This window comes from Sphingomonas sp. 1185 (assembly GCF_040544655.1).
In the GTDB taxonomy this organism is placed as follows: domain Bacteria; phylum Pseudomonadota; class Alphaproteobacteria; order Sphingomonadales; family Sphingomonadaceae; genus Sphingomonas.
Genome location: NZ_JBEPKL010000009.1, coordinates 56,214 through 113,884, shown reverse-complemented (window position 1 = coordinate 113,884; position 57,671 = coordinate 56,214). Strand labels below are relative to the sequence as shown.

The following is a 57,671-nucleotide window of genomic DNA, read 5'->3' as shown; positions in this document are numbered from 1 at the left end:
CGACCGCCAGGGTCATCGACGCCTGGTTCACCTGCGCGTTGATGTGCTTGAACATGCGCAGGTTCCACGACTTGGCCATCGCGCCTTCGAAGGGGATGCCGCGCGCCTGGAGGAAGCTGTGGAAGCCCATCACGCCCAGGCCCACCGACCGCTCGCGACCGGCCGAATAGGCGGCACGCTCCATGCCCGGCTCGTGGCGGTCGATATAGTCCTGAAGGACATTGTCGAGGAAGCGCATCACGTCCTCGATGAACTGCTTGTCGTCCTTCCACTCGTCCCAGGTTTCCAGGTTCAGCGACGACAGGCAGCAGACGGCGGTGCGGTCCTTGCCCTTATGGTCGATACCGGTCGGCAGGGTGATTTCGGAACACAGGTTCGAGGTCGACACCTTCAGCCCCAGCTCGCGGTGATGCTTGGGCATGTTCTTGTTCACATGGTCGGCGAAGACGATGTACGGCTCGCCGGTCGCCAGACGGGTCTCGACCAGCTTCTGGAACAGCGCGCGCGCGTCGACCGTGGCGCGGACCTCGCCGGTCTTCGGGCTCTTGAGATGCCATTCGGCGCCGTCGCGCACCGCCTCCATGAAGGCGTCGGGGATCAGCACGCCGTGATGGAGGTTCAGCGCCTTGCGGTTGAAGTCGCCCGAGGGTTTCCGGATTTCCAGGAACTCCTCGATCTCGGGGTGCGAGATGTCGAGATAGCAGGCGGCCGAACCGCGACGCAGGCTACCTTGGCTGATCGCCAGCGTCAGCGAGTCCATCACGCGGACGAAGGGGATGATGCCGCTGGTCTTGCCGTTCAGGCCGACCGGCTCGCCAATGCCGCGCACCTGGCCCCAATAGGTGCCGATGCCGCCGCCACGCGAGGCGAGCCAGACATTCTCGTTCCAGGTGGTGACGATGCCGTCCAGGCTGTCGGGCACCGAGTTGAGGTAGCAGCTGATCGGCAGGCCGCGACCCGTGCCGCCGTTCGACAGGACGGGCGTGGCGGGCATGAACCACAGCTTGGAGATATAGTCGTACAGCCGCTGCGCATGCTCGGCATTGTCGGCATAGGCCGAGGCGACGCGCACGAACAGGTCCTGATAGCTTTCGCCGGGCAGGAGGTAGCGGTCGTTCAGCGTTTCCTTGCCGAAATCGGTCAGCCGCGCGTCGCGGGCATGGTCGACCTCGACCGGATAGGGCTGCGGCCGGACCGACTTGGTGTCGGCGGGCGTCGGGGCCGGGGCGGCAATGTCCGCCGCCATCTTCTCAAGCATGTCAGTCGTCATGTCGCTATCCCGGTCATCCCTGAAGTCCATCATTGATGCCGCTCCTTTGTTCCTGATCCGTTCGGGTCGGTGTCCCGCCCCTGGCACAGCCGTGCCACAGGCGTCGCGAACGGTGGGAAATGGCATCGCAAAGGCCGTTTTCCGGCGCTTCCGCGATCCCGACCGGGCCTGTCGGTCCGATCCCTTCCTACCAGCGATTGGGGTTGTCCCCGACCTCTTCCACTATCCATAGTGGAAAATCCCGGCGATCACCGCAAGGGGGGTAAAGCGCGGAAAGGGGGTTGGTTGCGACGAATGGCGGTCGCCAAAGCGGTGTCGAAACCCGCGACGCATGGATGTCTGCGGGGTTCGCGAAGCGCAAGCCCCTAAGAAATATTTTTGAGCGCCGATGGCCGCCGCCCCGGTCAGCCGAGCGACAGCCAGAACAGTGCCGCCAGCCCGGCCAGGGCGACCAGCATCTGGGGTGGGCGCAGTCGCGCGAAGTGGCGCGGCGCACCGCCCCACCGGGCCAGCCAGGGGTCGGTCAGCGCGATCGAGGCATAGCCGATGAGCAACAGCGCAAAGCCCGTCGCCGGCCCCGCGACCAGCGCCAGCAATCCCAGCGAGAAGCGCAGGATCATGGTCAGCATCTGCGACACATGGGGGCCGCCGGGCGTGAAGAAGCTCAGGCCGCGCGCCACGCCCGCCAGGAAGATCAGGATCGCCGCCCCCCAGATCTGCCCGATCAGCAGCGCCAGCGGCACCTTCGCCCAGGCGGCCAGCGCCGCGATCGGCAGGACCAGCACCGGCCCATAGCCGAAGATCAGGCTGAGCGGGGGAATGCGCGCGTCGGCGGTCTCCGCCATGGGGAGGGGGCCGGGGGCGGGGGACGGTGCGGGGGAAGACATGACGGCGCGAACGTGCGGCGCCCCTTTCCTATCCCGCCATCCGCCTCAGGCCGATCGGTGATGCGGCTCGGCCTCGTCGCGCGCGACCTCCAGCCAGGGGTGGTCGTCGGGCAGCGGAGTGGCGAAGGCGATGCCGACCCGCCCTTCGCGCTCCCAGCGGATATAGCCGCGCAAGGGCGGGTCGACACCCAGCCGGACACCCACCGCCGCGCCGCCCACGATATAGGCGGGGGGCAGCCCCTCGATCATCATGCCGGTGGTCGACAGGTCGCGAAGCCGGACATCGACGGTCGCCCCGCCCGAGACGATCTGCGCGACGCGCAGGACCTTGGTGCGCGGCCGACGGTGCGACTTCATGCCCACCGGCGTGGCGCGCGCGCCCTGTTCGCCCAGCAGGCGGTGGACCTCCTCCACGCCGCTCGGCTTGCCATAGACATAGCCCTGGATATGGCTGCACCCCAGATCGCGGATCAGCGCGATCTCGTCCTGCAACTCGACGCCCTCGGCGGTCGTCTCCATGCCCAGCGTGTCGGCCAGCGTCACGATCGCGCGGATGATCGCGGCATTGCGGCTGCCGGTCCCGACCGCTCCGCGCACGAAGGACTGGTCGATCTTGATCTTGTCGAACGGCGCATGGCGCAGATAGCCGAGCGAGGAATAGCCGGTGCCGAAATCGTCCAGTGCCAGCCGCACGCCCAGCGCCTTGAGCGCCACGAACTGGCGCTGCGATTCCAGATCGTCGTTCAGGAAGACGCTCTCCGTGATCTCCAGCTCCAGCCGCGACGGGGCCAGCCCCGATTGCTCCAGCGCCTGACCGATCAGCAGGGGCAGATGCGGCTTGGCGAACTGGATGGACGATACATTGACCGCCACCCGTGCGGCGCGGGGCCAGCTCGCCGCCTCGAGGCAGGCGGTGCGCAGCACCCATTCGCCGATCTGTTCGATCAGGCCGCATTCCTCGGCCACCGGCACGAACTGCGCGGGCGAGATGTCGCCCTGGGTCGGATGGGACCAGCGCAGCAGCGCCTCGAACCCGACAATCTCTTCGTCGCGGGTCGACACGACCGGCTGATAGGCGAGGCGGAACTGGTTCTGCGCGATGGCGGTGCGCAGATCCTCCTCCATCCGCTTGCGGCTGCGCGCGCCCTCCAGCATCGCCTCGGCATAGAAACGGTGGACGCCGCGCCCGTCGCCCTTGGCGGCATAGAGGCCCAGATCGGCGTTGCGGATCAGCGTCTGCGAATCGGCGCCGTCCTGGGGCGCGATGGCGATGCCGATCGAACAGCCGATCGTCACGTCATGGCCCTGGATGCCATAGGGTTGCGACAGGGTGTCGATGATGACCCTGGCCAGCGCCGCCAGCCTTTCGCGCGAATCGGTGCCGGGCAGCAGGATCTGGAACTCGTCGCCGCCCAGACGGCCGACCAGCCCGGCATCGCCCACCGCCTGCTCCAGCCGCCGCGCCACCTGTTGCAGCAACAGGTCGCCCGCCTGGTGGCCCAGCGTGTCGTTGACCGCCTTGAACCGGTCGAGGTCCATCAGGAACAGCGCGGTCGGGCGATAGGGGCTGACCGATTGCTTGAGCATCGTGTCGAGCGACAGCTTCATCCGTTGACGATTGGCGAGGCCGGTCAGGCTGTCGAACAGCGCCAGCCGGGTGATCTCCGCCTCGGAGCGGCGCTTTTCGGTCAGGTCCGAGCCCGAGCCGATGAAACCGCGGAACCGGCCGATGCCGTCGATGATCGGACGGCCCGAGATCGACCACCATCGTTCCGGATCGCCCGCACCCGAATCGACCGCGCAGACGGTATAGTCGGAAAAACTGGTGCGCGAGGCCATGTGGAAGGACAGCGTCCGTTCGGTCCCCGGCGCCGATGGGTCCATCTGGAACAGATCGGTCAGCAACCGGCCCTTGCAGGCGAGGCCGGTGGACTGGAGATCCTCGGCCACCTTCCTCGACAGATAGGTCAGGCGCCCGTGCCGGTCGGTTTCCCAGAACCAGCCGGTGCCATGTTCCTCGAACTCGGCGATCATCTTGACCGCCTGCTGCCCCTCGCCAAAGGCGCGGGCGCGGGCGTCCGCGACATTATAGTCCAGGCGGCCGACGCGCCGGGCGTTGAGGACCAGGATGATCAGCGGCGGCACCACCGCGCCGAGAATCGGGCCCAGCGGCACCCGCCAGGCCAGCGCCGCGATCACCGCCATGAAGGCGAAGCCGAAGGAATAGCCGATCATCGCCCCGCGCACCGGATGCAGCATCGCGGCGGTCGTCCACATCGCGCAGATCAACGCCAGCGTCGGCGTCCAGGGTCCGGGGGCATGCTGCGACCCGATGACCAGCGCCAGCAGCGCGCCGGTCGCCAGCGCCACGAGGAAGCCCAGGCCGACCAGATATTGCTTGAGCCGGTAGAAGGGCCATTGGCGCGCCTCGCCACAGGCGAGCACGATGCCGAAGATCAGCGTGCTGCCGACCAGCACGCCGCTCGCAATCTCCTTCTGGACCTGCATCCAGGACGGGTCGTCGCGCAGGCTGAAGCTGAGGACGAGCGCGACCGCGACCAGATTCTGCAGGATCGCCAGCGGCCAGGTCCGGCACAGCGTCTGCAACCGCTTGAGATGCACCTCGACCAGCAGCTCGTCATTATCCTCGACGAGCCCCAGCAAGGCCAGAAACGATAGGCGGTCGGAAGCGGAAGGCATGCGCGAAAGGGGGTCCCGATCGGTGGTCCCCCGTCTTGCCTCAGCGAAGTTAAGATAGATTAAAGTCTAGCCGGACGCGAAATGCCGTCATGGCTCCGCTGCGGCGTTGCAAGCCACGCGCCGCTGTCGCACAAGGCGCGCATGACGACCCTGATCCGCGACACCGACCTGATCGAGAGCGTGGCCGACGCGCTCCAGTTCATCAGCTATTACCACCCGATGGATTATATCCGCGCGCTCGGCAAAGCCTATGAGGCGGAGAAGAGCCCGGCGGCCAAGGATGCCATCGCGCAGATCCTGACCAACAGCCGCATGTGCGCGGAGGGGCATCGCCCGATCTGCCAGGACACCGGCATCGTCACCGTCTTCGTCAAATGGGGCCAGGATTGCCGCCTGTCGGGCGACCGGTCGCTGCAGGAAGTGGTCGATGAAGGCGTGCGCCGCGCCTATCTCCACCCCGAGAACCGCTTGCGCGCCTCGATCCTCGCCGACCCCGCCTTCACCCGCCGCAACACCAAGGACAATACGCCCAGCGTCCTCCATGTCGAGATGGTGCCGGGCAACAAGGTCACCGTCGACGTCGCGGCCAAGGGCGGCGGGTCGGAGAACAAGTCCAAGTTCAAGATGATGAACCCGTCCGACTCGATCGTCGACTGGGTGCTGGAAATGGTGCCGCAGATGGGCGCGGGCTGGTGCCCGCCCGGCATGCTGGGCATCGGCATCGGCGGCACCGCCGAAAAGGCCGTGCTGCTCGCCAAGGAATCGCTGATGGGCGCGATCGACATGGGCCAGCTGAAGGAACGCGGGCCGAGGAACGATATCGAGGCGCTGCGCATCGAGCTGTTCGACAAGGTCAATGCGCTGGGCATCGGCGCGCAGGGGCTGGGCGGCCTGTCCACCATCCTCGACGTCAAGATCCTCGACTGGCCGACCCATGCCGCGTCCAAGCCGGTGGCGATGATCCCCAACTGCGCCGCGACCCGCCATGCGCATTTCACGCTGGACGGCTCGGGCCCGGTCTATCTCGAAGCCCCCAAGCTCGACGAATGGCCCAAGGTCGACTGGAAACCCGACCTCCAGGCCGCTCGCCGCGTCGACCTGAACACGCTGACGCCGGAAGAGGTGAAGAGCTGGAAGCATGGCGACCGGCTGCTCCTGAACGGCAAGATGCTCACGGGGCGCGACGCCGCGCACAAGCGGATCAAGGACATGCTCGATCGCGGCGAGGAACTGCCGGTCGAGTTTCGCGGCCGCGTGATCTATTATGTCGGTCCGGTCGATCCGGTCGGCGAGGAAGTGGTCGGCCCGGCGGGCCCGACGACCGCGACCCGCATGGACAAGTTCACCCGGATGATGCTCGACCAGGGCCTGCTGGCGATGGTCGGCAAGGCCGAGCGTGGTCCGGCGGCGACCGACGCGATCCGCGAATACCAGTCCGCCTATCTGATGGCGGTCGGCGGCGCGGCGTACCTCGTCGCGCGTGCGATCAAGGGATCTAAGGTCGTCGGCTTCGAGGACCTGGGCATGGAGGCGATCTACGAGTTCGACGTGGAGAATTTCCCCGTCACCGTCGCAGTCGATTCCGAAGGCCAGAACGTCCATACCCTGGCCCCGCTGGTCTGGCGCGACAAGATCGCCAAGAAAGGGCTGCTGACCCCGGCGTGATGGGGCGACTCAGGGCTGATCGACATTCAGTACCGCTTCTTCTTTCCCTCTCCCCTGGACAGGGGAGAGGGTTAGCGAAGCTTGCCAGCCTGCTGGCTAGCGCAGCTTGGGTGAGGGGGCGAGCGAGCCCAAAGGCTCGCGCGCTCGCGAAGCGAGCGCCCACCCCTCACCCAGCTCCGACTAAGCCTTTGCTTTCGCAAAGACCAAGTCTGCGCAACCCTCTCCCCCCTGCGAGGGGCGAGGGAGGGAAAGGCATGGCTGAATGGCGATCCGCCCTAGCCGCTCCCGCTGGCGGGAGGGGCGTGTCAGGCGTCGGACGCGATCGCCATCCGTCCGTTCAATTCCTGTAGAGCGCGTCCAGGCGCTCGCCATAGATCTCGCGCAGGACGTGGCGGCGGATCTTTAGCGACGGGGTCAGCTGCTCGTTCTCGATCGTGAAGGGTTCGTCGGCAATGATGAAGCGGCGGATGCGTTCGGTCACCGACAGGTCGCGATTGACCCGGTCGACCGCCGCCGAAACCGCCGCGCGGAAATCGAGATCGTCGTCCAGCGCGGTGCGGTTGCACCCCGTCCCCGACTTCGCGCACCATTCCGCCGTCCATTCGGCATCAGGCACGATCAGCGCGACCATATAGGGGCGCCGGTCGCCCGCGATCATCGCCTGGCCGATCTCAGGCTGGAGCGTCAGCATCCCCTCGACCTTCTGGGGGGCGACATTCTCGCCCTTGTCGTTGATGATCAGGTCCTTCTTGCGGTCGGTGATGCGCAGGCGACCGGCCGCGTCGAACTCGCCGATATCGCCGGTATGCAGCCAGCCATCCTTCAGCACCCGCTCGGTCTCGACCGGATTGCGCCAATAGCCGTGCATGACCAGCTCGCCGCGCACCAGTATCTCGCCATCCTCGGCGATGCGGACCTCGGTATCCGCCAGCGGCGGGCCGACCGTTTCCATCCGCACGCCGGCGCTCGGCCGGTTGCAGGCGATGACCGGCGCGGCCTCGGTCTGGCCATAGCCTTGCAGCAAGGTGAGGCCGATCGAATGGAAGAACAGCCCGACCTGGGGGTTCAGCGGCGCGCCGCCCGACACCATCGCCTTCAGCCTTCCGCCGAACCTCTTGGCGATCTTGGGCTTGAACAGCGTCGCCACCGCCAGTTGCGCGGGCCGGTCGACCAGCCGCAGCTTGCCGTCATAGCTGCGCGCGCCCAGCGCCAGCGCCTGGTCGAGCAGTCGCGCGCCGAGCCCGCCCTTCTTCTCGATCGCCTTGGCGATGCGGGTGTGCAGCACCTCGAACAGGCGGGGCACGACGAACATGATCGTCGGGCGCACCTCCTCGATATTGGCGGCCAGCTTGTCGAGGCCCTCGGCGTAATAGATTTGTCCGCCCAGCGCGATCGGGAAATGCTGGCCGCCGGTATGTTCATAGGCGTGGGAGAGGGGGAGGAAGGACAGGAACACCTCGTCCTCCCAGCCGAAATCCTCCGCGATCACCGCGCTGCACCCGGCGCAATTGTGCAGGATCGCGCCGTGATGCTGCATCACCCCGCGCGGCGCGCCGCCGGTGCCCGAGGTGTAGATGATGCAGGCCAAGTCCTTGCGGCCGAAATCGGCCTGTGCGGCGACCGCATCGGGCGCGGTCGGATGCGCGGCGATCAGCGCGTCATATTGGCGGCACTCGATCTGCGCGGGGCCGAGCTTGAGCGGCTCGAACCCGATCACCGTCTGGACATGGTTGGAGCGCAGCGCGGCGGGGAGCAGCGTCGTCGCCAGCTTCTGTGTCGAGACGATGACCGCGCGCGCGCCCGAATTCTCGATGATGTGGGTATGATCGCGCTCGGTATTGGTGGTGTAGGTCGGCACCGTGACGCAGCCCGCCGCCATGATGGCGAGGTCGGCGATGCACCATTCGGGGCGGTTCTCTGACACCAGCATCACCCGGTCGCCGCGTTGCAGCCCGGTCGCGCGCAGCCCCGCCGACAGGCTGGCCACCTGCCGCGCCGCCTCGGCCCAGCTGATCGCCTGCCACGCGCCGCCCTGCTTGCGCCACAGGAACGGCGCGTCGCCCTTCTCGGCGGCGCGGGTGAAGAACATGGTGACGAGATTGGGGAAATATTCGAGCGTACGCATGGTGCCTCTCCCACCGGCCCGTATCGAGCACTTCAACGCGCGATCGGGCTCTTTGTTTGCTGGTTCGTCGCTTACTCGGCCGGACGGCCCGGCTTGTCGCCGACACGCCGGATCGCCGTCGTGCGACCCGTCACGTCGATCGCCACGCCCTCGCTGCGCGGATCGGCGGCGCCGACCCAGCGGCCGCCGACGCGCTCGATGGCATTGGCCTTCAGCCCCATCGGCGCGACCGTCACCGTCTCGCCCAGCGCCTGGAGGCCGGGGACCAGCGCGACCAATGAAGTGCCCTGTTCGACCGTCGCCACATGGCCCGGCGCGAAGAGCAGCCCCTGCGCGATCGCATCCTGCGCGCTCAGCTTCCAGTCGATGACGCCGATGATCGCCTTGGCCACCTGCGCGATGATGGTCGATCCGCCCGCCGCGCCGATCGCCAGCCGGACCTGACCATCGGGGCCATAGACGATGGTCGGCGACATCGAGCTGCGCGGCCGCTTGCCGCCCTCGACCCGGTTGGCGACGAGATCGCCGTCCTTGACCGGCACGATGTCGAAATCGGTCAGTTCGTTGTTGAGCATCGTGCCGTCGACCGACAGGCCCGATCCGAACGAGCCCTCGACGGTGGTCGTCACCTCGGCGACATTGCCCGCGTCGTCCACGGTCACGAGGTCGGTGGTGCCGGGCACCTCGCTGACCGGCGCACGGACGCGCGGCGGGGCGCCGGGCGGCGTGCCGGGCGACACCGAGGCCATGGTGCGGTCGGGCGAGATCAGCGCCGAGCGGTCGGCGATATAGGCCGGATCGAACAACCCTTTCAGCGGCACGCGGACATAATCGGGATCGCCCAGATACATGTCGCGATCGGCATAGGCGAGCCGCGAAGCCTCGGCGAACAGATGCCAGGCCACCGGCGAATCCTTGCCCAGCTTGGCCATGTCGAAGCGTTCGAGCAGCTTCAGGATCGACAACATGGTCGATCCGCCGCCCGAGGACGGGCCCATGCTGCAAATCCGGTAGCCGCGATAGGGCGCGCAGAGCGGCGGGCGGGGCTTGGCGGCATAGGTGGCGAGATCGCCGGTCGTCATCTTCGACGGATTGCGCGTCGCGGTGTTGACGGTCGTGACCAGCTTTTGCGCCTGGGGGCCGACATAGAAACTGTCGGGGCCGAGCCGAGCGATCCGCTCGAGCAGCGCGGCCTGTTCGGGATTGCGGATGATGCTGCCCAGCGGGAGGACCTGGCCATCGGGGCCGGTCAGCCGCGCGCGGGTGGCGGCATCGACATGGCCGCCATAGCGGGTCAGCGCGGTCTGGAGCCGCGGGGTCAGTTGGAACCCGTCGCGGGCCAGCCGGATCGCGGGCTGGAACAGCCGCGCCCAGGGCAGCCTGCCGCCTTTGGCATGCGCCAGCGCCATGCCGCGCAGCGCGCCGGGGACGCCGACGCTGCGCCCGCCGGGAACCGCCTCGGCATGGGATAGCGGGCGACCATCGGGGCCGTAGAACCAGTCGGGGGTGGCGGCCATCGGCGCGGTCTCGCGCGCGTCGATCGTGTCGGTGCCGCGCGCGTCGTGGCGCACCCAATAGCTGCCGCCGCCGATGCCGGAGCTTTGCGGCTCGACCACGTTGAGCGCCAGCATGGTCGCAATCGCGGCGTCGGTGGCGCTGCCCCCGGCGCGCAGGATCTCGACCCCGGCGGCGGCGGCGCGGGGATCGGCGGCGCTGACCATGCCCTGGGTGGGGGCCTTGGCGGCGGGCTGGCGCGCCTCGACGGGCGCGACGGGGGCCAGCGCGAGCGCCGCCACGGAGAGGAGCCAGTGCTTCATGCCGCCGACCCTAGCGGCAAGGGGCGGCCCCCGCCAAGCCGTAACGTCAGGCGCCGACCGCTTCGGCGATGCTGGCGAAACCGTCGCGGGCGAGCAGCGCGTCGAGATCGGCGAGGATGCGCGCGGCCAGCCTCGGCCCCTCATAGACCAGCGCGGAGTAGAGCTGGACCAGGCTCGCGCCGCTGCGGATGCGGGCATAGGCCTCCGCGCCCGAATCGATCCCGCCCGCCGCGATCAGCGTCATTGCCGCTCCGGTGGCCTTGCGGAAATCCGCGAGCCGTGCGCGGGCAAGCGGGGCGAGCGGACGGCCCGACAGCCCGCCGGTCTCGGCGGCGTTGCTGCTCTTCACGTCCGGCCGGGTGATGGTGGTGTTGCCGATGATGATCGCGTCCAGCCGGTGGTCGATCGCGGCGCGGGCGATCTCGTCGATCTGCGCGGGCTCCAGGTCGGGCGCGACCTTCAGGAACAGCGGCACGGCGCCTGCGGCTTCGCGCGAGGCGGCCAGCAGCTCGGCGAGGGCGGGCCCGTGTTGCAGGTCGCGCAGGCCCGGCGTGTTGGGGCTGGAGATGTTGATCGTGACATAATCGGCGATCGGCGCGGCCTGGGTCACGCCGTGGCGATAGTCGGCGATGCGGTCGGCCGCGTCCTTGTTCGCGCCGACATTGATGCCCAGCACGCCCTTGCGCTTCGCGGCGCGCGCCCGCGCCAGTCCCGCATCCAGCCCGCCATTGTTGAAGCCATAGCGGTTGACCACCGCCTTGTCCTCGACCAGCCGGAACAGGCGGGGCTTGGGATTGCCGGGCTGGGGCCTGGGTGTCAGCGTGCCGATCTCGACCATGCCGAAGCCTAGTCCGAAAAAGCCGTCGATCGCCTCGCCATTCTTGTCGACCCCCGCCGCCAGCCCCAGCGGGTTGGCGAAGTCGATCCCCGCCACCCGCGTCGCCAGCCGGGGATAGCGCGCCGGATCGGTCCCCATCGGCGCGCCTAGCGACCCCCAGCGCGACAGCATCGAAACCGTCAGACCATGGGCGCGCTCGGCATCGAGGGCGAAGAGGAGCGGGTGATAAAAGGCCATGTCGGCCCGGTTAGCGGATCGTCGGGGCGGGGGGAAGGTCGCGCTTTATTCCCCGGCGCGGGGGCTTTGGCGACGGGCACGTCCCATTCCACGCAAGGAACGCTATTGGGCAACATGGGTTGGTGGAGGCTTGCAGGGAGAGCCCCATGAAGACCCCCGTCTCATTCACCCCCCAGGTCGAAGACGTGAAGCCCGATGAAGGCGAAACCGTCGACCAGATGAAACAATCCTTCGCGCATATCCTCGACACCACGTCCAGGGACTATGGCCACGGCGTCCGCGCGGTCCATGCCAAGGCGCATGGCATCATCCGGGGCATGCTGACGGTGCACGACAATCTCCCGCCCGAGCTGGCGCAGGGGCTGTTCGTGACGCCGGGCGAGTATGAGGCGGTGGCGCGCATCTCGACCAATCCGGGGGACATATTGGACGATGCGATCGGCTTGCCTCGCGGACTGGCGCTGAAGGTGATCGGGGTCCAGGGCGAGCGGCTGCCCGGTTCCGAAGGCGATGCGACCCAGGACTTCGTGATGGCCAACGCGCCGGTCTTCACCGCGCCGACCGCAGACGCCTTTGCCAAGAACCTGAAGATGTTGGCTGCGACCACCGACAAGGCGGAGGGTGGCAAGAAGCTGCTGTCCGGCATCCTGCGCGGAATCGAGGCGACGCTGGAGACGGTCGGGATCGAGAGCGCGACGCTCAAGACGCTGGGCGGGGCCAAGCAGGTCCACCCGCTGGGCGAGACCTATTACAGCCAGACGCCGTTCCGCTATGGTGATCATATCGCCAAGTTCGCGCTGTTCCCGGTCAGCCCCGCGCTGACCCAGCTCACCGGCGACACGGTCGACACCCATGACCGTCCCGACGCGCTGCGCGAGGTGGTGCGTGAGGTGATGATCGAGCAGGGTGGCCAGTGGGAGTTGCGTGTCCAGCTCAACCGCGACCTGGACTCCATGCCGATCGAGGATGCAACCGTCGAGTGGAACGAGGCGGACAGCCCCTATGTCACCGTCGCGACCTTCACCGCCGCGCCCCAGATCGGCTGGCGCGACGGCGAGACCAACGCGATCGACGACGCGCTGTCCTACAGCATCTGGCACGGGCTGGCGGCGCACCGGCCGCTGGGCAATATCAACCGCGCGCGCAAGGACACGTACCGCTTCTCCGCCGAGTATCGCGGCCGGGTGAATGGCTGCCCGATGCACGAGCCGCGTGCCATGGCCGAGTTGCCGTGACGGTGACGCACGGGCTAGGACGGGCCGCATGATCCGCCTGTTTCATGTCAGCGACGTGCATTTCGGTGCCGAGGACCCCGCCGCGCTCGCCTGGTTCGCCGAGCGGGTGGCGGTGGAAAAGCCTGATGCCGTCATCATGACCGGCGACCTGACCATGCGCGCGACCAAGCGCGAGTTCCAGGCGGGCGGCGCGTGGCTGCAATCGCTGGGCGTGCCGGTGACGGTCGAGGTGGGCAATCACGACATCCCCTATTATTGGGACCCGTTCCGGCGGCTGTTCGCCCCCTATCAGCGCTATGCCGCGGTCGAGCGGATGATCGAGAAGCCGCTCGACCTGCCCGGCGTGACCGTGGTGCCGCTCAAGACCACGGCGCGCGCCCAGTGGCGGTGGAACTGGTCCAAGGGGCGGGTCAGCACGGGGTCGCTGCGCCGCGCGCTGGCGCTGATCGAGCAGGCGCCCAAGGACCACCTGATCCTGGTCGCGGCGCACCATCCGCTGATCGAGGGGCCGACCAAGGGCACCGCCAAGACCCGCAACGGCGATGTCGCGCTGACCCAGCTGGCGGCGGCGGGCGCGCATGCGGTGCTGAGCGGGCATGTCCATGACCCGTTCGACGTGCCGATCGACCGCGATGGCCGGATCATCCGGATGATCGGCGCGGGCACCCTGTCCAAGCGGACGCGCAAGACGCCGCCCGCCTTCAACGAGCTGCGGATCGAGGGGCTGGGGTTCGAGACGCTGGTCCGCAGCCTCGACGAAGCCCCGCCGCATGTCATTACCGAGGATATGCGGGCGGGGTGATCGGACGAATTGGGGCGTGGCCTTCGACTTCGCTCAGGCGGAACGGAGGTTGGGGCCCGCTTTCTGATCGCCAGCCGTTCGGGCTGAGCGAAGTCGAAGCCCACGCCCCGACCTCGCCGAAAATCACCCCCGCATCACATGCGGCCGCGCCGCGATCTGGTCGTACATCCGCCCCGGCTGGTCGAGCCAGATCGGCGACAGCTTGGTCGAATCCGCCCGCGCCAGCCCGACCGCATAGGTGCAGCGCGCCACACCCCAGTCGGTATGCGCGGCGGCGGCCAGGATGGGCACGAACATGGGGCGGCCCGCCGCATCGATCACATGGATCGCCTCGCGCGGCAGCGCGGTGACTCCGCGGACCGTCCGGCTCTCGCCCGGCGCCAGTGCGAAGGGCGGGACCACCGGCCGTCCCTGCGGCTGATAGGCGAGTTCGACCAGCTGTTCGTCGAGCCCGGCATGCGCGCTGAGCAGCCGCAGATCGACCGCGACCCGCCCGATCGGTGTCGCGCCGGTGTTACGAACCGTCACTTCCGCCTCGATCGTCGCCGACAGCATGTTGAGCCCGACGCGTAGCGGGCGCGCCTCGACCGCCAGGAAGCTGGGCTCGGGCGGCAACGGAGGCAGCGCTGGCGGGGCCGGGGGGGCGACCGGCTCGGGCGCGGCGGGGGCGGGGCGCGGGTCGGGCGCCGCCGAACGCGTCGCCACCGGCTCGGCGGCGGGTTCGGGGCGGGGCGTCGGCGCGGGCAGCGCGCGCGCGGGGCGGCTGCGTCGACCCAGCCAGATTCCGATCAGCAACGCCGCCAGCCCGGTGCCGATCAGCAGCGGCCAGAAGGGCAGGGCGCGATCCGTGTCGGCCTGTTCGGGCGCGGTGGTACCCGGCGCGACGATGGCCGGGGCCTGGCCATTGCCGATCGTCATGCCGTCCATCGATTCGGTCCGGTCGACCATCGGCGTCTCGGGATCGGGCAGGCGCGTCGCGGGCGGCTCGGGCGAGGGCAGCGGCGTCGGCTCGGCGGCCGGGCTGGGCGTCGGGGTTGGCGACGGTGCGGGCGTGGGGCGCGGCGTCGGCCGGGGGGCGGGGGTCGCACGCGGGGTCGGCGTCGGCGTCGCCTCGGGCGTGGACTGGCCGGGCAGGACCAGGCGCGGCGTGGGCGGCGTCGGCACCGGGGTCTGGGTGGATTGGGGCGAGGATGCGCGCGGCGTCAGGCTGAATCCGTCCAGCCCGCCGGAGGAACGGCCTGCGGCGTCACTGTCCTGCGTGGTGGTCTGGGCGAGGACGGGGCTGGCGAGCATCGGGGCAAGCACCGGCGCCAGCGTCAGGGCAAGAAGGCGCGCGATGCGACGCGGCCCGGACGATGTCATCAACTGCATTCCTCGTGGTAACTACAATCTTCACCGGCCGCCTGGGCCATCGACCCGACCATATAGCCGTGCCCGGTAGGCCCGGCGGATGCAACCCCTTGTGTAGCGCGATATGCGGCCAATATATGGCAGAGCGCGCCGGGGCCGGAACTTTCCCGCCCCTGTGGCGTGCGGTGGCTGGACAGTTCGGGTGTCCGTCCCTATATGGCAATCATCCACCACAATCTTCGGGAAATGATGCGCCTTCGCGCAGCGTGTCGGTCGAATGGAAGATTGCTGGTTCAACGGACGCCGGATGCCGCCGCATGTGAATGCGAGCGGCCTTTCGGCGTCCGATGTTGCGTCCCGTCCGGAGGCATCCGGGCAGCGAATTGACGGCTGACGAGGCAGACAGACCCATGGCAACCAAGGCGATCGACAGCGGCTCCGCCCCGCGCAAGGGCGATGGCGGCACCGCCAAGCGGCGTATCCGCAAGGTGTTCGGCGACATCCACGAAGTGGTGCAGATGCCGAACCTGATCGAGGTTCAGCGCGAAAGCTACGAACAGTTCCTCCGTTCGGACAAGTCGCGGGGCCATGTCTCCGGGCTGGAAAAGACGCTGCGCAGCGTCTTCCCGATCCAGGATTTCGCCGGGACGGCGTATCTCGACTTTGACGATTACGTCCTCGAGGACCCCAAGTTCGACGTCGAGGAATGCCGCCAGCGGGGCATCACCTATGCCGCGCCGATGCGCGTCACGCTGCGCCTGACTGCGTTCGAGGTCGATCCCGACACCGAAGCCAAGTCGGTCATCGATATCAAGGAGCAGGACGTCTACATGGGCGACATGCCCCTGATGACGGAGAACGGCACCTTCTTCATCAACGGCACCGAGCGCGTCATCGTCAGCCAGATGCACCGTTCGCCGGGCGTGCTGTTCGACCATGACCGCGGCAAGACCCATGCCTCGGGCAAGTATCTCTTCGCCGCGCGCGTGATCCCGTATCGCGGCTCGTGGCTGGACTTCGAGTTCGACGCCAAGGACATCGTCAACGTCCGTATCGACCGCAAGCGCAAGCTGCCGGTGACGGCGCTGCTCTATGCGCTTGGCATGAACTCGGAAGAGATCCTCAACTATTTCTACAACCGCCTGACCTTCGTTCGCGGCGACGGCGGCTGGAAGATCCCGTTCCAGGCCGAGAACTGGCGCGGTGCCAAGCCGATGTTCGACATCGTCGATGCGAACTCGGGCGAGGTCGTGTTCCCCGCCGGTCAGAAGATTTCGCCCCGCGCCGCCAACAAGGCGGCCAAGGACGGCCTGACCCAGCTGCTGATCCCGACCGAGGAAATCTTCGGTCGTTACTCGGCCTATGACCTCATCAACGAGCAGACCGGCGAAATCTATGTCGAGGCCGGTGACGAGATCAGCGCCGAGAATCTCGAAGCGCTGGACAAGGCGGGCGTCGACACGATCGAGCTGCTCGACATCGACCATGTCGCCACGGGTCCGTGGATCCGCAACACGCTGAAGGCCGACAAGGCCGAAGAGCGTGAGCAGGCGCTGTCGGACATCTACCGCGTGATGCGCCCCGGCGAGCCGCCGACGCTGGAGACTGCCGAAGCGCTGTTCGCCGGCCTGTTCTTCGATCCCGATCGCTACGACCTGTCGGCCGTGGGTCGCGTCAAGCTGAACATGCGCCTCGACCTCGACTGCCCGGACACGGTGACGACGCTGCGCACCGAGGACATTCTGGCGGTCGTCAAGACGCTGGTCGACCTGAAGGACGGCAAGGGCGAGATCGACGATATCGACAATCTCGGCAACCGCCGCGTGCGTTCGGTGGGCGAGCTGCTGGAGAATCAGTATCGCGTCGGCCTGCTGCGCATGGAGCGTGCGGTCAAGGAGCGTATGTCGTCGGTCGACGTGTCGACGGTGATGCCGAACGACCTGATCAACGCCAAGCCCGCGGTCGCCGCGGTGCGCGAGTTCTTCGGTTCGTCGCAGCTGTCGCAGTTCATGGACCAGACCAACCCGCTGTCCGAAGTGACGCACAAGCGTCGCGTCTCGGCGCTCGGGCCGGGCGGTCTGACGCGTGAGCGTGCGGGCTTCGAAGTCCGCGACGTTCACCCGACGCACTATGGCCGCATCTGCCCGATCGAAACGCCGGAAGGCCCGAACATCGGTCTGATCAACTCGCTGTCGACCTTCGCGCGCGTCAACAAGTACGGCTTCATCGAGACGCCGTACCGCAAGGTGATCGACGGCCGCGTGACCGACGAGGTCGTGTACCTGTCGGCGATGGAGGAGCAGAAGCACACCGTCGCCCAGGCTTCGGCCGCGACGGATGCGGACAATCGCTTCACCGAGGATCTGGTCTCGGCGCGTCAGGCGGGCGAGTTCCTGATGGCGCTGCCCGATCAGATCACCCTGATGGACGTGTCGCCGAAGCAGCTCGTCTCGGTCGCCGCCTCGCTCATTCCGTTCCTGGAAAACGACGACGCCAACCGCGCGCTCATGGGCTCGAACATGCAGCGTCAGGCCGTGCCGCTGGTGAAGGCGGAAGCGCCCTTCGTCGGCACCGGCATGGAAGAGACGGTGGCACGCGACTCGGGCGCGGCGATCGCGGCGAAGCGCGCCGGTATCGTCGACCAGGTCGATGCGAGCCGCATCGTGGTTCGCGCGACCGGCGAGGTCGATGCGGGCAAGTCGGGCGTCGACATCTACACGCTGATGAAGTTCCAGCGCTCGAACCAGTCGACCTGCATCAACCAGCGTCCGCTGGTGAAGGTGGGCGACGTCGTGCGGGCGGGCGACGTGATCGCCGACGGCCCCTCGACCGAGTTCGGCGAGCTGGCGCTGGGCCGCAACGCGCTCGTCGCGTTCATGCCCTGGAACGGCTACAATTATGAGGACTCGATCCTCATCTCCGAGCGGATCGTGAAGGACGACGTGTTCACGTCGATCCATATCGACGAGTTCGAAGTCATGGCGCGCGACACCAAGCTCGGGCCGGAAGACATCACCCGCGACATTCCGAACGTGGGTGAAGAGGCGCTGCGCAACCTCGACGAGGCGGGCATCGTCTATGTCGGGGCCGAGGTGGAGCCGGGCGACATCCTGGTCGGCAAGATCACGCCGAAGGGCGAATCGCCGATGACGCCGGAAGAAAAGCTCCTCCGCGCGATCTTCGGTGAAAAGGCCAGCGACGTGCGCGACACCTCGCTCCGCCTGCCGCCGGGCGTCGCCGGTACGATCGTCGACGTGCGCGTCTTCAATCGTCACGGCATCGACAAGGACGAGCGCGCGATGGCGATCGAGCGCGAGGAGATCGAGCGTCTGAAGAAGGACGCCGACGACGAGCGCACGATCCTCAACCGGGCGACCTGGAGCCGCCTGCGCGAGATGCTGCTCGACCAGACCGCCACCGCCGCGCCCAAGGGCGTGAAGAAGGGCATCGTCATCGACGCCGAGGTGCTGGAATCGGTCGATCGTCACGAATGGTGGAAGTTCGCCGTCGCCGACGACGCGCGCCAGAGCGATCTGGAAGCGGTCAAGGCGCAGTATGACGAAGCCGCCAAGCGGATCACGGACAAGTTCCATGACCGCCGCGACAAGCTGGAGCGTGGTGACGAGCTGCCGCCGGGCGTGCTGAAGATGGTCAAGGTCTTCGTCGCGGTGAAGCGCAAGCTGCAGCCGGGCGACAAGATGGCCGGCCGTCACGGCAACAAGGGCGTGATCAGCCGCATCCTGCCGCAGGAGGATATGCCCTTCCTCGCGGACGGTACGCCGGTCGATCTCGTGCTGAACCCGCTGGGCGTGCCGTCGCGCATGAACGTCGGTCAGATCTTCGAGACGCATCTCGGCTGGGCGGCGCGCAACCTGGGTATGCAGGTCGCGGCGCAACTCGAGGATTGGCGCGAAGCCAACCCCGACGCCAAGCCGGGCGCGGTGCCGGAAGCGGTGAAGGCGCGGCTCGTGGAGATCTACGGCGATCACTATGCCGAAGACATCCAGAACCGTGACGACGAGGAAGTCGCCGAGCTGGTCCAGAACATCCGCACCGGCGTGCCGATGGGGACCCCGGTGTTCGACGGCGCGCGCGAGAGCGACGTGTCGGAGATGCTGGAGCTGGCGGGCCTCCACACCTCGGGCCAGTCGGACCTGTTCGACGGGCGCACCGGCGATCAGTTCGACCGCAAGGTGACCGTGGGCATCATCTACATGCTGAAGCTGCACCACCTGGTCGACGACAAGATCCACGCGCGTTCGATCGGGCCGTACTCGCTTGTTACCCAGCAGCCGCTGGGTGGTAAGGCGCAGTTCGGTGGCCAGCGCTTCGGTGAGATGGAAGTGTGGGCGCTGCAGGCTTATGGCGCGGCGTACACGCTCCAGGAAATGCTGACGGTGAAGTCGGACGACGTGGTCGGCCGCACCAAGGTCTACGAAGCGATCGTCAAGGGCGACGACACCTTCGAGGCGGGCATTCCGGAGAGCTTCAACGTGCTGGTCAAGGAAATGCGCTCGCTGGGTCTCAACGTCGACCTCAAGTCGATGGAAGACGCCCAGGACGACGGTCTGGCCGAGGCGGCGGAGTAAGACAGGAGACGCCGGTGGGGTGATCCACCTCACCGGCGCCTTGTCTACCTCGCCCGATGAATTTTCCCTCCCTGTGAGGAAAGCAAAATGAACGAACTGACCAACTTCGCCAATCCGGTGGCCAAGCCGGAAACCTTCGACCAGATTCAGATCGGCATCGCGTCGCCCGACAAGATCCGTTCCTGGTCGTTCGGCGAGATCAAGAAGCCCGAGACGATCAACTATCGCACGTTCAAGCCGGAACGTGACGGCCTGTTCTGCGCGCGCATCTTCGGTCCGATCAAGGATTACGAATGCTTGTGCGGCAAGTACAAGCGCATGAAGTACAAGGGCATCGTCTGCGAGAAGTGCGGTGTCGAAGTCACGGTGTCGAAGGTCCGCCGCGAGCGGATGGGCCATATCGAACTGGCCGCCCCCGTCGCGCACATCTGGTTCCTGAAGTCGCTGCCGAGCCGCATCGGCCTGCTGCTCGACATGCAGTTGAAGCAGCTCGAGCGCGTGCTGTACTTCGAAGCCTATATCGTCATCGAGCCGGGCCTGACCCCGCTGGAGAAGTATCAGCTTCTCACCGAGGACGAACTGCTCGACGCGCAGGATGAATATGGCGAGGACGCCTTCTCGGCCGGGATCGGCGCCGAGGCGGTCCGCATCATGCTCGAGAGCCTCGACCTCGAGGGCGAGCGCGTGCAGCTTCTGGAAGAGCTGGCGACGACCAAGTCGGAGCTGAAGCCCAAGAAGATCATCAAGCGCCTGAAGGTCGTTGAGAGCTTCATCGAATCGGGCAACCGTCCCGAATGGATGATCCTGGAAGTCATCCCGGTCATCCCGCCCGAGCTGCGCCCGCTGGTGCCGCTGGACGGTGGCCGCTTCGCGACCTCGGACCTGAACGACCTGTATCGCCGCGTCATCAACCGCAACAACCGCCTGAAGCGCCTGATGGAGCTGCGTGCGCCGGACATCATCGTCCGCAACGAAAAGCGCATGTTGCAGGAAGCGGTCGACGCGCTGTTCGATAACGGCCGTCGCGGCCGCACGATCACGGGCGCCAACAAGCGTCCGCTGAAGTCGCTGTCCGACATGCTGAAGGGCAAGCAGGGCCGCTTCCGTCAGAACCTGCTCGGCAAGCGCGTCGACTATTCGGGCCGTTCGGTCATCGTGACCGGCCCGGAGCTGAAGCTGCACCAGTGCGGCCTGCCCAAGAAGATGGCGCTCGAGCTGTTCAAGCCGTTCATCTATGCCCGTCTGGACGCCAAGGGTCTGTCGATGACCCTGAAGCAGGCCAAGAAGTGGGTCGAGAAGGAGCGCAAGGAAGTCTGGGACATCCTGGACGAGGTGATCCGCGAGCATCCGGTCATGCTGAACCGCGCGCCGACGCTTCACCGTCTGGGTATCCAGGCGTTCGAGCCGGTGCTGATCGAGGGCAAGGCGATCCAGCTTCACCCGCTGGTCTGCTCGGCGTTCAACGCCGACTTCGACGGCGACCAGATGGCCGTTCACGTCCCGCTGTCGCTCGAAGCGCAGCTGGAAGCGCGCGTCCTGATGATGTCGACCAACAACATCCTGTCGCCCGCGAACGGCAAGCCGATCATCGTGCCGTCGCAGGACATGGTGCTGGGCCTGTACTACCTCTCGCTCGAAAAGCAGAAGGAACCGGGCGAGGGCATGATGCTGGCGGACATGGAGGAGGTCCATCAGGCCCTCTTCGCCGGTGCCGTTACGCTCCACACCAAGATCATCAGCCGCGTTCCGCAGACCGATGAGCAGGGCAACCAGTATCTCAAGCGCTATGAGACCACCCCGGGTCGCATGCTGCTGGGCGAGTGCCTGCCCAAGAGCCACAAGGTGCCCTTCGACATCGTCAACCGCGTCCTGACCAAGAAGGACGTCGGCGAGGTGATCGACGAGGTGTATCGTCACACCGGCCAGAAGGAGACCGTGCTGTTCGCCGACGCGATCATGGCGCTGGGCTTCCGTCACGCGTTCCGCGCCGGCATCTCGTTCGGCAAGGACGACATGATCATCGCGCCGGACAAGGATCGTCTGGTCGACGAGACGCGCGAGCAGGTGAAGGACTTCGAGCAGCAATATCAGGACGGCCTGATCACGCAGCAGGAGAAGTACAACAAGGTGATCGACGCTTGGAGCCGTTGCGGCGACCAGGTCGCGAACTCGATGATGAACGAGATCAAGGCGGTCCGTCATTACGAGGACGGCCCGATGGAAGGCCGTGAGAAGCCGATCAACTCGATCTACATGATGGCCCACTCGGGTGCGCGTGGTAGCCCCGCGCAGATCAAGCAGCTGGCGGGCATGCGCGGCCTGATGGCCAAGCCGTCGGGCGAGATCATCGAAACGCCGATCATCTCGAACTTCAAGGAAGGTCTGACCGTTCTTGAATATTTCAACTCGACCCACGGCGCGCGTAAGGGCCTGGCCGACACCGCACTGAAGACGGCGAACTCGGGGTATCTGACCCGTCGTCTGGTGGACGTGTCGCAGGACTGCGTCATCATCGAAGAGGATTGCGGCACGACCCGCGCCCTCGAGATGAAGGCGATCGTGCAGGGCGGCTCGACCATCGCCTCGCTCGGCGAGCGTATCCTGGGCCGCACCACGGCCGAGGACATCGTCAACGCCAAGACCGGCGAAGTCATCATCGCATCGGGCGTCCTGCTCGACGAGCCGATGGTGGCGAAGATCGAGGCGGCGAACACCCAGTCGGTCAAGATCCGCAGCCCGCTGGTCTGCGAATCGAAGGTCGGCGTCTGCGGCAAGTGCTATGGCCGTGACCTCGCCCGCGGTACGCCGGTGAACATCGGCGAAGCGGTTGGCGTCATCGCGGCGCAGTCGATCGGTGAGCCGGGCACGCAGCTGACCATGCGTACCTTCCACATCGGTGGTGCGGCGCAGCTGAACGAGCAGTCGAACCTGGAAGCGGCGGTGGACGGTGTCGTCCAGTTCCGCGACCTGCGCCTGATCGTCGACCAGCGCGGTCGTCGCGTGGTGCTGAGCCGTTCGGGTGAGATCGCGATCGTCGACATGGACGGCCGCGAGCTGTCGGTCGACCGTATCCCCTACGGTGCCTATGTGCTGTTCGACGATGGCCACATCGTGTCGAAGGGCGACCGGATGGCCGAGTGGGATCCGTTCACCATGCCGGTGATCACCGAAAACCCCGGTACGGTGAAGTTCCAGGACCTGATCGAGGGCAAGACCCTGACCGAGCAGGTCGACGAAGCGACGGGTATCGCCCAGCGCGTCGTCACCGAGTACCGCGCCTCGACCAAGTCGAAGGAGGATCTGCGTCCGCGCATGACCCTGCTCGACGACAATTCGGGCGAGGCCGGTCGCTACATGCTGGCGCCGGGTGCGACGCTCTCGGTCGAGGACGGGGCGCAGGTGCAGGGCGGTGACGTTCTGGCCCGTGTCGCTCGCGAGTCGGCCAAGACCCGCGACATCACCGGCGGTCTGCCGCGCGTCGCCGAGCTGTTCGAGGCGCGCGTTCCCAAGGACTCGGCGATCATCGCCAAGGTCTCGGGTCGTGTCGTGTTCGGCAAGGACTATAAGGCGAAGCGCAAGATCGGCATCCAGCCCGAGGATGGCGGCGAGGTCGTCGAGTATCTGGTGCCCAAGTCGAAGGTGATCGACGTTCAGGAAGGCGACTACGTCAAGCGTGGCGACAACCTGATCGGCGGTTCGCCCGATCCGCACGACATTCTGGAAACGATGGGCGTGGAGCCGCTGGCCGAATATCTGGTCAGCGAAATCCAGGAAGTTTATCGACTCCAGGGCGTGAAGATCAACGACAAGCACATCGAGACGATCGTTCGTCAGATGCTGCAGAAGGTCGAGATCACCGACGGCGGCGACACCACGCTGTTGAAGGGCGAGCAGGTCGATCGCGAGGAAATGGACGCGATCAACGACAAGCTCGACGCGAACCAGGCGCGTGCGCAGGGCAAGCCCGTCCTGCTCGGCATCACCAAGGCGAGCTTGCAGACCCGCAGCTTCATCTCGGCGGCGTCGTTCCAGGAGACCACCCGCGTCCTCACCGAGGCGGCGGTCCAGGGCAAGCAGGACACGCTGATGGGCCTGAAGGAGAATGTCATCGTCGGCCGCCTGATCCCGGCGGGTACCGGTGCGGGCATGAACCGCCTGCGCGTGGCGGCCTCCAGCCGCGACGCGGCGCTCCGTGCGCAGCAGCGCAAGCTGGCCGAGGCGATCGTCGCGCCGGTCAGCGCGGCCGAGCAGCGGGCGGCGGAAAACGCCCGTTCGCCGCGGGAAGACGTCGGCACGGGCAATGACCCGCTGGCCGAGGTCGCGCCTTCGGGTCACGGCACCGATGCGGATGCCGGTGAGTATCTGAACGACTGATCCGGCTAACGGATTGGAAACAAAGGGCCGCCGTCCGGGCAACCGGGCGGCGGCTTTTTTTGGAACGCCGTCGATCGGGTTTATCGTTGACGCGGATGCGTGGCTGATCGAGAGGCCGACGCGACGAAAGTCCCGGATTTGCGCCGAATGGAGGGGGCGTAGAGCCGGATACGGGAACCGAAATGCCCTCCCAACCATATACGAATATTGGAGAAGATCCCGGACGCGCGCGGGTTGTTGGCGCGCCGATGGGACCCCGGAGACCTGAAATGACGTCCCCCGAGATTGACGAAGACTATTTCTACCAGCGTGCCGAAACCGAACTCGAACTGGCCCAGAAAGCGACCCACCCCGCTGCGGTTCGAGCCCATTACATTATCGCGAACCACTATCTGGATCGCGCCTATAACCAGCCCGCCCATGGCGAGGTGATCGAAGCGGCGGAGTAACGAAAAGGGGACCTGCGGGGCCCCCTTTTTTCCAAGGGCTGAGCCGGCCGATCGCCATTCAGCGATGCCTTTCCGTCCCTCGCCCCTCGCAGAGGGGAGAGGGTTGCGCAGACTTGGTCTTTGCGAGAGCAAAGGCTTAGTCGGAGCTGGGTGAGGGGTGGGTGCTCGCTCCGCGAGCGCGCGAGCCTTTAGGCTCGCTCAACCCCTCACCCAAGCTGCGCTAGCCAGCAGGCTGGCAAGCTCCGCTAACCCTCTCCCCTGTCCAGGGGAGAGGGAAGAGGAAATCCCGAATGTCGGTCCCGCCTAGTCTTCGCAACCCTCTCGCATCACGGAGGAGAAAGGGTAGGCGGGGCGGAATGGTGATACGACCTGGGGCATAGTAATACGGTGTTGAGTTGACGCGAGCCCCTCTCCTTCAGAGAAGTGGGGCGGGGCATCGCCGCGAACCCCACGCTTGCGGAGGCTCCCCACCCCAGCGATCTCCTGCCATGGTCCTCGCCGGGAACTCGGCGCACGGCGTCCCAATGGCGTTCGCCCGATCAGGGCGTCTTGGCCGCTGGGATCGGCGTATATTGCGTGGAGATCAGCCGCCACTGGCCGCGATCCAGTCGTGCGACATAGCGGGCTCGAACTGCTCGGGTCGTACCGTTGGGAAAGGTGATCGATCGCCTGGCGGTGACGAGTGCGACCGGACCCTGCGTCCTGACGACGACGTCATCGGTCGTGATGGGCGGCACCGGGGTCTTGGCGGTCGGCGTATAGAAGCCCAGCACCTGGGTGCGGGAATCGACATCGCCGATTGGTGAGATTTCCTCATAATCGGGGGCCAGCGTGTCGGCCAGTGCAGCGGGGTCGAACCGGCTCCGCGCCGTCTCGAAGCGGTCGACCAAGTGGCGCAACGGCGCCTCCTGGGCGGAGGCCGTCGGTGTCATGCCGATTCCCGCGACGGCCAGTCCCAAGGCCAGAATGTTCATTGCGATCCCCCTCTCATCCGGTCCGGCATCACAACCGATATCGGGCATCGGCGCAAGATGCGGAAGGATTGGCGATTCCCCGGTGCCCGACACCGACAGCCAGGTCACTCTATTGTCGTCGAAAACGAGAGTCGGTGGACTTGGAGGAAACCCGCGGTCGCTGATTAAGTCTTTGGGCAAACACAAGGAATATGGCGGCTGGGCGCGCGCGGCGGGAATGGGGCCTGGCGCGATGGCGGGCGAAGGCTCGACAGAGGCTCGGGCTGGCCATAGGCGGCAGCCATGGCCCTTTCCCGCCCGCATGACGCCCGCGTTTCGCTTCCCTTCCCGTCATGGGCCCCGGCTTCGGGCGGCGTGATGGCCTGGGTGGCCACCTATGCGCTGGCCATGGCGATCTTCTTTCGCACGGTGATCGCGAGCGGCTTCGATCTGGGCTTTGGCGAGCGGGGGGATGCGCTGATCGAGATGACCATTCTCGAACATTGGCGCAACGTCCTGTCGGGCGTGTCGCCCTGGGATGCGGCCTTCTACTTCCATCCCTATGGCGGCTCGCTGGGCTATAATGACGGCTATTTCCTCTATGGCCTGTCCTATTCGGTCTGGCGGCTGGTCGCGGACCCGTTCCATGCCGACACGCTCAACATCCTGACCTTCAAGACGATCGGGTTCGCCGCCGCCTATCATCTGGTGAAGCGGACGCTGGGCTGGGGGCGAGGGAGCGCGCTGCTGGTGGCGCTGCTCTGGAGCATCGCCAGCAATATCCACCTCCAGGCCGTCCATGCCCAGTTGCAGAGCGTCGCGCTGCTGCCGGTGGCGATGATCCTGGCGATAGGCTGTGTCCGCGCCGAGGGAGGCGGCGATCGCATCGCCGCGCGCTGGCGGGCGGTCGCGTTGGCTGCGCTGATGGCGGCGTGGCTGTTGACCTCCTATTACATGGCCTGGTTCACCATCTTTTCCGCCTGTCTGTTCGTGCTGTGCTGGGCGATGCTGAGCGGGAACGCCAGGCCCACCGCGCTGGCCGGGCTGGTCCGGCGACATGCCGGAACGCTGGCCTGGGGCGGCGGTGCCTTTGCCGTGCTGATCCTGCCCTTCCTGGCCGTCTATCTGCCCAAGCTGCGCGAGACGGGGGGCGAGGGCTATTATGAGATGCTCGGCTATCTGGTGACGCCGGGGATCGACATGATCAATGTCGGGCCGGGCAATTATCTGTGGGGCTGGCTCTTCCGCCCGCTGTTCGCGCTGCTGCACGCGCTGTTCCCCGACGACCCGCTATTGCCGGGGCGGGTGCTGGGCGGCGAGCATGAGGCGGGGTTCCCGCCGTTGCTGTGCGCGTTGCTGCTCGTCGCGGCGTGGCGGATCGTGGTGCGGCGGCGGATCGGGATCGCGGGGGAGACGCCGGTGGCGTGGCGCGCCTTTGCGCTGGCGATGATCGTCGCCTGGGCGCTGACGCTGCAATTCTGGGTGGCGTCGCCCTGGAACCTCGTCTTCTGGCTGGTGCCGGGGGCCAAGGGGCTGCGTACCGTGTCGCGCTATCAGTTGTGGCTGAGCCTGCCGTTCCTGCTGATCGTCCTGGCGGCGTGGCGCGAGCAGGCGGCGCGGCTGGCGGCCACGCGTCCCTGGTGGCTGGCGGGGATCGTCGCCTTGCTGGTCGCCGAGAATCTGAGCGCGGAGACGCCCAACCAGATCAGCCATGCCGTCCATCACGACGCGCTGGCGGCTATCCCCGCGCCGCCCCGCGACTGCGCGGTCTTCTACGTCGTCGCGACGCGGGTGAACGAGCCGCTCTATATCAATGCCGAGCTCAACGCGCTCTATCCGCACAATGTCGATGCGATGTTCCTGGCGGAGCGGTGGCGGGTGCCGACGATCAACGGCTTCTCGACCTTCAATCCGCCCGACTGGCATTTCGCCGATCCACAGGCGGCCGATTATGATGCGCGGGCGCGGGCCTATGTCCGGGCACATGGGCTGCGGCACGTCTGTCGGCTGGACATGCGGTCCGCGCGGCCGTGGAGCCGGATGGCGGGATAAGGATCTGGGGCAAAGAAAAGGGCGACCCCCGCAAAGGGGCCGCCCTTTCTTTAGCTCGCCAAGCGAACGGGTGCGGGGGTTGCCCCCCGCAGTCCGATTACTTGAGCTCGACGGTCGCGCCGGCTTCTTCGAGCTGCTTCTTGATCTTCTCGGCCTCGTCCTTGGCAATGCCTTCCTTGACGGGCTTCGGAGCGCCTTCGACCAGCGCCTTGGCTTCGGTCAGGCCCAGGCCGGTGATCGCACGGACTTCCTTGATGACGTTGATCTTCTTGCCACCGTCGCCGGTGAGGATCACGTCGAACTCGGTCTTCTCTTCAGCGGCCGGAGCAGCAGCGCCGCCAGCAGCAGGAGCAGCGGCAACGGCCGCAGCGGCCGAGACGCCCCACTTCTCTTCGAGCAGCTTCGAAAGCTCGGCGGCCTCGAGGACGGTCAGCTCGCTCAGCTGGTCAACCAGCGCGTTCAGGTCTGCCATGTTCTTATCTCCAATACGGGCCGTCTAAAATGGCCCGAGTGTGTCAGTTCAAATCGTATTCGCCCGAAGATCAGGCGGCTTCCTTGTCCTTGTCGGCATAAGCCGCGAGGACGCGGGCGATCTGCGCCGCGGGAGCCTGGGTGATGGTGGCCAGCTTCGTGGCAGGCGCCACGATGAGACCAACCAGCTTCGCCCGGAGCTCGTCCAGCGAGGGCAGAGTCGCCAGCGCCTGCACGCCTGCGACATCAAGGACATTCGCACCCATCGATCCGCCGACGATCTCGAACTTGTCGGTCGTCTTGGCGAATTCCACGGCCACCTTGGCGGCGGCCACGGGATCGATCGAGCTGGCGATGCCGACGGGACCCGTCAACATGTCAGCGACACCGGCATAGTCGGTGCCCTGGGCTGCGATCTTGGCAAGCCGGTTCTTCGAGACCTTGTAGGTCGCGCCGGCTTCCCGCATCTTCGTGCGCAGGGCCGTCGACTGGGCGACGGTCATGCCGTGGTTGCGGGTGATGACCACCACGCCAACCTCGTTGAAGTTGCGGTTCAGTTCGGCGACGGCCTGGGTCTTTTGATCGCGATCCATGCCATTCTCCATGGTTGGAACGACCGCGAACGGTCATCCCGGTTGCTTGACCGGGGGGTGTGACCACCCCTCGGGGTGTCCAGCGATGGGGAATGGGCAACCGACGCGTGAGAAACGCGGGGCAGACCGGGCGGGACCAGCGAGTGGCACGACCGGCAAAATCCTTTTCCCCGTCTCGGCAGGTAATTAAGCCAGGGCATATTCCCCGGCACCTGCTGTCTAGGACGGAATCCGAACGGGCAAGCCCATCCGGATGCGGGGCTGCCCTTAGGCCGATTGTCATGGGGAGTCAAGCAGACGAGCGACATGAATAGGGTGTCATATGTAAGTCATGACTGCGTCATGGTCGTGACGCCGAAATGAAGCCTGTGTGACTTGGTTGCGCGGCAAAGCCGGACCCAAGCCGCGTTTGTGCAGCGGCGCGGCACCGGGGGATTTTTCATGTCCGATATCAATAACATGGTTGCCTATGACGATGGCGACATCGATACCAACCGTTCGACCAACACGCATATGAGCGACCTGATCGCCACCCGCCTGTCGCGCCGCCAGACGCTGCGCCACGGGGTTTCGGCGATGACCACCGCGCTGTTCGGCGGCATGTTGCTGGCGGGCTGCGACGACGAGAATCCGCAGGCCGTGACCGCCACGGCGGCAGGCAGCACCGCCAGCGTCGCGGCGGGGCGCGCGGTCACGCTGACCGGTACGGTGAGCAGCGGCCAAGTCGCCAACGTCAACTGGAGCCAGACGGCGGGGCCGTCGGTCACGCTGACCAACGCCAACCAGCTCGTCGCCACGTTCCGCGCGCCCGCCGTGGCGACCGCGACCCAGCTGGCGTTCAAGCTGGAGATCACCAGCCGCGACGGCCTGGTCACCAACAACAGCGTGACGATCACGGTAACGCCGATCGCGCTCGACTTCACCGCCGTCCCGCACAGCCTGGCGGACGTGGTGACGGTGCCCTCGGGCTATAGCGTCAGCGTGCTCTATCGTCTGGGTGATCCGATCGCCTCGGGCGTGGCGGCGGCGGCCAATAACGGCACCGACAGCAATTTCGCGCAGCGCGCGGGCGACCATCATGACGGCATGAGCTATTTCGGCCTCGCCGCCAGCGGGGCGAACCCCGATCCGACCAACAGCACGCGCGGGCTGCTCGTCCTGAATCACGAGAACATCACCCAGCTCTATCTGCACGCCAACGGCCCCACGCCGTCGCCGCGCCCCGAATCGGAGGCGATCAAGGAGATCGAGTGCCACGGCGTCTCGGTGGTCGAGGTCACCCGCACGAACGGCGCCTGGACCTATGTCCAGGCCTCGGCGCTGAACCGTCGCATCACCCCCAACACCCCGATGGCGTTCAGCGGCCCGGTGAAGGGCAATGCCTGGCTGAAGACCGCCTATTCGACCGATGGCACGGGCGGGCGCGGTACGATCAACAACTGCGCCAACGGCACGATGGCGTGGAACACCTATCTGACCAACGAGGAAAATTGGGCGGGCTATTTCCGTCGCACCAGCGGCGATGCGGCGGTGCGCGCCGCCACGACGGCTAAGCAGAATGTCTCGCTCGCCCGCTATGGCATCAACGAGGGGCGTTCGGGCAATTATGGCTGGACGACCGTCACGCCGTCGGATTCGTCGAGCACGGTCTTCCGCCGCTGGAACGCGACCGCCAATGCCGCGCTGGCGGCGGACGGCACCGCCGATTTCCGGCACGAGCCGTTCCAGTTCGGCTGGGTGGTCGAGATCGATCCGTTCAACCCCAGCTCGACCCCGCGCAAGCGCACCGCGCTCGGCCGCATGAACCACGAAGGCTGCCAGAGCGGCCGGATGATCGCGGGCGTCCGCCCCGCCTTCTACATGGGTGACGATGCGCAGAACGAATATATCTACAAATTCGTCTCGGCCACGCCGTGGAGCGCCTCGGACGCCAGCGCCAGCGACCGTCTGGCGGTGGGCGACAAATATCTCGACAACGGCACGCTCTATGTCGCCAAGTTCAATGCGGACGGCACCGGCACGTGGATGCCGCTGGTGTTCGGTCAGAACGGGCTGACCGCCTCGAACAGCGTCTATCCCTTCGCTGACCAAGCCGATGTCCTGATCAACACGCGGCTGGCGGGCGATGCGCTGGGCGCGACCAAGATGGACCGGCCGGAGTGGACTGCGGTCAATCCGGCGACCGGCGAGATGTATTGCACGCTGACCAACAACGCTTCGCGCCGCCCGGTCGCCTCGGGCAGCCTGACCGGGGTCGATGCGGCCAATCCGCGCGCCTATGTCGATTCGCCCTCGACCTCGGTCGGCAACCGCAACGGCCATATCATCCGCATCCGCGAGGCGAACGACACGACCGAGGCGACCAGCTTCACCTGGGACGTGTACGCCTTCGGGGCGGGGGCGGACCTGGATGCGACGAACATCAACCTGTCGGGGCTGGACGCGACCAACGACTTCTCGTCGCCCGACGGCCTGTGGTTCAGCCTGCCGAGCAATGTCGCCGGGCAGCAGACGCCGGTGATGTGGATCCAGACCGATGACGGCGCCTTCACCGACGTCACCAACTGCATGATGCTGGCCGCGATCCCCGGCCGGGTCGGCGATGGCGGCACGCGTTCGGTGACGAGCAGCGCAGGGAGCGCCTCGGCGACCGTCACCACCCGGATCGGCAAGGCGCCGGGCGTAACGCTGAAGCGTTTCCTGGTGGGGCCGAAACAATGCGAGATCACCGGCATCCATTCGACGCCGGACGGCACCTCGGTCTTCGTCAACATCCAGCATCCGGGCGAGGACGCCAGCAGCGTCGCCGCGCCGACCAGCAACTGGCCCGACAGCCAGAGCGGCAGCGCGGCCGCGACGGTCCGCCCGCGCTCGGCCACGATCGTCATCACCAAGAATGACGGCGGCGTCGTCGCGATCTGATCGGCTGGTCGCATCGTGACCCCATGAGGGGGCGGGAAGTGATTGCCTTCCCGCCCCCTTTCGCGTTCAAGGGCGGGCGGACAAGGGAGGGGCGGCATGACGACGACACGGCGCGAGGTGATGGCGGGCGCGGCCGCGATCGGGCTGGGGACGGCGATCGGGCCGGTGCTGGCGCAGGTGCCGGGCCGCGACAGGCTGATCGCGGGCACCTATGCCAATGAAGGGGGCCGGGGCCTCTATCCGATCGTCGATGGCCGTGTGGGGCCGCCGGTGGCGGGGATCGTCAACGCCTCTTACGGCGTGGGCAACGGGCCGGGTGGCGCCTTTTACCTGTTGCGGGAGCAGGCGGAGGGGCGCGTCACCGGCTATGGCCCCGGCTGGGCGTCGCGGGGCGGAGCGTCGACCGGCGGGGCCGATCCCTGCCATGTCGCGCTCGACCGGTCCTCGGCCTGTCTGGCGGTCGCCAATTATTCCAGCGGCTCGGTCGCCTTCTATCGGCTCGACCGGCGGACCGGCGCGCCGGGCGAGGCGCAGGTCTTTCGCCATCAGGGTCACGGCCCCAATGCCGAGCGGCAGGCGGGGCCGCATGCGCATTGGGTGGGGTTCAGCCCCGACCGGCGCTGGCTGCACGCGGTCGATCTGGGGGCGGATGCGATCTTCGCCTATCGCTTCGACCCCGCCGCGCGGACGCTGGCCGAGCCGGTGATCGGCTGGCAGGCCCCGGCGGGGGCGGGGCCGCGCCACATGGTCCGCCACCCGACCCTGCCGCGCGCCTATGTCGCCTGCGAGTTGCAGCCCAGGCTGTTGGTCCTCGACGCGCTGCCCGAGGGACGCTTCCGCACGGCGGGCGAACGGGCGCTGCTGGCCGAGGGCACAGCCACACCCTCCTATGCGGCGCATATCGCGATCGATCGGGCGGGGCGGACGCTCTATGTCTCCAATCGCGGGGCGAACAGCATCACCGTCTTCCGCCTGAACGCCAAGGGCGATCCCGAGCCGGTCCAGCATGTCCCGACCGGCGGCGACTGGCCGCGCTTCTTCCTGCTGCGCGAGGGGCGGGGCGAGATGCTGGTCGCGAACGAGCGTTCGGGTACGGTGAACGCCTTCCGGATCGGCAAGGACGGCCGCCTGACCGCCACCGGCCGCAGCATCGCCATTCCGGGCGTGGTCTTCCTCGCCGAGGTTTGAGGGGCGCACTCCAACCCCGTTCTTGAGTGGATCGCCATTCCGCGATGCCTTTCCTTCCCTCGCCCCTCGCAGAGGGGAGAGGGTTGCGCAGACTTGGTCTTTGCATAGCAAAGGCCTAGTCGGAGCTGGGTGAGGGGTGGGCGCTCGCTTTGGCGAGCGCCGCGAGCCTTTGGGCTCGCTCAACCCCTCACCCAAGCTGCGCTAGCCAGCAGGCTGGCAAGCTTCGCTTCCCCTCTCCCCTGTCCAGGGGAGAGGGGAAGACGCAATCGTGAATGTCGCTCCCCCCTAGGCGGCGGCGCCTTGCGCCAAGTTCCGCTGGTATCACGGCAAGTTATTGGCGGTGGCCGACGGACAGGCTCTTGGCTAGGTTCGATCGACATTCCACGCCTTTCCATCCTGAGCGACCAGAGCCTCCATGCGTTTCTTCCAACCCCTGCTGGCCGGCGCCACCCTGTCCGGCCGTCTGCTCGCCTGTATCGGGGCGGTCATCGGCATCGCGCTGACCATTATCGTATGTGGCGGGTTGCCCCCGCTGGGCCCCGACCTGCCGATCATCGTCGCGCCGCTGGGGGCGTCCGCCGTGCTGGTCTTCGCCGTCCCCGCCAGCCCGCTCGCGCAGCCCTGGTCGGTGGTCGGGGGCAATGTCCTGTCCACGCTGGTCGGAGTGGCGATGTTCCATGCGATCCCTTCGCTGCCGCTGGCGGCGGGATGCGCGGTGGGCGGGGCGATCCTGGTCATGTCGCTGGCCCGGTGCCTGCACCCGCCGGGCGGGGCGGCCGCGCTGACCGCGGTGATCGGCAGCCAGGGCATTCACGCGGCGGGCTTTTCCTTCGCCTTCGCTCCGGTGGCGATCAACTCGATCGCCCTGGTGGCGCTGGGCATGTTCTTCCACCGCGCGACGGGGCGCAGCTATCCGCACGAACCGGGCGTGACCCCACCCGCGCCCGCCGCCGTCATCCGGCCGGAGGATGTCGAGGCGGCGCTGGCGGACATGCATGAGAGCTTCGACATCGCGCGCGAGGATCTCGACATGCTGCTCGCCCATGCCGAGCGCCATGCGCGGGCGAGGACATAGCCCAACGAAAAAGGCCCGCCCCCCGCATGGAGGGACGGGCCTTTCGCGTCATCCGGTCGTGCCGATCAGCGATACTTGCCGCTAAACGAGACGCCGATGATGCGCGGTTCGTTGAACACGGCCGCCATATAGTTCTCGATCACGCCCTTGAGGTTCTTCTCGTTCGTGATGTTGCGGGCGAAGACCGACAGGCTCCAGTCGTCGTTCGGCGCGGAATAGCCGATGCTCAGGCCGCCCTCGAAATTGCCGTTCGAGGTGAACTCCTTGGTCCGGTACAGGACGAAGTTCGTATAGCCCTGAAGGTTCCAGTCGGTCGAGATGAACGCCTTGCCGCCATCGGACAGCGGCAGGTCGTACTTGGCCGCCAGGTTGACGTTATATTCCGGCGCGTTGGGCAGCGGGTTGCCGTCGATCGGCACGAAGAACGCGTTCGCCCCGAAGATGCGGCGTGTCGTCACCGGGCCGTTCAGCACGGTGCAGACCATCACGCCGTTCAGGCCGCAGGTCTGGACGCTGACATTGCGGTCGCGGATTTCCGAATGCAGCAGGCTGACGCCCGCCGACAGCGCCAGGTTGCGCACCGGCAGCCACTGGGCATCGGCTTCCAGACCGTAGGCGACGGCCTTGTCGGCGTTGAGGAGTACGCCGTTGCCGTCCGAGTCGTTGCCGTTCAGCTGGATGTTCTTCACGCGGTACGCGAAGGCGGCAGCGTTCAGGCGCAGCGTGTTGTCGAACAGCTTCGACTTGAAGCCGGTCTCGAACGACAGGTTCGTCTCCGAACCGGCGGTCGAGAAGTCCGAATTGAACACCGCCGAGCGACCCTGGATGGTCGGACCCCGGAAGCCCTGCGCCGCGCGGACATAGACGTTCAGGTTCGGATTGACCTCATAGAGCGCCGACAGGTCCCAGCTGGGCTGGGTGTCCGACAGACGCACGTCGCGGCGACCACGATAGGTCGAGACGCCGGCGGCGCTGTCGGCGGTGCGCAGCAGCTGGGTCCGCTTGGTATCCTCGCTGATCCGGCCACCGGCGGTCAGGGTCAGGCGGTCGGTCGCCTGATAGCTGACCTGCCCGAACACGCCCCAGCTGGTGTTGACGTCGTGCAGGCGGACCCAGTTGTTCGGGTTCGCCCCGATCAGGAACGCGCGCTGGTAGAAGTCGGTGATGTCGCGGCTGTCGAAATAGATGCCGCCGACCTGCCACTTGAACGGCCCGCTGCCGGTCGAGGCGAGGCGGACTTCCTGCGTCCACTGGTCGAGCCCGCGGACCTGGCCCATGCTCAGGCCATAGCCATTGGCCACGCCGTTGACCGGGAAGTTGGCCGCCGCGCCGCCATCGGTGTCGCCCTTGCTGAAACCGGCCGTGGTCTCATAGGCGGTGATCGAGGTCAGCTCGGCCGCGCCCAGGTCCCAGGCGGCGCGCAGCGAGGTGCCTTGCGTGTCATAGGACTGCGGATTGCCGCGCCCTTCGTCATAGGCCACCCGGTCGCGCGGTTCGGCCGAGACGTCGCGCGAACCCTTCTTGATCGCGCCGCGATGGAACAGGGTCGAGGTGCCGTCATACCAGCGGGCATGGCCCGACAGGTTGAACGACAGCGTATCGGTCGGCGTGAAGAGCAGCTGGAGGCGGACGTCGCGCTCGGTGAAGCCGCCCATCGCGTCCTTCTTCGGAGTCAGCGTGCCGTCGGCGCTGGGACCCGAATAGACATTGTCGACCCAATCGTCGCGGTGCTGCACCAGCGCCGACAGGCGGAAGGCCAGCACGTCGCGGATCAGGGGGCCGCCGACACCGGCGTCCATGCTGATCGTGTTGTAGCTGCCGATCGAGGCGGTCGCGCGGCTCTGGAAGCTCTGCGTCGGCTTGATCGTGTCGAACTTGATGATGCCCGCGGTCGTGTTGCGACCGAACAGCGAGCCCTGCGGCCCGCGCAGCACCTCGACCTGGTCGACGTCGAACACCGGGTTCGACTTCAGCACGACATGCTCCAGCACCACATCGTCCTGGATGATCGACACCGGCTGCGACGCGCCGAGGTAGAAGTCGATATTGCCCAGGCCGCGAATATAGAAGCGCGGGAAGATGCGGCCGGTGGTGGTTTCGGCATACAGGCCGGGCACCCGGCCCGACAGCGCCAGAATGTCCTCGCCGCCCTGCTGGAAGGCGCGCAGGTTCGAACCGCTGACCACGCCCACCGACACGGGCACGCGGTTCAGATTTTCCGAGCGACGCTCGGCGGTGACGGTGATCTCGCCCAGCCCCTGTTCGGGGCCATTGTCGGCCGGGGTGGCCGCCGCCTGATCGGCGGTCTGGGCAAAGGCGGGCACGGCCGCCAGCGTTCCCCACGCCGCGCCCAGCAGCGCCACGGTCTTGATTACGGATTTCATGTCGTTCCCCACGCTCGGCGGATCGGTCGATGCCGTCCGCCCGATTGATTTTCTCCCGGTACGCCGAGCGGTTAAAAGTGCATTATGGCGCTTACGTGACAGGACTGATGCGCAAAAAGCACAGCGCGACATGAAAAATTCATGACGACATGGCGCGACCGTCATGCGAAGTTGTGCCCCGGCCAGATTGCGTCCTGCCCGCCGTTGCGGGGGCGGATCGGAACGGCCGGGAGGCAGCCATGACAGGGCGGAGCAGCGGAAATGCAGGGGGAACACAGGCAATGGCGGTCCACGAAACCTCGCCTGTCGCCCACCGGCAAAGGGGCCGGAATCCCGCTTCTGTCACATTGCTGTAACAGTGTTTTGCTTGACGCGGGGCGTTCGGCTGGTCAGGGGGGCGGCGTTCGTGCAAGCTTCGATCCCAGGGTCCATTTCGACGGTCCGGCGTTCCGCCGTGGCCCGCAAAGCCATGGGTGCTGAACACGCACGCTATCGGATCACTATCGGGGTTACCGACTGATGTTCGCCTGGTTCCAACGCCTCCTGCCGAAGACGGGGAATTTCTTCGAGCTGTTCGAGGCGCAAGCCGCCACCATCCTGGCGGGGGCCGAAGCCACCGTCCGGCTGTTCGATACGCAGGGCAATACCGCCCACGAGATCGCCGCCGTCGCCGCGCGCGAGCATGAGGCCGACGCGATCACGCGCGATGTGCTGACCTCGGTCCGCTCGACCTTCCTGACGCCGTTCGACCGCGCCTCGATCACCTCGCTGATCGGTTCGCTGGACGATACGATCGACGAGATGCACGCCGCCGCCACCGCGATCGGCCTGTACCGTGTGACCAGCTTCGCGCCCGAGATGCGCGAAATGGCGGCGGTCGCGGTCGAGGCGGCCAAGCTGACCGTCGAGGCGATGCCGCTGATGCGCGACGTCGCGCGCAACGGCGACCGGCTCCACGCGCTGACCGAAGAGCTGGTCCGGCTGGAAGGGCGTGCCGACGAGATCCATGCGGCGGGCCTGAAGCGCACGCTGGACGAATGCGGCGAGCGCGACACGCTGCGCTTCGTGATCGAGAAGGAAGTGTACAAGCATCTGGAGCGCATCCTCGACGCGTTCGAGGATGTCGCCGACGAGATCGACGGCATCGTCATCGATCACGCCTGAGGCGTCGGAGATGCACGAACTCGCCTTTCCGTTGCTGGTCGGCCTGATCCTGGTCGCGCTGGCGTTCGATTATCTCAACGGGCTGCACGACGCGGCCAATTCGATCGCGACGGTGGTGGCGACCCGGCTGCTGCCGCCGGTCGCGGCGGTGGGCTTTGCCGCCTTCTTCAACTTCGCGGCCTATTTCCTGACCGTCGCCTTTCCCAGCCTGCACAAGGTGGCCGAGACGATCGGCAAGGGCCTGATCGACCAGAGCATCGTCACCCCAGCCGTCATTTTCGGCGCGCTGGGCGGGGCGATGGCCTGGAACGTCATCACCTGGCTGCGCGGCATCCCCTCGTCGAGCAGCCATGCGCTGGTCGGCGGTCTGGTCGGCGCGGGCGTGGCGCATGCGGGCATGGACGCGGTGAAGTGGGCGGGTCTCAACAAGACGCTGCTCGCCATCGTGCTGTCGCCGATGCTGGGCATGATGCTGGCCATGCTGGTCATGCTGGCGAGCAGCTGGGCCATGCGCCGGTCGAGCGCGGGACAGGCGGAGCGCAGCTTCCGCGCGATGCACCTGGTCTCCTCGGCGGCCTATTCGCTCAGCCATGGGCTGAACGACGCGCAGAAGACGATGGGGATCATCACCGTCCTCCTCTATTCGACCGGGCGGCTGTCCGGCCCGTTCGAGGTGCCGCACTGGGTCGCCATCTCCTGCTATGTCGCGATCGCGCTGGGCACGATGACCGGCGGTTGGCGCATCATCGAGACGATGGGCACGCGCATCACCAAGCTGTCGCAGCACCAGGGGTTCAGCGCCTCGACCGCTGGCTCGATCGTGATCTTCTGCGCCTCGGCGCTCGGCATTCCGGTGTCGACCACCCATACCATCACCGGCTCGATCATCGGCGCGGGGGTGGCACGGCGCGCCTCGGCAGTGCGCTGGGGCGTGGCGGGCAATGTGGTGATCGCCTGGATCATCACCATCCCCGCCTCGGCGGTGATGGGGGCGGGCTTCTACCTGCTGACCCGGTTGTTCTGACAAGGGGGAGGGCGAAGGTCCTCCCCTTTTCGTTGGGCATAATCCTACTCTCCGTTCAGCCTGAGCGAAGTCGAAGGCCAAGGGATTCGGTTCGCGCAGAGGACACCGAGAGCGCCTTCTCCAGAACGCCACCTCAACATCCTTCTGTTCCCCGGCGAAGGCCGGGGCCCAGTTGCTATATACTGGGAGGTGCGCGGCGTCGGTGCGTGGGAGGCAAGAGCGGCCCGCCGTCGATGGTGGGCCGCAACTGGGCCCCGGCCTTCGCCGGGGAACGGAGCAGCATTGAGGGGGGCGTTATCTCAAAGAACGCAATCTCTGCGTTCTCCGCGCCTCTGCGCGAGCCGAATCCCTTGGCCTTCGACTTCGCTCAGGCTGAACGGAGGTGGGTTGTGGGGCGGACTCCTCCATCCGCCCCCACGACCTCAAGACCCCGTGACCGGTCCCCCGGCCGCCTGGAACAGCGCGACCGAGTCGGTCATGCGCGCTGCCTTGGCCTGGATCAACTGCGACCGGGCCTGCGCGTCGGTCGCGGTGGCGTTGAGCAGCTGCAAGGTCCCGACATCGCCCAGCGCAAGCTGCCGCCGTGCGAAGGTCAGTGCCTGGCCCGCCGCGTTGCTCGCCCGCTGCGCCGCGTCGAGCGCCTGCGCGTCGGTGGACAGGCCGGTCAGCGAGTTGGCGACATCGCCGAACGCCTGGAGCACCGCCTGGCGATATTGCGCCTTGGCACCCTCCAGCGCCGCCTCGGCCGCCTTTTGCTGGTGGCGCAGCGCATTGGCGTGGAACAGCGGCTGGGTGATCCCGCCGAGCAGCGCCCAGAAGGGATTGCCGCTCTTGAACATGTCGCCGAAATTCTGTGCCGAGCCGCCCGCATTGGCGGAAAGCTGGATACTGGGTAGTCGCGCGGCGATGGCGGCGCCGACATCGGCCCCGGCGCCCCGCAACTGGGCTTCGGCGGCCAGCACGTCGGGACGGCGATGGACCAGATCGGAAGGGACGATGGCGGGCAGCTCGGTCGGCAGCGTCAGCTGCGTCAGCTCGGGCAGCGGCGGCAGCGCCGATCCCGCCGGGCGGCCGATCAGCGTCGCGATGATGGTGCGCTGCGCCGCCTCGGCACGGACCAGCGGGGGCAGCGCGCCCTCGGCGGTCGCCAGCGCGGCCTGTTGCGTCGAGACGTCCGACGCACCGACCGCGCCCAGCCGCTGCCGCTGTTGCAGCGCGCCCAATATGTCGCGATTGACCTGCACCGCGGTCTGCGCGGCGGCGACCTGTTCGGCCAGGCTCGCCCGCTCGATCAGCGCGGTGACGAGGTTCGCCGCGACCGTCATCCGTGCCGCGTCCAGCTGGTGCCGCTCGACCTCGGCGCGTGCGGCGGCGGAGCGGACCTGCGCGCGGTTCCCGCCGAACGCGTCGACGTCATAGGAGACGCTGACCTGCGCGGTGTGCAGCGTATAAAGCTGCTGGTTCTGGTCGGCGACCGCCGGCGACAGGGCGTTGGACACGCGGGTCCGCTGCGCCTGATAGTTCAGGCCCCCTTGCGGGAACAGCAGCGAGCCGCGCGTCGCCCGCGCCTGTTCCTGCGCCTGCTTCAGCGAGGCTTGCGCGACGGCCACGTCGTTATTGTGCGCCAGCGCCTCGGCGACCAGCGCATCGAGCTGGGCATTGCCGAAGGCATGCCACCATTGGGGCGCGACGGCGGCGGACACCGTCTGCGCCGGGCCGGTCGCGGGTGCGATGACCGGCGTAGGCGCCAGCGGCGGTAGGCTGGCATGCGCGTCCAGGTCATGCGGTCCTACGGCGCAGCCCGAGATACTGGCCGAAACGCACGCCAGCAGCGGCAGGGTCAGGAAACGCTTCATGCCGGAATCCCAGAGTCGGAGATATTGGTATCGTCCTGGTCGTCGACCATCGGATCATGCTTCTTCTTGCGCTGCGACAGCGGCAGGCGGGTCGAATAGCGGCTGATGAGCACCGGCAGGACCAGCAGGATCAGCACGGGGGCCAGCGTCATGCCGCCGACCACGACCAGCGCCAGCGGCTTCTGCACCTGGCTGCCGATCCCGTGCGAGAGTGCGGCGGGCAGCAGGCCGATCGCGGCGACCAGACAGGTCATGACGACCGGGCGCAGGCTGTTCTTGACGGTGTTGGCCAGCGCATTCTCACGCGGGGCGCCTTCGTCGATCGTGTTGTTGAAGGTGGTGACGACCAGGATGCCGTCCATCACTGCGATGCCGAACAAAGCCACGAAGCCGATCGCCGCCGAGATGCTGAACGCCGTGCCGGTCAAGGCGAGGGCCAGCACACCGCCCACGATCGCCATCGGGATCGCGGAGAAGGCGAGCAGGCTGTCGCGCATCGATCCGAAATTGGCATAGAGCAGCAGCAGGATGAGCACGAGGCTGATCGGGACCACGATCTCCAGACGGGCGATCGCGTTCTTCAGGTTATCCAGCTCGCCCGCCCATTCCAGGTGATAGCCCGGCGGCAGGTGGACATTCTGGTTGATCCGTGCGCGCGCCTCCTCGACCGCGCCGCCCAGATCGCGGCCGCGCACCGAGAATTTGATCGGAACATAGCGTTCCTGATGCTCGCGATAGATGAACGAGGCGCCGCTGGTCAGCTTGACGTTCGCCACCTCGGACAGCGGCACCTGGATGGTCCCGTTGCCGTCGGGGGAGGGCGCGCCGATCGTGATGTTGCGCACCGATTCCAGCGAATCGCGCTGGGCGGGCTTCAACCGTACGATGATCGGGAAGTGGCGATCGGTGCCGGGTTCGTACAGGTCGGCGGGCGACTGGCCACCGATGGCGGCGGCTACCGTCTGGTTGATGTCGTCGGGCGTCAGGCCATAGCGCGCGGCCTTGGCGCGGTCGACGTCGATCCGCACGGTCGGCTGGCCCAGGATCTCGAACACGCCGAGATCCTCGATGCCCTTCACCTTGGCCATCTGCGCCTTGATCTGGTTGGCCAGCTTTTCCAGCGTGACGAGGTCGGGGCCGAACAGCTTGATCGAATTGGCGCCCTTCACGCCCGAGGCGGCTTCCTCGACATTATCCTCGATGATCTGCGAGAAGGAGAAGTCGACGCCCGGATATTTCTTGGCGAGGCGGCTCGACAGTTCCTCGATCAGCTTCTCCTTGGTCATTCCGCTCGGCCAGCTGTCGAAGGGCTTGAGCGGCACAAAGAACTCGATGTTGAAGAAGCCGGTCGCATCGGTGCCGTCGTCCGGGCGGCCATGCGCGGACAGGACCGCCGTGGTCTCCGGATAGCTGGCGATGATCTTGCGCACCTCGTTGGTCACCTTCTCGCCCGCCTCGAGGCTGATCGAGGAGGGGAGGGTGGCGCGGATGTACATATTGCCTTCTTCGAGGTGCGGCAGGAACTCGATGCCCAGCGAGCGCACGCCGACGATGGCGAGGCCCATCATCAGCAGGCCGCCGCCGATCGTCACGATCTTGTTGCGCAGCGCAAAGGACGCGGCGGGTTCATAGACGGCACGCAGCTTGCCGACGATGAACGTCTCGGTCTCGGCCAGCTTGTCCGGTAGCAGCAGCGTCGAGAGGACGGGGGCGACGGTGAAGGTCGCGAGCAGGCCGCCGGTGATGGCATAGGCATAGGTCTTGGCCATCGGGCCGAAGATATGCCCCTCCACGCCGGTCAGGGTGAACAGCGGCAGGAAGCTGGCGATGATGATCGCGGCGGCGAAGAAGATGCCGCGGCTGACCTCGGACGAGGCGCCCAGCACCGCGCCGAAGCGGCTGGCCAGGGTATAGCGGCCCTGGCCGCTCTCCACCGCGGTCGAGCGTTCGACCATGTGGCGGAAGATATTCTCGACCATGATGACGCAGGCATCGACGACGAGGCCGAAGTCGAGCGCTCCGACCGACAACAGGTTCGCACTCTCGCCCTGGAGCACGAGGATCAGGATCGCGAAGGCCAGCGCGAAGGGGATGGTGGCCGCCACGATGATCGCCGAGCGCAGATTGCCGAGGAACAGCCATTGCAGCGCGAAGATCAGCAGGATGCCGACCACCATGTTTTCCATGACGGTGTGGATGGTCAGGTTGATCAGGTCGGACCGGTCGTAGATCCGCTCCAGATGGACGCCGGGGGGCAGGATGCCGCTGTCGTTGATGTTGGCGACCTCGGCCTGCACGGCCTTGATCGTCGGCATCGACTGGGCGCCGCGCTGCATCAGGACGATGCCCTGCACGATGTCGTCGTCGTTATTGTAACCGGCGATGCCCATGCGCGGCGCGTTGCCGATCTTGACGGTGGCAACGTCCTTGACGAGCACGGGCTGGCCACCCGCCTGGCCGACCAGGACGTTCTGGATCGCGTCGGGCGACTGGATCAGGCCGATGCCGCGCACGATCGCGGCCTGTTCGCCGAAGTTGATCGTCTGGCCGCCGACATTGCCGTCGCTCTTGGACAGCGCCGCGAGCACCTGCGACACGGTCACGCCGTGCGCGTTCAGCCGGTTCTGGTCGATCACCACGTCATAGGCGCGCAGCTTGCCGCCCCAGCCGGTGACGTCGATGACGCCCGGAATCCGCTTGAACCGGCGCTGGAGCACCCAGTCCTGCAACGTCTTCAGGTCCATCACCGAATAGCCCTTGGGCGCGGAGATGCGGTAGCGATAGATCTCGCCCACCGGCGAGGTCGGCGACAGCGTCGGCTGTGCGCCGCCCGCCAGCGGAGGCAGCTGCGACAGGCGGTTGATGACCTGCTGGCGTGCCTGCTCATTGGTGTAGTCGTAGGTGAACTGGATCTTGATGTCCGACAGGCCGAACAGGCTGATCGCGCGGATCGCGGTCAGGTGCGGGATGCCCGCCATCTGGACCTCGATCGGGATGGTGACGTTGCGCTCCATCTCCTCGGCCGACAGGCCTTGGGTCTGGGTGATGACCTCGACCATCGGGGGCACGGGATCGGGATAGGCTTCGATGTTGAGGTTGATGAAACCGATGACGCCGGCGACGATCATCGCGAAGAAGAGGCCGACGATCAGCAGTCGCTGACGCAGCGCGAAGCTGACGATGCGGTTCATTATTCGCCGATCCCCGCTTCGTTGACGAACAGCGCGCCCGAGGTGACGATCTTTTCGCCCGGCTTCAGGCCCGACGTGATGGTGACCAGCCCATTGGCCGAGTCGCCGGTCGTCACGTCGCGCGCGACCAGCAGGCCGTCGGGCCGCATGATCCAGACGCGCGCCGCGTCGCCTTCATGGATGACGGCGGCGGCGGGGACGCGAATCGCCTGACCCGCACCCCGGTGCTGGATCGCGAAGCTGGCGAACATCTGCGGCTTCAGCGCCTTGTCGGGGTTGGGGATCGAGGCACGCACCGGCAGGCGGTGGGTCTGCGGGTCGAGCGCGGCGCCGACCAGGTCGATGGTGGCGTGGAAGACGCGGCCGGGGATGGCGGGCGTCGTCACCTCGACGGGATCGCCGACGCGGACATTCTCGGCATCGCTCTCGGCCACCTGCGCGACCAGCCAGACGCGCGAGGGGTCGGTGATCGTCATCACCGGCTTGTCGCCGCCCTGCGAGACATATTGCCCCGGCGCGACATCGCGCGAGGCGACGACGCCGCTGATCGGTGCGTGCAGCGTGGTGATGTCGTGGATGCCCGCGACCTCGCCGACATTCTCCAGCCGGTTGATCTCGCCCTGCGACTTGCCGAGGATCGCCAGCTTGTCGCGCGCGGCGCCCAGCGAGGCGGCGGCGGTGCGCGCGGTCGCCTGCGCGGCGGCCAGGTCGACCTTGGCCTGCTGATAATCCTTCAGCGCGCCGCCCGCGGTCTCATAGATTTGCTGCTGGCGGTCGGCATTGCGCTGCGCCGCGACCAACTGCGCCTGCGCATTCTGATAGGCCGCGCGGGCCGAGAACAGCCCCGAGCGCGCATCGACGAAATCGCTGGTCTTGATCTGCAAAAGCGGCTGGCCCTGGCGCACCGCCTGGCCCGCCTCGGCCAGCACGCGCACGACCTGCCCCGCATAGGGCATCAGCACGGGGGTCGAGCGGGTCGCATCGACCGTGATCGCGCCCGTCGCCATGGTCTGGTCGCCCGAGGCCCCCAGCCCGACGCGCACCGTCGGCATCGCCGCCAGCTGCTCCCTGGACAGGCGCAGCGTGCCCGGCGGCGGCGGGGCGGGGGGCGTTTCCTCCTTGTGGGTCAGCTTGCCGATGACCGTGATCAGGATCAGCGCGCCCACCAGCACGGCGGCGGCGATCCCGATCCAGCGCCATTGCTGCGCGGAGGACAGGCGGCGGGTTTCGGGTAATGTCGCGTCGGCAGGATTGACGTGCATCGGAGTCTTTCGGCGCAAGGATCGGAATTGCTTCGGCCGATACGGGCAAGGCTCTGACGCTTTCCTTGCGGAAATCTTACGAGACGTTCATCTGTGCGGGCATTGCGGCATCGATGGCGATGCCGTTTTTGGCATCTTCCTCATCTATTCAAATGCTTGGTCATTGCGGAAGCGTCATGAACGGCATGTCACCTGTCAGGGAACAAAAGTTTCGGTTCGTCGTTCAAATCGAACGGCTCAACTGAGGGAGGGTGAAGATGGCCAGCCATAGACCGCCGCCGCGGATTTCGGACTTGCCGCGCGAGGAACGTCTGGATGCCTTGTATCGTCGCGCCGCCGACGATCGTGCGCGCTATATGGCGATGCGGGACCGCAAATCGGGCCTGTTCGACCGACTGCTTCACCTGTTCTGAAATTTGCCGCCGCCGGGGCCTTCCCGGCGGATCGTCAGCGCCCGGCCGCCATCCGGCGCTTGCGGCGAGCGGGCTGACCGCTCCGGACCGGGCGCAGGCGAAAGCGCCGCTCCATGCCGATATCGCTATGCCCGATCGCGATCAGGACGATCGACAGCGACGACAGAGCGGATATCGTGAGCCATATCTCCAGCAGCGCACCCGCCATCCGATATCCCCTGCGTGAGCCGGGCCAACGGCCCGTATGCGGCTTTGCTCCCCACAGATAAAAATAAAGTGACGGAAGGCGTCCACGACAGCCCAGGATGGCCATGCGCGGCGAAATACGATCATGACGCGCGCACGGCCTGGCTTTATGACGGCGCATCATGATCCGATCCGATCGACGTTCCTGGCCCCTGGCCATCGGGCTGGCGCTGCTCGCGGGCTATGTGGACGCGATCGGGTTCCAGCATCTGGGCGGCTATTTCGTCTCCTTCATGAGCGGCAATGGCACGATGCTGGCGGTGCATCTCGTTCGCCCCGGTCCGGCGGACGGGGGCGTGGCGATGCTGGCCATGTTGCTCGCGCTGTTCGTCGGCGGGGTGATGGGGGGCACGTTGATCCGCCTGGTCCTGCCGCGTGGCGGACAGGCGGCGGTGCTGGTGCTGGTCGCGCTGCTGCTCGGGCTGGCGGGACTCGATGCGCGGCTCGGCTGGGGGATGGCGGTGGCGATGGGCGCGGCCAACGCCACCTTCGAGCGGGACGGCGAGGTCAGTATCGGCGTCACCTATATGACCGGCACGCTGGTCAAGATCGGCCAGCATCTGGCGCAGGCCGTGGCGGGGCGCGAGCGGTGGCGCTGGTTGCCCTATACGCTGCTCTGGGCGGGATTCGTCGTGGGGGCGGGGCTGGGCGCGTGGCTCTACCCCTTCTGGGGCATGGCGGCGTTGCACGGCGCGGGTATCGGCGCGCTGGCGGCGGCGGCGGTCGCATGGCGCTGGCGTCCGGCGGCCTGACGCGCATCGGGGCGTTCCGGCGGGGCGCTGGTCGGCTTTTGTTACGGCCCGGCTTGGATTCCACGCGCGAGTAATATAATTACAAGACCTAGAGTCGGGCAGCAGACCCGCGACAGGAGAGCATATGCGCGTGATCGACCATGTGGTCGCCGGTGGACAGACCGCGACCGACGCCGCTTCGACCCGTCAGGGTGATGTGTTCGACCCCAATAGCGGCCAGGTGCAGGCGCGCGTGCCGCTGGGCGATGCCGCGCTGCTCGACCGGGCGGTCGCCGCCGCACAAAGGGCGCAACCTGCCTGGGCCGCGACCAATCCGCAGCGCCGGGCGCGCGTGATGTTCCGGTTTAAGGAACTGGTCGAGCAGAATATGGACGCGCTGGCGCATCTGCTCTCCTCCGAACATGGGAAGGTGATCGCCGACGCGAAAGGCGACATCCAGCGCGGGCTGGAGGTGATCGAGTTCGCCTGCGGCATCCCCCACGCGCTGAAGGGCGAATATACGCAAGGCGCCGGGCCCGGCATCGACGTCTATTCGATGCGCATGCCGCTGGGCATCGGCGCGGGCATCACCCCGTTCAACTTCCCCGCGATGATCCCGATGTGGATGTTCGGCATCGCCATCGCCTGCGGCAACGCCTTCATCCTGAAACCGTCCGAGCGCGATCCCTCGGTTCCGGTCCACCTGGCCGAGCTGATGCGCGAGGCGGGCGCGCCCGAGGGCATCCTGCAGGTCGTGCATGGCGACAAGGCGATGGTCGATGCGATCCTGGACCATCCCGCGATCGGCGCGGTCAGCTTCGTCGGCTCGTCCGACATCGCCCATTATGTCTATCGGCGCGGGGTCGAGGCGGGCAAGCGCGTCCAGGCGATGGGCGGGGCCAAGAACCATGGCATCGTCATGCCCGACGCCGATCTCGACCAGGTGGTCGCCGACCTGTCGGGCGCGGCCTTCGGCTCGGCGGGCGAGCGGTGCATGGCGCTGCCCGTCGTGGTGCCGGTCGGTGACAAGACGGCGGATGCGCTGCGCGAAAAGCTGATCCCCGCGATCGACGCGCTTCGGGTCGGCGTCTCGACCGATGCGCAGGCCCATTACGGCCCGGTCGTCAACGCCGCGCACAAGCGCCGGGTCGAGGACTGGATCCAGACCGGCGTCGACGAGGGCGCGGAACTGGTGGTCGACGGGCGCGGCTTCAAATTGCAAGGCTATGAGCAAGGCTTCTTCATCGGCCCGTCGCTGTTCGACCGGGTGACGCCCGCCATGCAGAGCTATCGCGAGGAAATCTTCGGCCCCGTGCTCCAGATCGTCCGCGCGCCCGATTTCGAGACGGCGGTGCGCCTGCCGAGTGAGCACCAATATGGCAATGGCGTCGCGATCTTCACCCGCAACGGCCATGCCGCGCGCGAATTCGCCGCGCGGGTCGAGGTCGGCATGGTCGGGATCAACGTGCCGATCCCGGTGCCGGTGGCCTATCACAGCTTCGGCGGGTGGAAGCGATCCGCATTCGGCGACGTGAACCAGCACGGCATGGAGGGCGTCCGCTTCTGGACCAAGGTGAAGACGGTGACGCAGCGCTGGCCCGATGGCGCGCCGGATGGCGGCAACGCCTTCGTGATTCCCACCATGGCCTAAAAGCACGCCCCTCCCGCAGGCGGGAGGGGATGGGGGAGGGAAAGGAGTCTCACAGAGACCATCGCCCGTGGCGTAGCCCCCTCCCCAAACCCCTCCCCCCTCCGGGAGGAGGGGCTTAACAGGACGAGACGAACCCGATGACCCAATTCGACCTGACCGACGAGCAGCGCGAGATCCAGGAACTGGCGCGCCGCTTCACCGCCGACCGCATCACCCCCTTCGCCGCCGAATGGGACGAGAAGCATGTCTTCCCGCGCGACACGATCCGCGAAGCCGCCGAACTGGGCTTCGCCGCGATCTATGTGTCCGAGGAATCGGGCGGCATCGCGCTCGGACGGCTGGAGGCGGCGCTCATCATGGAGGCGATGGCCTATGGCTGTCCCTCCACCTCGGCCTTCATCTCGATCCACAATATGGCGTCGTGGATGATCGACCGTTTCGGCGATGCGGATGTGAAGGGGCGGTATCTGCCCGATCTCGTCACCATGGAACGCATGGCCAGCTATTGCCTGACCGAGCCGGGGTCGGGCTCCGACGCGGCGGCGCTCAAGACCCGCGCGGTGCGCGACGGCGATCATTATGTCGTCTCGGGCTCCAAGCAGTTCATCTCGGGCGGCGGCGAGAATGAGGTCTATGTCACCATGGTCCGCACCGGGGAGGAGGGGCCCAAGGGCATTTCCTGCCTGGTGATCGACAAGGACACCCCTGGCGTGTCCTTCGGCGCGAACGAGCGCAAGCTGGGCTGGCATTCGCAGCCGACGCGGCAGGTGACGTTCGACAATGTCCGCGTGCCGGTCGCCAACCGGCTGGGCGCCGAGGGCGAGGGCTTCCGCATCGCGATGATGGGGCTGGACGGCGGGCGGCTGAACATCGGCGCCTGCTCGCTGGGCGGCGCGCAGCGCTGCTTGGACGAGGCGGTGTCTTATGTGAAGGACCGCCGCCAGTTCGGGAAAGCGATCGCCGAGTTCCAGAATACCCAGTTCACCCTGGCCGACATGGCGACCGAATTGGAAGCGGCGCGGGCGCTGCTCTATCTCGCCGCCGCCAAGGTCACGGCGGGTGCGCCCGACAAAACGCGCTTCGCCGCCATGGCCAAAAGGCTGGCGACCGATACCGGATCCTCGGTGGTCGACCGGGCGCTGCAACTCCATGGCGGTTACGGCTATCTGATGGATTACCCGATTGAACGCTTCTGGCGCGACCTGCGCGTGCATTCGATCCTGGAAGGGACCAACCAGGTGATGCGGATGATCGTTGGGCGGGAGTTGCTCAAAGACTAAGCTGTTCCCCGGCGAAGGCCGGGGTCCAGTTTCTAAGCAGCCGATGGCGCGCTTCATAGCTTGCCACAACTGGGCCCCGGCCTTCGCCGGGGAACGGGAAAGGATAGAAGGACCGGCATGACCCAGGATCTGATCGTCACCCGCGAAGGCCCGGTCGGGCGGCTGCGGCTCAACCGGCCCAAGGCGATCCACGCGCTGACCCGTGCGATGTGCGAGGGCGTGCTGGCCGCGCTGGAGGACTGGCGCGGCGATCTGTCGGTCGAGGCGGTCATCATCGACCATGCCGAGGGGCGCGGCTTCTGCGCGGGTGGCGACATACGGTTGCTGGCCGAGAGCGGTGCGGGCGACGGCGAGGCGGCACGGGGCTTCTTTCAGGCCGAATATCGGATGAACCACCGGCTGTTCACCTATGCCAAGCCGATCGTCGCCGTCATGGACGGCATCACCATGGGCGGCGGGGTCGGCATTTCCGCGCCCGCGCGCTTCCGGGTCGCGACCGAGAATACCCGGTTCGCCATGCCGGAGACGGGCATCGGCCTGTTCCCCGATGTCGGCGGCGGCTGGTATCTGTCGCGACTGCCGGGGCGGATGGGCGTGTTCCTGGCGCTGACCGGGCATCGGCTCGACGGGGCGGAGGCCTATGCCCTGGGCCTCGCCACCCATTATCTGCCCGCCGCCGCGCTGGAGGAGGCCAAGGCCGCGATCCTCTCGGCCCCGCAGGAGATCGCCGCGACGCTCGACCGGCTGTCCGCCCCCGTGCCCGAAGCCGGGATCATGGCCCATGCCGCCGACATCGACCGGCTGTTCGCCGCCGACACGCTGGAGGAGATCGTCGCCGCGCTGCAGGCGGATGGCGGCGAATGGGCCGCGCAGCAGCTCGCCGTGCTGCGTACCAAATCGCCGCAAGCCTGCAAGGTGTCGCTGCGTCTGCTGCATGAGGGGGCGCGGACCACCGACTTCGCCGAGGAGATGCGCCGCGAATATGGCGTCGCCAGCCGCGTGGTGCAGCGGCCCGACTTTGTCGAGGGCGTCCGCGCGCTGATCGTCGACAAGGACAATGCGCCGCGCTGGAACCCCGCCACGCCCGAGAGTGTGACCGACACGATGATCGACCATATCTTCGCCCCCCTGCCCGAGGCCCAGGCCTGGACACCCGAAGACCGCTGAAGAGGACGCCCGCATGACCAACTATACCACCCTGATCGTCGAGCGCCGCGAGGCGGTGACGCTGGTGACGCTGAACCGGCCCCAGGCGCTGAACGCGCTCAATGCCGAGCTGCTGTCCGAATTGCTGGACGTGATGCGCGCCTATGACGCCGATCCCGAACAGCGCTGCGCCGTCATCACCGGCAGCCCCAAGGCCTTCGCGGCGGGGGCGGACATCAAGGAGATGCAGGAGATGGACTTCGCCGCCATGTATGGCGGCAATCATTTCTCCGGCTGGGACGAATTCACCCGCATCCGCAAGCCGATCATCGCGGCGGTCGCGGGCTATGCGCTGGGCGGCGGGTGCGAGCTGGCGATGATGTGCGACTTCATCCTGGCCGCCGACACCGCCAGGTTCGGCCAGCCCGAGATCAAGCTGGGCGTGACGCCGGGCATGGGCGGATCGCAGCGGCTGGCGCATGCGGTCGGCAAGGCCAAGGCGATGGAGATGTGCCTGACCGGCCGGATGATGGACGCCGAGGAAGCCGAGCGGGCGGGCCTGGTCGCTCGCATCGTCCCCGCCGCCGATCTGGTCGAGGATGCGCTGAAGACCGCCGCGACGATCGCCGGCATGGCCCCGATCGCGGTGCGCGCCAACAAGGAGATGGTCAACGCCGCCTTCGACATGGGGCTGGCGCAGGGCGTGCAGTTTGAACGCCGCCTGTTCCACGGCCTGTTCGGCTCGGCCGACCAGAAGGAAGGCATGGCCGCGTTCGTGGAGAAGCGCACGCCCGTCTGGACTAGCCGCTGATGTGACTCACGCCCCTTCCGCAGGCGGGAGGGGCTAAGAAAAAGAAGAGCGTAGGAGAGAGCATCATGGCGCGGATCGCGTTTATCGGCCTGGGCAATATGGGCGGCGGCATGGCCGCCAATCTGGCGAAGGCGGGGCATGACGTCCGCGCCTTCGACCTGTCGGCGGACGCGCTGGCGGCGGCGCGGGCGGCGGGCTGCCTGCCCGTCGACAGCGCGGCGGCGGCGATGGAGGGCGTCGAGGCGGTGGTGACGATGCTGCCCGCCGGAACCCATGTCGAGCGCGTCTATGCCGACGCCGTCTTCGCCGCCGCGCCGCCGTCCGCGATCCTGATCGACTGCTCGACCATCGACGTCGCCACCGCGCGGCGCGTGGCGGAGGCGGCGCGGGGCAAGGGCATGATGGCGGTCGATGCTCCCGTCTCGGGCGGGATCGCGGCGGCCAGGGCGGGAACGCTGACCTTCATGGTCGGCGGGTCCGACCAGGCCTTCGAGCGCGCCGAGCCCTTCCTGTCGGCGATGTGCCAGGCGGTGATCCATGCCGGGGGCCACGGCGCGGGGCAGGCGGCCAAGATCTGCAACAACATGCTGCTCGGCGCGACGATGATCGCGACCTGCGAGGCATTCGTGCTGGCCGAGAAGCTGGGGCTGGAAGCGCAGACTTTCTACGACATCGCCTCGGTGTCGTCGGGGCAGAGCTGGTCGATGACCAAATATTGCCCGGTGCCCGGCGTCGGGCCGGAAACACCCGCCGATCACGACTATCAGGGCGGCTTTGCGGCGGCGCTGATGCTCAAGGACCTGAAATTGGCGATGGAAGCCGCACGCGACGCGGGCGCGACCACGCCGATGGGCGAGCGCGCGGCCGAGCTTTACGCCGCGTTCGTGGGCGAGGGGCAGCCGCCGGTCGACTTCTCCGGCATCATCCGCACGCTGCGCTAGGGCCGATCGCCGTCCAGTGATGCCTTTCCTTTCCCTCGCCCCTCGCAGAGGGGAAGAAGGAGCAATGCTGAATCTCGATCCAGCCTGAAAAACCACCGTTCAGCCTGAGCGAAGTCGAAGGCCAAGGGGATCGCTATTCCACAGGAGCCGCCTGCCGAAAGCGCATTGCATCACCTTCGCCCGCGTAAGGCCGGTCGAGGCGGGGCATGTGAAAAACCCATCGCGCCTTTTCCCTCCCGCCAATGCGGCCTAAAGCCCGCAGCGTGATGGAAATACCCGCCCCCCTTCGCCTGCGTGTCGATCGCGATGCGCTTGTCTCTAACTGGCAGGCCATGGACCGGATGAGCGGGACGGCGGCGTGCGGCGCGGCGGTCAAGGCCAATGGCTATGGCCTGGGGGCGACGCTGGTGGCGCAGACGCTGGCCGGGGCGGGATGCCGCGACTTCTTCGTCGCGAACTGGGCCGAGGCGCTGGCGCTCGCCCCGCTGGGCCTCACCCTGTCGGTCCTGCACGGCCTGCGCGCCGAGGACATGGCCGCGGCCATGGCGGGATTCGCGCGTCCGGTGCTCAGCACCCCCGAACAGGTGGCGCGGTGGCGCGAGGGCGGCGGCGGCGCGTGCGACGTGATGGTCGACACCGGGATCAACCGGCTGGGCGTGTCGGTGCAGGCGGTGGCCGACGGCCTGCTCGACGGGCTGGCGATCGAGACGCTGATCAGTCACCTCGCCTGCGCCGATGAGGATGTGCCGATGAACGCGCGTCAGCAGGCGGCCTTTGCCGGATTGAAGGGGCGGACGCGCGCGCGCCGGATGAGCCTGGCCAATTCGGCGGGGATCGGGCTGGGCGCCGACTATCATTTCGACCTGACCCGGCCGGGGCTGGCGCTCTATGGCGGCATTCCGCGCCCCGACATGGCCGGACCGCTGCGGCAGGTCGCCCGGCCCGAGGCGCAGATCCTGCAGCGTCGCCTGGTCCCGGCAGGCGAGACGGTTGGCTACAACGCCACCTGGACCGCCCCCGCCGATACCGAGGTCGCGATCCTGAACCTGGGCTATGCCGATGGTTATCGCCGCGCGCTGTCGGGCCTGGGGGCGGCTCGCGCGGACGGTGTGGTCCTGCCGGTGCTCGGCCGGGTGTCGATGGATCTGGTCGCGGTTGACGTGACCGCCAGGCCCGATCTGGCCGAGGGCGACTGGCTGGCGATGGATTACGACCTGGCCGCCGCATCCGCCGCCTCGGGCGTGTCGCAATATGAACTGCTGACCGGATTGGGGCAGCGATTCGCGCGGGGATGAAAAAAGGGGCCCTCCCGAAGGAGAGCCCCGATCGATTCCGATCCTGGCGGATCGATCAGTATTTGACGGCAGCAGTGATAGCAAAACGGCGGCCAACTGCGTCGTTGATGACGCCAGGAATATAATAGCCGTAATAGCGCTGGCTGATCCGATCGGTAAGGTTTGTCGCGGTAAAGCTTAGCGTGAAACGATCCGTCACATCAAAGAAGACGTTCGCATCAAGGGTGACGAAGTCCTTGTACTTGTCGAATTCACGTGTGTCATTGGGATTGGAGCCGCGGTTGAAACGCGACGTCAGCTGTTGTCCGGTATAGTTGACGAAGGTGCTGAAACCCCAATTGTCGGTACGATAGCGGAATCGCGCTTGGCCTTGGAATTGTGGATCGCCGATCGTCCCATCACTGCGCGCAGGTGCAACGCCAGTTGTGTCGATTAGCCGCTTGCCCTGAAAATAGAGATCGCCGCCGATTGTCAGCGTGCCCGGGAGGTTCAAGCCGTTAAGTCGCGTGCGATAGTCGAGCGTGGCCTGTAGGCCTTCAAAATCATACCGGACGCCGTTGACGTAACCCGAGGTGACCGCGGGGTTCGCCGGATCGGAAACAACCTGTCCCGATGCATCGCGACGGATTCGCGAGCAGAAGGCATTGCCATTCGCAGGATCGTCAGCGTTAAACGATGCGTTATCGAAACACGCCGAACCGATCTGTGCGACCGTCAGGCTCGAGATCGGCTGCCGCAGTTTGATGTTGAGATAGTCAACCGAGATAGTCAGGCCCGGCACAAAGCGAGGTTGGATGACCGCGCCAAGTGTGTAGCTCTGCGCTTCCTCGTTCTGCAGGGTCGGGTTTCCGCCCGAGCGGCCCGGCACGGTCGCCGATGCTGCTGCCAGAGGTGTGGCATTAGGATAACGGGACAAGAATGCGGTGCAGTTCCGATTGCGGATTTCCGGCACCGGGCCTGCGTTCCGATTGCCGGGTGCGCAGTAGTCTGTAACGGTGGTGAAGGTGATGGTAATCGGCGAAAATAGTTCGACAACCGACGGTGCGCGGAACGATTTTGTAAAATTGCCACGGAAGCGGATGTCTCGTATCGGTTCGATACTGCCGCCCGCAGACCACGAGAAGAAGTTGCCGTTCACCGTATTGTTAACGTACCGACCGCGTGCGAAGACTTCCATGCTATGAATGATAAAGTCATTCTGGGGCTGGATCAGAGGTGCAAGGACTTCGCCAAATACCTCGTTCAGCGTGTACTTTCCGGACACGGGCGCGATAGCCACTGACCGACCCAGACCCTGCTGTTGGAAGGCGTCAGGGGTGAAGCTGGCCTTTTCTTCTCGATGTTCAAAGCCCGTGTTGAAACCGACGGGATTGCCGAAAATGTCAAATGGTGAGCCACCGAAATTGGCGTTGACGACAAACTGCTCAAATTTGCTGGTCGCCGATACGTCCTGAACGACATAGTTGAGCGCCTCGCGCGACGCGACGCCTTGGCCGAAGAGATTGAGCGGACGACAGGCTGCATCGGCCACCGGACGGAAACCCGGTGTAGCAAGCACGGTCGGCGTGGTCGTGCAGACGATCTCGCCAGCAGCATTACGGCCGACGTTGACTGCGTTGACGAAATTCTGCTGATTGATGGCCTGATTATAGTCGACGAAATCGTTGCGGCCATAATTGACCGAAACTTCAGCTTGATAATCACGGCCACCCAGCTTGAAATTGCTCGATGCCCCTAGAACGCCCCGGTAGAGATCGTTCTCCGAATAGCCGGTAATGTCCGCCAGATCGAGATTTGCACGGCTCAAGCGGAAGGTCGAATAGCCAGCCTGGGTCAGCGTCTGGCGCGCTTGAGCGGTCAGGAACGGATTGTCGACGCTGAAATTCAGCGCGCTGCTTGCTCCACCGAACAGCGAGGAGTTGAAGGTCGGCTGGCGGAGAAGCTGATCGCCGCGGCCCTTGTAATACATGCCTTCGGCGAACAGCTTGACTTCTTCCGTGAGGTCAAAGTTCGCGAAAAGATTTGCTGCTATGCGCCGAACATCGCTGGTGATCTGCGTTACGTCACTGAAGCGGAAACCGTCTTTTGTGTTCGCCGAACGTGCGGAGCCGCCGGTGATGGGGGGCGCGGTGGTCGATCCCTAGAAAACCGTCCCCGGATTGAAGGCCACGAGATTCCCAAATTGGTCGAACTGTCGCGCATAGTCGAGCGAGCGAAGACTAGTTGCTCCGGCTGGCGCGATGATCAAGCCGCCATAAGCCATGGAAGCGATGCTGAGATCGCGGACCAGAACGGAACCCGGAAAGCCGTCCGTGGTCGAATCATTGAAACCAATATTCGGATTAACGCGACCATCATTTGCGGGAGTGCGACCAGCAGGGCCGAAACGAGCAGCTTCTGCTGTCGTTGGATTGAGGAGCGAACCCAGATTGTCCCGATAGAAATCCCGATCGTTCTGCACCATCCCCTTAACGGTTTCGTACATACCGGCAATGGTGATGTTGCCACGCCCGTCTGCGAAGTCACGGCCCGCAATCGCAGACAAGTTGATGCGCTGATTGTCGCCGCGCTCGGTGATGCCCGATGTAGCCCGAGCCTCCAGTCCATTGAAGCGATTTCGCAGCTTGATGTTCACCGTTCCGGCGATTGCGTCCGAACCATAGATCGGAGCCCGCCGATGCCGACGCGATCAACCGAGTCAATGACAATGGTGGGCAGGATGTTGAGGTCGACCTGCGTGCCGCCGGACGCGTTGCCGAAGACCGAAGCGACGTTTGATGTGACGACGCGGCGTCCGTTGACCAGCGTCAACGTCCGGTTTGAACCGAGATTATAAGCATTAGCAAAGTTGACACCTTGCCCAAACGATCCCTGCGTCCCGTTTGGCGTGACACTGCCCCGAAAGCCAGGAATTTCATTCAGCGCGTCGGCGACGTTTGTAAGATTGCGAGCTTCCAGATAGTCGCTACCAACAGTGACGATCGGTTCTTGAGATACCGTGTTGGGCAAGCGAATACGCGTGCCAGTCACCGTGACTTCGTTGTTTTGAGTGGGGCCCGATTGCTCTTCCGTCGGGCGCTCGGATTCCTGCTGGGGCGGCGTGGTTTGTGCCGATGCCTCAATCGACAAGGCGAACAACGATCCAACGATCGCGGTAGCCCCCATCAGTACGCGCATTGTCATTCTTTACCCCCATTATGACGGATCGTTCATGTCCGTTCATCCAAGGGAAAGAAATTTCCGACGCGAAAACAAGCGCCTCTAAAATCGCAAATGAAAATTGTGTAACCGATGTTGCAGGGATGTGACAGGTTCGACACATCCCTGCAAGATAACCGTTAATCGCGAAATTTTCGCATAGAAGCGTGTTTACCGCTCAACACACATGGCGATGCCCATGCCGCCGCCGATGCACAAAGTGGCGAGGCCCTTTTTCGCGTCGCGCTTCTGCATCTCGTAGATCAGGGTCGTGAGCACCCGCGCGCCGCTGGCGCCGATCGGATGGCCCAGCGCGATCGCGCCGCCGTTGACGTTGACCTTGTCGGGGTCGAAACCCAGCTCCTTGCCGACCGACAGCGCCTGGGCGGCAAAGGCTTCGTTGGCTTCGATCAGGTCGAGGTCGCCGACGCTCCAGCCCGCCTTTTCCAGCGCGCGCCGGGTGGCGGGGACGGGGCCGATGCCCATGACCGACGGGTCGACGCCCGCCGAGGCCCAGCTCTTGATCGTCGCCAGCACCGGCGTACCGCGCTTCTCGGCCTCCTCGCGGCTCATCAGGACGAGCGCGGCGGCGCCGTCGTTCAGGCCCGAGGCATTGGCGGCGGTGACGGTGCCGTCCTTCTTGAAGGCGGGGCGGACGCCCGAGACGCTCTCGAGGGTGGCACCGGCGCGGATATATTCGTCGTCGGCGACCACCGTCTCGCCCTTGCGGGTCTTGATGGTGACGGGGGCGATCTCGTCCTTGAACCGGCCTTCGCCGCGCGCCTTTTCGGCGAGGTTCTGCGAGCGGACCGCGAACCGGTCCTGATCGTCGCGCGTCACCTGATATTGCTCGGCAAGGTTTTCGGCGGTGATGCCCATGTGATAGCCCGCAAAGGCATCGGTCAGGCCGTCATGGACCATGGTGTCGACCATGGTCAGCGGACCCATTTTGGTGCCGCCGCGCATCGTCTGGGCGTGGGGCGAGAGCGACATGGATTCCTGGCCGCCCGCCACGACGATGGTCGCATCGCCATTGGCGATCGCCTGAAGCCCCAGCGCGACCGCGCGGAGGCCCGAGCCGCAGACCTGGTTCACGCCATAAGCCGGGACTTCCTTGGGGATGCCCGCCGCCATCGAGGCCTGGCGCGCCGGGTTCTGCCCCTGCGCGGCGGTCAGCACCTGGCCGAGGATCACCTCGGACACGTCCTCGCCGGTGATGCCCGCCTGTTCGAGTGCGGCGGTGATCGCGACCCGGCCCAGTTCATGCGCGGGCGTGGCGGCGAAGGCGCCCAGGAAGCTGCCCACGGGGGTACGCTTGGCGGCGGTAATGACGATCTCGGTCATGAAGGCTCCTCTCTACTTACACTCTATCTAGGGGCAGGCAGGCCCGCGATCCAGTCGGCCAGCGGTTGCCAAAGCTGTTGTTCCGCACGACCGCCGACGACCATGCCGACATGGCCCGTGCCACCCGCTCGCCGGTCGGCCA

General features: G+C 66.5%; 40 protein-coding genes (2 of these 40 cut by a window edge). 20 read left to right on the top strand and 20 right to left on the bottom strand.

Annotated elements, in window-relative coordinates:
* The 3 genes from ABIC44_RS08960 to ABIC44_RS08950 all read right to left on the bottom strand — a co-directional run.
* On the bottom strand, window positions 1–1,300 hold the 5' portion of the coding sequence (locus ABIC44_RS08960; RefSeq protein ID WP_354294978.1) for a ribonucleoside-diphosphate reductase subunit alpha. 614 nt of this gene lie to the left of the window's left edge; only the first 1,300 of its 1,914 coding nucleotides appear in the window; it begins with the start codon at window positions 1,298–1,300; its stop codon lies beyond the left edge, outside the window.
* Between the two features lie 374 nt (window positions 1,301–1,674).
* Complete coding sequence (locus ABIC44_RS08955; protein ID WP_307102654.1) at window positions 1,675–2,115, bottom strand: DUF3429 domain-containing protein; 441 nt, start codon at window positions 2,113–2,115, stop codon at window positions 1,675–1,677.
* 87 nt (window positions 2,116–2,202) lie between these two features.
* Window positions 2,203–4,821 (bottom strand): putative bifunctional diguanylate cyclase/phosphodiesterase, encoded by a 2,619-nt coding sequence (locus ABIC44_RS08950; RefSeq protein WP_354294958.1) that lies wholly within the window; start codon window positions 4,819–4,821, stop codon window positions 2,203–2,205.
* A 177-nt stretch (window positions 4,822–4,998) separates the two neighbouring features.
* On the opposite strand from ABIC44_RS08950, the gene ABIC44_RS08945 reads away from it, so the two are divergent.
* Window positions 4,999–6,522: a fumarate hydratase gene (locus ABIC44_RS08945; RefSeq protein ID WP_354294956.1), complete on the top strand. Its 1,524-nt coding sequence runs from the start codon at window positions 4,999–5,001 to the stop codon at window positions 6,520–6,522.
* Between the two features lie 337 nt (window positions 6,523–6,859).
* Here ABIC44_RS08945 and ABIC44_RS08940 read toward each other — a convergent pair whose 3' ends face one another.
* From ABIC44_RS08940 to ABIC44_RS08930, 3 genes are all read right to left on the bottom strand, one after another.
* Window positions 6,860–8,647, bottom strand: coding sequence for an AMP-dependent synthetase/ligase (locus ABIC44_RS08940; RefSeq protein WP_354294955.1), 1,788 nt, complete (start codon window positions 8,645–8,647; stop codon window positions 6,860–6,862).
* Between the two features lie 71 nt (window positions 8,648–8,718).
* The gene (gene ggt, locus ABIC44_RS08935; RefSeq protein ID WP_354294953.1) at window positions 8,719–10,464 is read right to left on the bottom strand and encodes a gamma-glutamyltransferase; all 1,746 of its coding nucleotides are present in this window, start codon (window positions 10,462–10,464) and stop codon (window positions 8,719–8,721) included.
* A gap of 46 nt (window positions 10,465–10,510) precedes the next feature.
* Window positions 10,511–11,539, bottom strand: coding sequence for a quinone-dependent dihydroorotate dehydrogenase (locus ABIC44_RS08930; protein WP_354294951.1), 1,029 nt, complete (start codon window positions 11,537–11,539; stop codon window positions 10,511–10,513).
* A gap of 146 nt (window positions 11,540–11,685) precedes the next feature.
* Here ABIC44_RS08930 and ABIC44_RS08925 point away from each other — a divergent pair, with 146 nt between their 5' ends.
* On the top strand, window positions 11,686–12,774 hold the full coding sequence (locus ABIC44_RS08925; protein WP_354294950.1) for a catalase family protein: 1,089 nt from the start codon (window positions 11,686–11,688) through the stop codon (window positions 12,772–12,774).
* A 28-nt stretch (window positions 12,775–12,802) separates the two neighbouring features.
* On the top strand, window positions 12,803–13,576 hold the full coding sequence (locus ABIC44_RS08920) for a metallophosphoesterase family protein (protein WP_307102667.1): 774 nt from the start codon (window positions 12,803–12,805) through the stop codon (window positions 13,574–13,576).
* Window positions 13,577–13,699: 123 nt separating this feature from the next.
* On the opposite strand, the gene ABIC44_RS08915 is transcribed toward ABIC44_RS08920, so the two are convergent.
* Window positions 13,700–14,938 (bottom strand): hypothetical protein, encoded by a 1,239-nt coding sequence (locus ABIC44_RS08915; protein WP_354294948.1) that lies wholly within the window; start codon window positions 14,936–14,938, stop codon window positions 13,700–13,702.
* A gap of 398 nt (window positions 14,939–15,336) precedes the next feature.
* Between ABIC44_RS08915 and rpoB the strand changes: the two genes are divergently transcribed.
* The 3 genes from rpoB (at window position 15,337) to ABIC44_RS08900 (ending at window position 24,338) form a co-directional block, all read left to right on the top strand.
* Window positions 15,337–19,515 (top strand): DNA-directed RNA polymerase subunit beta, encoded by a 4,179-nt coding sequence (gene rpoB / locus ABIC44_RS08910; RefSeq protein ID WP_307102671.1) that lies wholly within the window; start codon window positions 15,337–15,339, stop codon window positions 19,513–19,515.
* Window positions 19,516–19,602: 87 nt separating this feature from the next.
* Window positions 19,603–23,889, top strand: a complete 4,287-nt coding sequence (gene rpoC, locus ABIC44_RS08905) for a DNA-directed RNA polymerase subunit beta' (RefSeq protein ID WP_354294946.1) — start codon at window positions 19,603–19,605, stop codon at window positions 23,887–23,889.
* A 269-nt stretch (window positions 23,890–24,158) separates the two neighbouring features.
* Window positions 24,159–24,338 (top strand): hypothetical protein, encoded by a 180-nt coding sequence (locus ABIC44_RS08900; protein WP_307102675.1) that lies wholly within the window; start codon window positions 24,159–24,161, stop codon window positions 24,336–24,338.
* A 539-nt stretch (window positions 24,339–24,877) separates the two neighbouring features.
* Here ABIC44_RS08900 and ABIC44_RS08895 read toward each other — a convergent pair.
* Entirely contained in the window at window positions 24,878–25,312 is a 435-nt protein-coding gene (locus ABIC44_RS08895; protein WP_354294944.1) for a DUF4440 domain-containing protein, read from the bottom strand.
* A gap of 282 nt (window positions 25,313–25,594) precedes the next feature.
* On the opposite strand from ABIC44_RS08895, the gene ABIC44_RS08890 reads away from it, so the two are divergent.
* Window positions 25,595–27,343, top strand: coding sequence for a hypothetical protein (locus tag ABIC44_RS08890; RefSeq protein ID WP_354294943.1), 1,749 nt, complete (start codon window positions 25,595–25,597; stop codon window positions 27,341–27,343).
* 97 nt (window positions 27,344–27,440) lie between these two features.
* Here the strand turns inward: ABIC44_RS08890 and rplL are convergent, their stop codons facing one another.
* The gene (gene rplL, locus ABIC44_RS08885) at window positions 27,441–27,815 is read right to left on the bottom strand and encodes a 50S ribosomal protein L7/L12 (protein WP_076711360.1); all 375 of its coding nucleotides are present in this window, start codon (window positions 27,813–27,815) and stop codon (window positions 27,441–27,443) included.
* A 70-nt stretch (window positions 27,816–27,885) separates the two neighbouring features.
* Window positions 27,886–28,407 carry a 50S ribosomal protein L10 gene (rplJ, locus tag ABIC44_RS08880; protein WP_007403805.1) on the bottom strand — a complete coding sequence of 174 codons (522 nt, stop codon included), beginning with the start codon at window positions 28,405–28,407 and terminating at the stop codon, window positions 27,886–27,888.
* Window positions 28,408–28,848: 441 nt separating this feature from the next.
* Between rplJ and ABIC44_RS08875 the strand changes: the two genes are divergently transcribed.
* The 3 genes from ABIC44_RS08875 (at window position 28,849) to ABIC44_RS08865 (ending at window position 33,592) form a co-directional block, all read left to right on the top strand.
* On the top strand, window positions 28,849–31,329 hold the full coding sequence (locus ABIC44_RS08875; RefSeq protein WP_354294940.1) for a PhoX family protein: 2,481 nt from the start codon (window positions 28,849–28,851) through the stop codon (window positions 31,327–31,329).
* A 96-nt stretch (window positions 31,330–31,425) separates the two neighbouring features.
* Window positions 31,426–32,517 (top strand): lactonase family protein, encoded by a 1,092-nt coding sequence (locus ABIC44_RS08870; RefSeq protein WP_354294939.1) that lies wholly within the window; start codon window positions 31,426–31,428, stop codon window positions 32,515–32,517.
* Window positions 32,518–32,932: 415 nt separating this feature from the next.
* Complete coding sequence (locus ABIC44_RS08865; RefSeq protein WP_309692441.1) at window positions 32,933–33,592, top strand: HPP family protein; 660 nt, start codon at window positions 32,933–32,935, stop codon at window positions 33,590–33,592.
* Between the two features lie 65 nt (window positions 33,593–33,657).
* Here the strand turns inward: ABIC44_RS08865 and ABIC44_RS08860 are convergent, their stop codons facing one another.
* Window positions 33,658–35,976 (bottom strand): TonB-dependent receptor, encoded by a 2,319-nt coding sequence (locus ABIC44_RS08860; RefSeq protein ID WP_309692443.1) that lies wholly within the window; start codon window positions 35,974–35,976, stop codon window positions 33,658–33,660.
* Between the two features lie 519 nt (window positions 35,977–36,495).
* On the opposite strand from ABIC44_RS08860, the gene ABIC44_RS08855 reads away from it, so the two are divergent.
* Both ABIC44_RS08855 and ABIC44_RS08850 read left to right on the top strand, forming a co-directional pair.
* Window positions 36,496–37,140 carry a DUF47 domain-containing protein gene (locus ABIC44_RS08855; RefSeq protein ID WP_309699356.1) on the top strand — a complete coding sequence of 215 codons (645 nt, stop codon included), beginning with the start codon at window positions 36,496–36,498 and terminating at the stop codon, window positions 37,138–37,140.
* 10 nt (window positions 37,141–37,150) lie between these two features.
* The gene (locus ABIC44_RS08850; RefSeq protein ID WP_307102701.1) at window positions 37,151–38,164 is read left to right on the top strand and encodes an inorganic phosphate transporter; all 1,014 of its coding nucleotides are present in this window, start codon (window positions 37,151–37,153) and stop codon (window positions 38,162–38,164) included.
* A gap of 422 nt (window positions 38,165–38,586) precedes the next feature.
* Here the strand turns inward: ABIC44_RS08850 and ABIC44_RS08845 are convergent, their stop codons facing one another.
* From ABIC44_RS08845 to ABIC44_RS08835, 3 genes are read right to left on the bottom strand one after another with little or no spacing between them, the layout of a single operon-like run.
* Complete coding sequence (locus tag ABIC44_RS08845; RefSeq protein WP_354294938.1) at window positions 38,587–40,020, bottom strand: efflux transporter outer membrane subunit; 1,434 nt, start codon at window positions 40,018–40,020, stop codon at window positions 38,587–38,589.
* Complete coding sequence (locus ABIC44_RS08840) at window positions 40,017–43,211, bottom strand: efflux RND transporter permease subunit (RefSeq protein ID WP_354294936.1); 3,195 nt, start codon at window positions 43,209–43,211, stop codon at window positions 40,017–40,019. The genes ABIC44_RS08845 and ABIC44_RS08840 overlap by 4 nt, the downstream gene beginning before the upstream one ends.
* A complete protein-coding gene (locus tag ABIC44_RS08835) occupies window positions 43,211–44,473 on the bottom strand; it encodes an efflux RND transporter periplasmic adaptor subunit (RefSeq protein WP_354294934.1) in 1,263 nt (420 codons plus the stop codon). The genes ABIC44_RS08840 and ABIC44_RS08835 overlap by 1 nt, the downstream gene beginning before the upstream one ends.
* A gap of 257 nt (window positions 44,474–44,730) precedes the next feature.
* On the opposite strand from ABIC44_RS08835, the gene ABIC44_RS08830 reads away from it, so the two are divergent.
* Window positions 44,731–44,886, top strand: a complete 156-nt coding sequence (locus ABIC44_RS08830) for a hypothetical protein (RefSeq protein ID WP_307102708.1) — start codon at window positions 44,731–44,733, stop codon at window positions 44,884–44,886.
* A 34-nt stretch (window positions 44,887–44,920) separates the two neighbouring features.
* On the opposite strand, the gene ABIC44_RS08825 is transcribed toward ABIC44_RS08830, so the two are convergent.
* Window positions 44,921–45,094 (bottom strand): hypothetical protein, encoded by a 174-nt coding sequence (locus tag ABIC44_RS08825; protein ID WP_309692453.1) that lies wholly within the window; start codon window positions 45,092–45,094, stop codon window positions 44,921–44,923.
* Window positions 45,095–45,254: 160 nt separating this feature from the next.
* Between ABIC44_RS08825 and ABIC44_RS08820 the strand changes: the two genes are divergently transcribed.
* The 7 genes from ABIC44_RS08820 to alr all read left to right on the top strand — a co-directional run bounded on the left by ABIC44_RS08820 (window position 45,255) and on the right by alr (window position 52,987).
* Complete coding sequence (locus ABIC44_RS08820; protein ID WP_354294933.1) at window positions 45,255–45,884, top strand: YoaK family protein; 630 nt, start codon at window positions 45,255–45,257, stop codon at window positions 45,882–45,884.
* 124 nt (window positions 45,885–46,008) lie between these two features.
* The gene (locus ABIC44_RS08815; protein ID WP_354294932.1) at window positions 46,009–47,514 is read left to right on the top strand and encodes a CoA-acylating methylmalonate-semialdehyde dehydrogenase; all 1,506 of its coding nucleotides are present in this window, start codon (window positions 46,009–46,011) and stop codon (window positions 47,512–47,514) included.
* Between the two features lie 137 nt (window positions 47,515–47,651).
* Window positions 47,652–48,794, top strand: coding sequence for an acyl-CoA dehydrogenase family protein (locus ABIC44_RS08810; protein ID WP_354294930.1), 1,143 nt, complete (start codon window positions 47,652–47,654; stop codon window positions 48,792–48,794).
* A gap of 117 nt (window positions 48,795–48,911) precedes the next feature.
* A complete protein-coding gene (locus ABIC44_RS08805; RefSeq protein ID WP_354294928.1) occupies window positions 48,912–49,961 on the top strand; it encodes an enoyl-CoA hydratase/isomerase family protein in 1,050 nt (349 codons plus the stop codon).
* A gap of 13 nt (window positions 49,962–49,974) precedes the next feature.
* Window positions 49,975–50,751 (top strand): enoyl-CoA hydratase, encoded by a 777-nt coding sequence (locus tag ABIC44_RS08800; protein ID WP_354294927.1) that lies wholly within the window; start codon window positions 49,975–49,977, stop codon window positions 50,749–50,751.
* Window positions 50,752–50,816: 65 nt separating this feature from the next.
* A complete protein-coding gene (gene mmsB / locus ABIC44_RS08795) occupies window positions 50,817–51,692 on the top strand; it encodes a 3-hydroxyisobutyrate dehydrogenase (RefSeq protein ID WP_354294925.1) in 876 nt (291 codons plus the stop codon).
* Between the two features lie 266 nt (window positions 51,693–51,958).
* On the top strand, window positions 51,959–52,987 hold the full coding sequence (gene alr, locus ABIC44_RS08790; RefSeq protein ID WP_354294924.1) for an alanine racemase: 1,029 nt from the start codon (window positions 51,959–51,961) through the stop codon (window positions 52,985–52,987).
* A gap of 55 nt (window positions 52,988–53,042) precedes the next feature.
* On the opposite strand, the gene ABIC44_RS08785 is transcribed toward alr, so the two are convergent.
* The 5 genes from ABIC44_RS08785 to ABIC44_RS08765 all read right to left on the bottom strand — a co-directional run.
* On the bottom strand, window positions 53,043–54,956 hold the full coding sequence (locus tag ABIC44_RS08785) for a TonB-dependent receptor domain-containing protein (protein WP_354294923.1): 1,914 nt from the start codon (window positions 54,954–54,956) through the stop codon (window positions 53,043–53,045).
* 171 nt (window positions 54,957–55,127) lie between these two features.
* Window positions 55,128–55,622, bottom strand: coding sequence for a hypothetical protein (locus ABIC44_RS08780; protein ID WP_354294922.1), 495 nt, complete (start codon window positions 55,620–55,622; stop codon window positions 55,128–55,130).
* On the bottom strand, window positions 55,619–56,164 hold the full coding sequence (locus tag ABIC44_RS08775) for a TonB-dependent receptor plug domain-containing protein (RefSeq protein WP_354294920.1): 546 nt from the start codon (window positions 56,162–56,164) through the stop codon (window positions 55,619–55,621). The genes ABIC44_RS08780 and ABIC44_RS08775 overlap by 4 nt, the downstream gene beginning before the upstream one ends.
* A 192-nt stretch (window positions 56,165–56,356) precedes the next feature.
* Window positions 56,357–57,529, bottom strand: a complete 1,173-nt coding sequence (locus ABIC44_RS08770; protein ID WP_354294919.1) for an acetyl-CoA C-acetyltransferase — start codon at window positions 57,527–57,529, stop codon at window positions 56,357–56,359.
* Between the two features lie 23 nt (window positions 57,530–57,552).
* Window positions 57,553–57,671, bottom strand: the 3' end of a protein-coding gene (locus tag ABIC44_RS08765; RefSeq protein WP_354294917.1) for an alpha/beta fold hydrolase. 928 nt of this gene lie beyond the right edge of the window; 119 of the gene's 1,047 nt are visible here — the last part of the coding sequence; its start codon lies beyond the right edge, outside the window; its stop codon occupies window positions 57,553–57,555.

What these genes read in the sequence shown, in the direction of transcription:
- ABIC44_RS08850 (WP_307102701.1), top strand. Translation starts at nt 37,151, where the DNA reads ATGCACGAACTCGCCTTTCCGTTGCTGGTCGGCCTGATCCTGGTCGCG.
- rpoB (WP_307102671.1), top strand. Translation starts at nt 15,337, where the DNA reads ATGGCAACCAAGGCGATCGACAGCGGCTCCGCCCCGCGCAAGGGCGAT.
- ABIC44_RS08875 (WP_354294940.1), top strand. Translation starts at nt 28,849, where the DNA reads ATGTCCGATATCAATAACATGGTTGCCTATGACGATGGCGACATCGAT.
- ABIC44_RS08845 (WP_354294938.1), bottom strand. Translation starts at nt 40,020, where the DNA reads ATGAAGCGTTTCCTGACCCTGCCGCTGCTGGCGTGCGTTTCGGCCAGT.
- ABIC44_RS08870 (WP_354294939.1), top strand. Translation starts at nt 31,426, where the DNA reads ATGACGACGACACGGCGCGAGGTGATGGCGGGCGCGGCCGCGATCGGG.
- ABIC44_RS08785 (WP_354294923.1), bottom strand. Translation starts at nt 54,956, where the DNA reads ATGTATTACAAGGGCCGCGGCGATCAGCTTCTCCGCCAGCCGACCTTC.
- ABIC44_RS08815 (WP_354294932.1), top strand. Translation starts at nt 46,009, where the DNA reads ATGCGCGTGATCGACCATGTGGTCGCCGGTGGACAGACCGCGACCGAC.
- ABIC44_RS08775 (WP_354294920.1), bottom strand. Translation starts at nt 56,164, where the DNA reads ATGCGCGTACTGATGGGGGCTACCGCGATCGTTGGATCGTTGTTCGCC.
- mmsB (WP_354294925.1), top strand. Translation starts at nt 50,817, where the DNA reads ATGGCGCGGATCGCGTTTATCGGCCTGGGCAATATGGGCGGCGGCATG.
- ABIC44_RS08915 (WP_354294948.1), bottom strand. Translation starts at nt 14,938, where the DNA reads ATGACATCGTCCGGGCCGCGTCGCATCGCGCGCCTTCTTGCCCTGACG.
- rplL (WP_076711360.1), bottom strand. Translation starts at nt 27,815, where the DNA reads ATGGCAGACCTGAACGCGCTGGTTGACCAGCTGAGCGAGCTGACCGTC.
- ggt (WP_354294953.1), bottom strand. Translation starts at nt 10,464, where the DNA reads ATGAAGCACTGGCTCCTCTCCGTGGCGGCGCTCGCGCTGGCCCCCGTC.
- ABIC44_RS08955 (WP_307102654.1), bottom strand. Translation starts at nt 2,115, where the DNA reads ATGGCGGAGACCGCCGACGCGCGCATTCCCCCGCTCAGCCTGATCTTC.
- ABIC44_RS08825 (WP_309692453.1), bottom strand. Translation starts at nt 45,094, where the DNA reads ATGGCGGGTGCGCTGCTGGAGATATGGCTCACGATATCCGCTCTGTCG.
- ABIC44_RS08805 (WP_354294928.1), top strand. Translation starts at nt 48,912, where the DNA reads ATGACCCAGGATCTGATCGTCACCCGCGAAGGCCCGGTCGGGCGGCTG.
- ABIC44_RS08925 (WP_354294950.1), top strand. Translation starts at nt 11,686, where the DNA reads ATGAAGACCCCCGTCTCATTCACCCCCCAGGTCGAAGACGTGAAGCCC.
- ABIC44_RS08860 (WP_309692443.1), bottom strand. Translation starts at nt 35,976, where the DNA reads ATGAAATCCGTAATCAAGACCGTGGCGCTGCTGGGCGCGGCGTGGGGA.
- ABIC44_RS08820 (WP_354294933.1), top strand. Translation starts at nt 45,255, where the DNA reads ATGATCCGATCCGATCGACGTTCCTGGCCCCTGGCCATCGGGCTGGCG.
- ABIC44_RS08945 (WP_354294956.1), top strand. Translation starts at nt 4,999, where the DNA reads ATGACGACCCTGATCCGCGACACCGACCTGATCGAGAGCGTGGCCGAC.
- ABIC44_RS08865 (WP_309692441.1), top strand. Translation starts at nt 32,933, where the DNA reads ATGCGTTTCTTCCAACCCCTGCTGGCCGGCGCCACCCTGTCCGGCCGT.
- ABIC44_RS08920 (WP_307102667.1), top strand. Translation starts at nt 12,803, where the DNA reads ATGATCCGCCTGTTTCATGTCAGCGACGTGCATTTCGGTGCCGAGGAC.
- ABIC44_RS08900 (WP_307102675.1), top strand. Translation starts at nt 24,159, where the DNA reads ATGACGTCCCCCGAGATTGACGAAGACTATTTCTACCAGCGTGCCGAA.
- ABIC44_RS08770 (WP_354294919.1), bottom strand. Translation starts at nt 57,529, where the DNA reads ATGACCGAGATCGTCATTACCGCCGCCAAGCGTACCCCCGTGGGCAGC.
- rpoC (WP_354294946.1), top strand. Translation starts at nt 19,603, where the DNA reads ATGAACGAACTGACCAACTTCGCCAATCCGGTGGCCAAGCCGGAAACC.
- ABIC44_RS08895 (WP_354294944.1), bottom strand. Translation starts at nt 25,312, where the DNA reads ATGAACATTCTGGCCTTGGGACTGGCCGTCGCGGGAATCGGCATGACA.
- ABIC44_RS08810 (WP_354294930.1), top strand. Translation starts at nt 47,652, where the DNA reads ATGACCCAATTCGACCTGACCGACGAGCAGCGCGAGATCCAGGAACTG.
- ABIC44_RS08855 (WP_309699356.1), top strand. Translation starts at nt 36,496, where the DNA reads ATGTTCGCCTGGTTCCAACGCCTCCTGCCGAAGACGGGGAATTTCTTC.
- ABIC44_RS08930 (WP_354294951.1), bottom strand. Translation starts at nt 11,539, where the DNA reads ATGGCCTTTTATCACCCGCTCCTCTTCGCCCTCGATGCCGAGCGCGCC.
- alr (WP_354294924.1), top strand. Translation starts at nt 51,959, where the DNA reads ATGGAAATACCCGCCCCCCTTCGCCTGCGTGTCGATCGCGATGCGCTT.
- ABIC44_RS08940 (WP_354294955.1), bottom strand. Translation starts at nt 8,647, where the DNA reads ATGCGTACGCTCGAATATTTCCCCAATCTCGTCACCATGTTCTTCACC.
- ABIC44_RS08835 (WP_354294934.1), bottom strand. Translation starts at nt 44,473, where the DNA reads ATGCACGTCAATCCTGCCGACGCGACATTACCCGAAACCCGCCGCCTG.
- rplJ (WP_007403805.1), bottom strand. Translation starts at nt 28,407, where the DNA reads ATGGATCGCGATCAAAAGACCCAGGCCGTCGCCGAACTGAACCGCAAC.
- ABIC44_RS08840 (WP_354294936.1), bottom strand. Translation starts at nt 43,211, where the DNA reads ATGAACCGCATCGTCAGCTTCGCGCTGCGTCAGCGACTGCTGATCGTC.
- ABIC44_RS08800 (WP_354294927.1), top strand. Translation starts at nt 49,975, where the DNA reads ATGACCAACTATACCACCCTGATCGTCGAGCGCCGCGAGGCGGTGACG.
- ABIC44_RS08890 (WP_354294943.1), top strand. Translation starts at nt 25,595, where the DNA reads ATGGCCCTTTCCCGCCCGCATGACGCCCGCGTTTCGCTTCCCTTCCCG.
- ABIC44_RS08830 (WP_307102708.1), top strand. Translation starts at nt 44,731, where the DNA reads ATGGCCAGCCATAGACCGCCGCCGCGGATTTCGGACTTGCCGCGCGAG.